The organism is Syntrophomonas wolfei subsp. methylbutyratica, from assembly GCF_001570625.1.
GTDB lineage: Bacteria > Bacillota > Syntrophomonadia > Syntrophomonadales > Syntrophomonadaceae > Syntrophomonas > Syntrophomonas methylbutyratica.
In genome coordinates this window covers 1-57,671 of record NZ_BBQT01000018.1, presented here as the reverse complement: position 1 = coordinate 57,671, position 57,671 = coordinate 1, and the positions used below count along the sequence as shown (strand labels likewise).

Here is a 57,671-nt window from a genome sequence, read left to right as displayed (position 1 = left end):
ATTTTGCCGGTGCTGAAGAACTTGATAAGTTCAAGGTTTGCGAGTATGCTGGCACTTATATGCCGAAAAATTATCGCTATTTCCTCTTTGCAAACGAAGAGTGTATTGGTGATCGCGGCAAAAAATACATCACACACGGCAGTGATTCTATTGAGGAATTACTGGTGCCGTTTGTTAGAATAGGAGTGGTTTAATTATATGGCAAAAATTGTTGCCTTTTCATTACCAATTGATCTCAACCAGCTGAATGAGGTTTACGAATTATACATTGCTGGAGTATCCAGAGAAGATGCTCGCACAAGGCTTGATGAACAAATAAGCCAGCATCTATCAAGTAAGGATACAATTAGAAAAACCCGTACAATATTGCTAAATGTCTGGTACGATGGAGAATCCAGTATTCATGATTCTGCTGTTGAAGCCGCTCGGTACTTAACTCGTTCTGAGCGCTTACCAGCACATTGGGCTATGATGTTGATGCGGTTTCCCATTTTCAAAGATTTGTGCATTGTACTCGGCAACCTTTATGAGTTAAAGGATTGTGTATCGGCAGCTCAAATAAAAAAAGAAGTGTTTAACAAGTGGGGTGCACGCTCAACCCTTGAAACTTCACTGTCAAAAAATCTTAAAACGTTGCGTGATGTCGGAGCAATAAAATGTGCTGATAAAAGCGCAAACTATGAAAAATGTGTTCATACTATATCGGACCCTAATGCCGTGGCATTGCTGTTTGCGTCCATCTTGCTGGCTACAGAACAGCAGTATATGACTTGGGAAAGCTTCATATCTCATCCAGCAAATTTTCCGTTTTCTATTTGTAATGTTACGCAGGCAGATATGGCAGCAGTTCCGTATTTGGCAATGGAGCGCATGGGTGAGCAGGTAGTTTTCCGTGTTATATCGCCTTTATCATAACCTTTCAATTTTGTCTCTACCTTTTAATTATTCCTCGGATGCCGACAAAGAGGGGGTGTAAAGACTATGATAATGGAGGCGACGGCAAGGCATAATATCTTAAATAGCATATTCTATAAACGAAAGAAGTGGCTTCCGCTGTCAGTCCATGACCGCAGGAAGTCTTTATATCAAGCGGTTTCCGCCCATTTGCCAACCAGCAATAACGCAGAAACCGCTTGTTTGCATTGTATCAAACTCGGCACGAACATAGACCCTGCCTGTGGAACAGCGGGATTTCTGGTTTCTACTGCGGAGTATATCAGGGAAAAGTATGAGACTGAAATGACTCCTGAACAATGGGAGCATTTTGGAGGCGCGATGTTTACGGGGTTTGATACCGACCGGACCATGTTGCGTATATCTGCTATGAACTTGATGCTGCACTCTATTACCCAGCCCCGTATAGAATATGTAGATAGCGTTTCCAAACAGAACAGTATCTCTACTGCTTATGATATTATTCTGGCTAACCCACCATTTACCGGAACAATTGATACGGAAAGTATTAATGATAATCTAAAAGCAGTCTGCAGTAGCAAAAAAACAGAGCTTTTATTTGTGGCGCTCTTTTTACGGATGCTGCGCAAGGGCGGACGCTGCTCGTGTATTGTACCTGATGGGGTTTTGTTTGGTACTACCAGGGCTCATAAAGCCCTGCGCAAAGAATTGGTCGAAAACCATCAACTGCAGGCAGTTATCTCCATGCCTAGCGGTGTGTTCAAGCCGTATGCAGGAGTTAGTACGGCAGTCCTGGTATTTACTAAAACAGGCGCAGGTGGGACTGACAAGGTCTGGTTTTATGATATGAGAGCAGATGGTTATTCCTTGGATGATAAGCGAACGCCCATTGAGGATAATGATATTCCTGATATTATTGCACGTTTTCATAATCTTGAGGGGGAAGCTGACCGCAAGCCTACGGAGCAGAGCTTTTTTGTGGAGAAGTCAGCTATTGTCGCCAATGATTATGATTTATCTATCAACCATTATAAAGAGATTGTGTATGAAAAAGTGGTATATGATGCCCCAGCGGTGATTATGGATCGCCTAGATAAGCTGAACCTTGATATTGCTTCCAAGATGGAAGAGTTGAGGGGGCTTATTAGTGAGTAAGTGGGAAATGGTGAAATTGGGGGAAGTCTCCATAATACAAGGCGGGTATGCATTTAAAAGTGCTCAGTTTACCAAAAACGGAGTACCTATCATTCGTATCGGGAATTTAAATGGGGATACTGTTGATTTGGATTATGACATTTGTTATCCACTAGAATTTTGGATTGCCAATGATACATATCGTATAAAAATGGGTGATATATTAGTTGCTATGTCGGGTGCAACTGTAGGTAAAATTGGGCGATATACATACAATCAACCCGCTTTGCTAAATCAACGAGTAGGATTAATACGGATTTATGATAATCAGGTTTTTCCTAATTATGTTTATCATTATGTAAAATCAAGTCTTTTTTTAAAGCAAATACAACAACTGTCATTTGGATGTGCGCAACCAAATATTAGTGCTAAAAATATAGAAAGTATATCAATTCCCATTCCACCCCTCGAAACCCAGAAGCAAATAGCCAAAACTTTAGACACCGCTGTGGAACTGCTTGCCATGCGCAAACAGCAGCTTGCAGAGCTGGAAAACCTAATAAATTCCACCTTTTACGATATGTTTGGTGATCCAGTAATTAATGAGAAAGGTTGGGCGCTAAAGAAATTACCTAAATTAGTAGCTAAATCAAAGAACTCTCTAAAAAGGGGACCATTTGGTGGGGCTTTAAAAAAAGAAATATTTGTAGATGAAGGATATCTTGTTTACGAACAGAACCATGCGCTTAATAACGACTATTCTTTTAAGCGGTATTTTATTGATCAAAAAACTTTTAACCAACTCAAGGATTTTGAAGTGAAACCTGGCGATATACTAATCAGTTGTTCAGGTGTATATTTGGGCAAATTATCCATAGTTCCAAAAGATGCGTTGCCAGGAGTAATTAATCAAGCCTTATTAAAAGTCACATTAGATAACAAAGAAATGAACCAAATATTTTTTGTTTATGTATTTGGCAATCCCAATTTTAAAAATCAGCACATAACTTCTAGCAGGGGAAGTGGTATTCCTAATTTGCCACCGATGTCTGTTATAAAAAATATTAACTTTATTACTCCACCAATTTCTATTCAGAATCAATTTGCCGAAATGGTCATTAAGATCGAAGAGCAAAAAGCCCTGGTGCAAAAAGCCATCGATGAAACTCAGTACCTCTTTGACAGCTTAATGAATGAATATTTTGATTAGGATTAAAATATAGGAGTTGAATCTGATGACACCGCTTCAGGCATGGAACATGATAGTTGATAAGTTAAAGGGAACTCAGCTGGAGTTTCCTACTGTACCAAAAATCAAAAAGACACCGATATGGTTTTCTGCAACTTCAGATGGGAAAGCAGTTTTCATTGATAATGCGATTGAAAATAAGCCATCGTGTCAATTATCTATGCCAAGGAAACTTACATATAAGACTTTCGAAAAGGTATATCCTCTTTATCTGAGGCGTGAAAACGGTGAACGAATTAGTAACGAAGTAGCATCCGTAACCGTAAACCAGGTATACTACTTTTCATTGATTAAGCATCTTTGCCAGTAAATCGCAGTTCTGAATTTAGCAATACTTCCAAATACGCTGAATTTATAAGGATAGGTGATTTATTTGTCTGCAAACTTTGAATACTTACAGGAATACCCCGAATATACCCTGTTTGCTACTGCTTGTATTGAAGCGGAGCGTGTGTTGGCTACCTCTCCAGCAATGGCAGCTATGGGGAGCCGGAAAGCCTGCGAACTTGCTGTAAAGTGGGTGTATTCTGCCGATAATACTATTACTATGCCTTACAGGGATAATTTGCAGTCATTGATTCACGAACCCTCTTTTAGATTCGTTCTTGATAACCAGACATGGAGCAAGCTGCCCTATATTATTAAGCTGGGCAACCTTGCCGTACATACGGAAAAAGCCATCAGTCGCAGTGATGCCGTCCTATCTCTTTCTTCCTTGTTTGAATTTATACAATGGATTGATTACTGCTACGGGTTTAATTATGTAGAACGCAGCTTTGATGAAGTAAAAATTCCGGCAGAACAGGTAATCCTTGATGTAACCAAACTCAAAGAAATAGATAGCCTGATTGAGCAAAAAGATTCTGAAATAGAAGCCCTACGTGCCAAGATTGAGGCGATGAGCCCACAGCTTACCGCTGATAAAGAATACCATAAGGAAGAACGCCATTTTACTCCATTGGATATTTCGGAATTTCTAACCCGTAAAAAATATATCGATGTAGACTTGAAACTACTGGGATGGGTATTTAACGATGATGTTCGTGAAGAAGTGGAGCTTTACGGTATGCCGAATCCGGAAGGAAAAGGCTATGCCGATTATGTACTGTATGGCAAAGACGGATTGCCCCTTGCCATAATTGAAGCGAAACGCACTTCAAAGGACCCGAAGATTGGTACCCAGCAGGCCAAATTATATACTGACTGTCTGGAAAAGATGACCGGCAGAAGACCCATGATGTTTACCACCAATGGCTTTGAAACGTACTTGTGGGATGATTTAACTTCTCCGCAGCGTAAGGTGAGTGGAGTCTTCTCCAAAGCCGATCTTGAAAAGCTGATGAACCGAAGGAATGAACGTAAACCTTTGGATGAAATACCGATAGATGATAAAATAACTGATCGTTACTACCAAAAAGAAGCCATCCGGGCAGTATGTGAAAACATTGAAACAGGTCATCGCAAATCATTGCTTGTCATGGCGACCGGTACGGGGAAAACTAGAACCGCTTCCAGTCTAACCGATGTCTTATCCCGGGGTGGATATATAACTAATACCTTATTTTTAGCTGATCGTACTGCCTTGGTCAGACAGGCTAAGAATGATTTTAAAACTAATTTGCCGGATATGTCCCTATGTAATCTATTAATCAATAAGGAGGACAAAACGGCCCGCATAGTATTTTCAACCTACCCTACTATGCTAAATGCAATTGATTCAGCCAAGAACGAAGATGGGCAGCGGCTGTTTACCCCTGCCCATTTTGATTTAATTATAGTAGATGAAGCCCACCGCAGTATCTTTAAAAAATATCGTGCTATCTTTGAGTATTTTGACAGTATGCTGATTGGTTTAACAGCTACACCCAAGCAAGAAGTGGATCGCAACACCTATGACTTTTTTGAGATGGAAAACGGTGTGCCGACCTATGCTTATGCGTATGAAACTGCTGTAGATAACGATCACGTCTTAGTGCCTTACCACAATATTGAGGTTAGAACCAAGTTCCTGGAAGAGGGCATAACTTACGATGAACTATCCGAGGAAGATAAGGCACGCTATGAAGAAGATTTCACAGATGAAGATGGTGAGATGCCTGATTTTATTCCTTCCCCTGCGGTTAATGAGTTCATCTTTAACCAATGTACAGTAGATATGGTATTGGAAGATTTAATGACCAAAGGAATTAAGGTTGCTGCCGGTGACAGGCTGGGAAAAACCATTATATTTGCACAAAATAAAAAACATGCGGAGTATATCGTTGAGCGTTTTAATAAACTATATCCGCAATATCACGGCAGTTTCGCCAAGCGTGTGGTTTGCGATGACAATTATGTACAAACAATTATCGATGATTTCAAAATTGCTGAAAAAGAGCCCTATATTGCTATATCGGTGGATATGCTGGATACAGGTATAGATGTTCCAGAGCTGGTTAATTTAGTCTTCTTTAAACGTGTCCGCTCTAAAATAAAATTCTGGCAGATGATTGGCCGGGGTACAAGGCTATGCAAAAATCTATTCGGGGATGGACAGGATAAAACCCATTTCCTAATCTTTGATTACCTCGGAAACTTCGAATTTTTCCGTACCAACAAAGACAGCGTGAAAGGCAACGAAACCCAGAGCATTTCGGAAGCGATCTTTGCTAAACGGGTTCGCTTAATTCATCATCTCCAGCAATCGGCTTTTATGGAGCAACCTTATCAGGCCATTCGTACAAATCTTATAGATACTGTCGTACAGCAGATAAACACACTGAATACAGAACTTATATCGGTAAAACTGCAGTTACAATACATTGAGAAATATAAAAAGAAGGATGCTTTCGTATTTCTTTCTGACTTAGACAAACATGACTTAATTGTTCACCTGGCTCCACTTGTTTACATGGATGATACAGATGAGTTTGCCAAACGATTTGATAACTTTATGTATGGAATTATGATTGCCCAAATCGAGGGAGCACCATATTTCAATAAAGGCAAGAAGCAGCTGATAAACGTCTGCAGCAGCCTTTCACAGCGTATTACTATTCCGCAGATTAAAGAGAAAATAGAGCTTATCAATAATGTTGGTACGGATGATTTCTGGCAAAATTCCGATATTTTAAATTTTGAAAAGGTGCGCATAGAATTGCGCAGCCTTATTAAGTTTATTGTTGATGAAGGCGGAGTTAGCCCAATATATACTAACCTGAACGATATTGTTCTTGAGGTTAAAGAAGGAGAGGGGTTAGACCCCGCCTATACATTTGAAGACTATAAACTAAAGGTAAACCGTTATATTGAAGAAAACCGCGATCATATGGCTATTTATAAGCTTCGAAACAATATTCGGTTGACTGCTTTCGACTATAACAGCTTGGAGCTTATCTTCACTGGGGAACTGGGTACACCAGAAGATTATAAGCGGGAATACCAGGATACGCCTTTCGGCCTGCTGGTACGTAAAATTGCAAAGATGGAATATGAAGCAGCCTGCGCAGCATTTTCGGAGTTTATCAATGATCAGTCACTAAGCCATGGACAAATTGTTTTTGTAAAAAAGGTTATTGATTATATAGTACAAAATGGCTATATCGAGAATGTATCCGCACTAATGAAGCCACCTTTTGATAAACCTCAGAGTTTTATTAAGCTTTTTGATGGATCAAAACAAAAGCAGATTGTAGAGGCAGTTAACCAGGTTAAGGATAATGCGGTTAAGATAGTAGGATAAGAAAGAATACGATTTCAAAAGAAACAATAGGTTTTAAAACGCTAGCTCCCAGGAACCCTCTCTCTCCCCCCTCCCCAGAATTTTCATGTCAGATTAAGGCACATTTTGTTTGGCAACCTCATATAGTATAGAGCGCAGAATTTGGAGGTGGTAATTTGTCCTTCCTGTTGTGGGCTCTGGCTATTACCGGAATCCTCAAAGGCAGTTTGTGCCTGTTTGCCTATCTCAACAACCAGGTTTTTCCCCAACCTCTTTCCGAAGAGGACGAGCGCAAGTGCTTGCAGGAAATGCAAAGGGGAGAGGAAGAAGCACGGAACATTTTGATTGAACATAACCTCCGCCTGGTGGCTCATGTAGTGAAAAAATATGAAAGCAGCGGAGAAGATCTGGAGGATTTAATCTCCATCGGTACCATTGGCCTGATCAAAGCTATTAGGACTTATAATTTTGAACGGGGGGTAAGATTGGCTACCTATGCCGCTCGCTGTATTGACAACGAAGTCTTGATGCATCTGCGCAGCAGCAAGAAACAAAAACAGGAAGTTTCTCTTTACGACCCCATTGGCCATGATAAGGAAGGGAATGAAATATCCCTGATTGATATTCTCACCAATGACAATGAAATAGTGGATCTGGTGGAGGCTAAAATGCAGGAGGAAAAAATAAAGGAGAAGATTAGTTTACTTTCACGGCGTGAACGACAGGTGATAGAAATGCGCTATGGCCTTTTCAATGGGTTAAAGGAGACTCAGAGGGATATTGCTAAAAAACTGGGTATTTCCCGTTCCTATGTATCCCGTATTGAAAAAAAGGCCATAAAAAAACTGATAAAAGAAATCTATAACCGAGATATAGACTCCCAGGACCTTTGCCAGAGTACGGAGGTTTAGTGTTTCTTTCCGAACTAACCCCCTATGGCCAAGGGCCCCACTGAGTTAGTAGGGGCTTGAATAGTAAGATTAGACTCGCCTGCCCGTATTGCTAAACCCTATAGATTTATTAATGGGACATATACTGAAGCAAGTTTTACGCATTAGCTGCAATAATCATAATGTTAATTATAATAAGTTCGCTGATTTACTGGATAATCATAAAGATATTACGTTTATTCAAAAGGGGAAAAAGTAAAAGCTGTGGGTTGTCTGCCGTTGCTCCTTGGGTTGGAATTTGTACGAGTATCACCATCCTGATTTTATTCGCCAGCCTGTTTTCTTCAGGTATTGATCCTGTATACCAATTGCCCAAAGAAGCGTATATGCCTGTAGAAGGAAATCCATTACTTGATTTTACACCAATACTTATGTGGCTTTTTAGTGGTTTACTGGTGCCCTTTACGGTCATTGCTTGGTGGAAAGACACTAATGGGGGGAGATTTAGGGATTTTGATGGAGTATAATTAATGAGATATGAGAGAGAAGATGAGGGATGCTGATTATGAAATCTTTTAGAAAGGTTTTAATTGCAAACCGAGGCGAAATTGCAATCCGTATTATCAGGGCCTGTCAGGAATTGGGTATCAGAACGGTTTCAGTTTACTCCAAAGAGGATAAACTGGCTTTGTTCAGGACTAAATCGGATGAGTCATACCTGATTGGCAATAATAAAGGCCCGGTGGAGACTTATCTGAGTATCGAGGAAATAATCAGCCTGGCCATTAAAAAGGCGGTGGATGCAATCCACCCTGGTTATGGCTTTTTGGCTGAAAACCCTGAGTTTGCCCAAAAATGCATTGAATCAGGGATTGAGTTTATTGGGCCGACTCCGGAAATGATGGATAAATTGGGGGATAAGATCAAGTCCAAGCTTATTGCCCAGAGCATAGGGGTGCCCACTATTCCCGGAGTTGAAAAAGCTATTAAATCAGATCAAGAGGCGATTAAATTTGCCCAAAGATGCGGCTACCCCATCATGCTTAAAGCTTCTGCCGGCGGCGGAGGACGGGGTATGAGAATTGTGAGAAATGAAACCGACCTGCTCCGGGAATTCCACAGTGCTAAAAATGAAGCCCAAAAAGCCTTCGGAATAGATGACATCTTTATTGAAAAATATCTGGAAAGTCCCAAGCACATAGAGGTTCAAGTTCTGGGCGACAATTATGGCAACATTGTCCATTTATATGAAAGGGACTGCTCCATTCAAAGAAGACATCAAAAAGTAATCGAATTTGCTCCCGCATTTAAGATCTCAGCTGAACAGAGAAAGGCAATATGTGCTGATGCCCTGAAAATTGCCCGGTCGGTAAATTATAGAAACGCCGGTACCGTCGAGTTTCTGCTCGATAAACAGGGCAATCACTACTTTATTGAGATGAACCCGCGCATTCAGGTTGAACATACCGTAACAGAGATTATAACGGGCATTGATATCGTACAGAGCCAAATCCTCATTGCTCAGGGTTATAAGCTGAATTCCAAGGAAGTGGGCATCCCGCGGCAGAGTGCCGTCCAAACCAGAGGGTATGCGATACAATGCCGAGTTACCACTGAAGATCCCAGCAACAGTTTTGCACCTGATACCGGTAAAATTGATGTCTACCGAACCGGGGCCGGATTTGGCATAAGGCTTGACGGCGGCAATGGATATACTGGTTCAGTAATAAGTCCTTACTATGACAGCTTATTGGTCAAAATCACCTCCTGGTCCAGGACCTTCGAAGACGCGATAAATAAATCCCAACGAGCCATTCGCGAAACGCTTATCAACGGGGTTAAGACCAATGAAGCGTTTTTACTTAATGTTCTATCTCATCCCCGTTTTAAAAATGGTGAGTGTGATACGGGCTTCATTGATGCGTCCCCGGAGCTTTTTGATATAACTCCCCGGGAGGACCATGAAGCCAAAATTCTAAACTTCATTGGCGAAAAAGTTGTCAATGAAAGCAAAGGCGTGAAAAGAGATTACGATATACCCAGAGTTCCTAAAATTAATAGCAATTATAAACTTAACGGCACCAAACAAATTTTAGATAAAAAAGGTCCCGAGGGAGTTGTTAAATGGATCCAATCCCAAAATAAACTGCTGCTGACCGATACCACCATGCGCGATGCTCATCAATCATTAACGGCCACCAGGATCAGGACTGTTGACATGCTGCGCATTGCTGAAGCGACCGCCTATTTTGGCAAGGACCTGTTTTCTTTGGAAATGTGGGGCGGAGCTACCTTTGATGTAGCTTACCGTTTCCTGCATGAGTCTCCCTGGGAAAGATTAGCCGAACTTCGTCAGAGAATTCCTAATATTATGTTTCAAATGCTGCTCCGGGGTGCCAATGCGGTAGGCTATACCAACTATCCCGACAATGTGGTCCGGGAATTCATTAAAGAGTCCGCCCAGGCCGGGATTGATGTATTCAGAATATTTGATTCCTTAAATTGGTTAAAGGGTATGGAGGTAGCTATCGACGAGACCTTAAAGAGCAACAAGATTGCCGAGGCTTGCATCTGTTACACAGGCGATATCCTGGATGACCGCAAAGACAAATATTCCCTGGCTTATTATGTACAAACTGCTAAAGAGATTGAGAAAATGGGGGCCCATATTCTGGGCATCAAGGACATGGCAGGACTTTTGAAACCTTACGCCGCCGTACGGTTGATTAAAGCCTTAAAGGATGAGATAGCGATTCCCATTCATCTGCATACCCATGATACCAGCGGGAATGGCGTCGCTACTCTGCTTATGGCAGCTGAAGCCGGGGTGGATATTGTTGACACCGCATTCAGCAGCATGGCCGGTATAACCAGTCAACCGGCTTTAAACTCGGTGGTGGCAGCCCTGGAAAATACCAGCCGGGCCACCGGGATAAACTTGGATGAGATTCAGGAAATTGCCGACTATTGGGATGACATAAGGCCTATATACAGCCAATTTGAATCAGATCTTAAATCAGGAACGGCGGAGGTCTATAAATATGAGATTCCGGGCGGTCAATATTCCAATTTAAAACCGCAGGTGGAAAGTTTCGGACTGGGGCATAAATTTAAAGAAGTCAAAGAAATGTATAAAGCAGTTAATGAAATGCTGGGGGATATTGTAAAAGTAACCCCCTCATCGAAACTGGTCGGGGACCTGGCTATATTTATGGTCAGGAATGATCTGACTCCGGAAAATATTATTGAGAAAGGAAAGGGCATGGCCTTTCCTGATTCCACCATAGCCTATTTTGAGGGTATGATGGGCCAGCCGGTGGGTGGTTTCCCGGAGGCATTGCAGAAAGTGGTTCTGAAGGATAAGCGGCCTATTAGTACCCGCCCGGGCGAATTATTGGAACCGGCCGATTTTGAGGCCATTAATGATTATCTCCAGGGACAATATAACCTGCCAGCCACCAGGCAGGACATTTTGAGCTATGCTCTTTATCCCAAGGTTTTTGAAGAATATTTGGAATTCAAGAAATCGTATGGTGATCTCAGCCGAATGAACAGCTCAGTATTTTTCGACGGGATAAGCCAGGGTGAAGTCTGCGAAGTTGAACTTGAGGAAGGCAAGACATTTATCATCAAGCTGGTCAACATCGGCAAAGTCAATAAAGAAGGCTACCGGAAGATATACTTTGAGGTTAACGGCAATCAAAGAGAAATTACTATCCTGGATAAGCAATATCATAAAACTTTTGATGTTGAAATTGGTTCGACATTAATGGCTGATCCCAACAACAAAAAGGATATTGGGGCCAGCATCCCGGGAACAGTTGTCCAAATACTGGTCAAGGCAGGCGATAGTGTTGAGGCCGGCCAAAGCTTGATTATAATTGAGGCCATGAAGATGGAGACGCGGATTGCGGCTCCGGTAAGCGGTAAAGTGGGCAACATAACCGTCCAGGAAGGGCAGCAGGTTAAGAACGGAGAGTTATTAATGCAGTTGGAGTAGCAAGGTCACCATCACGCTGTTCAAAAAAGCTTTCTTTTGGCGGCTAACTGGCTGCCGACAGGGCCGACCGGAGACTTGCGCGCTCAAGCCAGGTATGCTTCCCCGCACACTTGAGGTCCCACTGTTATGCTGAGCGTGGTGAAAAACCTTGCGGCTGGTCTTTCAATCCATCAATACCATACTAAAATCCCGTTTATCCCGGCAGCTAGTAAAGGATACTTCCTTTTATAGTCGGAAATTCCGTCAAGGTGTTTACTATACTGGCTATGCCCAATGCTATAGATGGGAATTTACTTTTTCAGTATATTGCCGGATGGTGTTGAACGCTATGACAATTATAATAATATTATCCAGGGGACGTTTTTGTTGTGTCATTAAGCTCTTTTAACGATATTAGATGACAAGGGAGATGACAAATGGACGGTTCTCTTGTAATCCCGGATAAGGAAATGGCGATATATGTTCTAATAAAATCTACATAATAGACGGCTCCAAGGGAAAAATAAAGTGAAATAACCAAGGAGGTAATTATTATGTGCTTTTTATGGATAAACATAGACGACAAACCCTGGCAGGAATACACTGACGAGTATAGAAGAAATGAAGAAAAACCTGATAACGTTAAGGTCAGTAGCTCGGAGCAATTTGCCTTAGACTAAACACCAATTATCTTGCCTAACAAGAGGATGAGGACTGGATAGCAGCCAAGCATCTGAAGAATTACGACCGAGGGGTCAAGGGGGTTACATTGTAGCCCCCTTGTTTATTCACCTTTTGATATTAAACGGTAAACTCCTGGGGCGTCCTCCCTGCCCCCCAATGGGGCTAAATTAAGTGCCTTCTGTTTTTTATCTTACTATTTTGCAGGGCAATCAATTTTCTCGAATAAAATTTCCCATAAAGATACTTTATGCTGGTTATTCAGCCAGGGTTGAAGATATAATTAATAGAGTATGCTTAAAACCAGGGCAATTAATTGTCTTTCCTGGGCATATAATTATCATAATACTAAGCGGCTGCTTTAAGGGGGGACAGGTATGCCGGAATTGAGAAAGGATTTGCTGCATGACAAATGGGTATTAATCGCTACCGAACAGGCCCTTGAACCAAGGTTTTTTCCGATTAACCGCAATGGTACTTATGTTCGCAAGGATAAAGTTTGTCCTTTTTGTGACGGTAATGAATCGCATACCCCACCGGAAATTGCTGCCGTGAGAAAGGATAACTCGGCTCCGGATTCTCCGGGTTGGATTGTTCGCACGGTACCCAGCAAGTATTCTGCCTTTAAGCTGGAGGGAGAATTACAGGAAGAACGATCAGGGATATACTTTAGCTGCAACGGCCTGGGAAAGCAGGAAGTGGTGATAGGAAACCCAGATCATAATTGCAAATTTCACCAATTTTCACTGGAAAGAATCGAATTGATTTATCGGATGTTTAAAGAGCGCTACCAGGCCCTGGCAGTTGATCCGCGTATCAAATATATTCAGATTTATAAAAACCAGGGGCTCTTTGCCGGTGCTTCCCAGGAGCATAGTCATAGCCAGATAGTGGCACTTCCCATGGTTCCTTTGCATGTGGCCATTCCGGCCAGCTACTACCAGCATAACCAAAAATGCCTTTTATGTTCCATTATGGAGCAGGAACAAGAAAACGGGGAACGAATAATATACGAAAGTGAACACTTTCTCCTCTTATCGCCATATGCTTCACGCTTTTCCTATGAGACCTGGATAATACCTAAAGAGCATAAAGAGCATTTCGGTGATATAAGTGAAAAAGAGATATCTGATTTGGCCAGGACCTTGAAAACCTTTCTAACTATTATGCTTGATTCTTTAAGCCATCCTTCCTATAATATCGTGATAAACACCGGGCCGCTAAATGGGGTCAGCTCGGAAGGGGCTCACTGGTTCATGGAGATAAACCCACGTTTTATCGTGACCAATGGCTTCGAGATGGCTACGGGCTATTATACCAATCCGGTGGCGCCGGAGTTATCCGCTGCTCTCTTACGGCAGCGAATACTGGAAAATGATCAATAGTAGTGAGGTTTGCAAATGCTTGAATTCCTTTATCCTCAAATCTATGTTAAATCTCTTTTGGAAATACCGCTGGATGAACTTAAAGAGCTAAAGATTAACACTTTCATTTTGGATCTCGATAATACAATTACCGAGTGGAATAGAAGGGAAGTAAGGCAAGAAGTAGTGGAATGGTTTCAGAATATCAAGGACCAGGGCTTCAAGGCCTGTATCCTGTCCAACAATGGAGAACAAAGAGTTCTGGCTGTAGCCAGGAGCCTGGGGATTCCATATCTTCACCGGGCTCAGAAACCCCGGCGCAGGGCCTTCTTCCGGGCTCTCTCCTTAATGGAAAGCCAGGCTGCCGAAACCGCAGTAATTGGCGATCAGATATTTACCGATGTCTTGGGAGGAAACCGGGCGGGCCTATATACGATTCTGGTGGTACCCTTGGATAAGAGAGAGTTTCCGGGCACTAAAATATCTCGTTGCCTGGAATACTTCGTTTTGCGCCGTTTGCGCCGGAAACCGGTCGTCGGACGTCAGGGGGAGAATAGGAAATAGGCCGTCGGTCGTCAGGCGTTGGCCGTTGGGAGCAAGTTGGGGGGAGTAAGTCGTAGGCCGTTGTATGTCAGGCGTGAGTCGGGAGTTATTTATCAGGAATAGCTCGCAGGGAGTCTCCAACCCCTCACTCCTCACGGGATTAAGAAAGGAGAAAGAAATGTGCATTTAGATGGCAAAACTGAACTTATGGGCTTGATAGGTTATCCCTTGCAGCATAGTCTTTCTCCCCTGATGCACAATCTTACCCTTAAGAAGATGGGTTTAAATTATATTTATCTGGCACTGGAAATTGAGGAAGGAAAGCTGCCTGAAATTCCTTCCGCTATCCGCACTCTAAATTTTCGAGGATTGAATGTTACCATCCCCTATAAGGAAAAGATCATCCCCTTTTTGGATGAATTATCATCCGAAGCGGCCGCCTGCGGGGCGGTAAATGTGATAAAGAATGAAAACGGGCGCTTGCAGGGTTATAATACTGATGGCCAGGGGTTTGTGGAAGCATTACGGGATGAAGGAATCGACCCCGGAGAAAGGGCGTTGTTTATCGGGGCCGGGGGAGCAGCCCGCTCGGTGGCCTTTGCCCTGGCCGGTCTTGGGCTAAGCCGCCTGGATTTTCTGGATTTGGATTTAGCCCGGGCCAGGCAGCTGGCAGAGTTAATAAGCAGCCGCAGCTCAAGTTTTGCTTCAGCTTCCCTGATGAACAGGTTTGAATTTCAGCGATTGAGCCGGACAGCCAGCATTATCATTAACTGCTCCCCGGTGGGGATGTTTCCTGACATTGATAAATCGCCGGTAAGCAAAGAGGATCTGCGGGGAAGCAGGGCCGTCTTATGCGACCTCATTTATAACCCGTTGCAAAGCCGTTTTTTATCCTGGGGGCAAGCCCTGGGGCTTGAAACCATGAATGGGCTGGGGATGTTCGTTCAGCAAGGAGCTCTGACCCTGGAAATACTGCTGGGGCAAAAGCCTCCCCTGGACTACATGAAGGAAGTGGTGCAAGATCAGCTCGACAAAAGGGTTGACCCTGATTGAACTCCTGTTTGTCATCGCTATTCTTGGCTTGGTCCTGGCCCTGGCTGCTCCGGAGTTTTCGACTATTATACAAAAGCAGCGGTTGCAAAGTGATGCCCAAAGAATGTCCTGGGTGTTGCGAATGGCGCGGCAGGAAGCCATAAGCAGCGGGCAATCGCAAGTGATATACTTTTATACCAGTGATACCAAATATAAAGTTAAAAATGGCTCCACCTATCAATTAAGCCCGGGTATTACATATTTGGGCCTGACTACTTTTGCCAAGCATGATGACAAAGCAGCCTGTATTTTTTTGCCTTCAGGAGTACCTTCTCACGCAGGAACGGTAACCCTGGAAAACCAAAAAGGGGAATTACGCTATATTATAGTAAGCGTGGCTGCGGGGAGGATTAGGGTTTCCGATAAACCTCCATTAAACTGGGAATGAGGGGAGTAATATGTTGTTTGAACTAATTTTTATTTTCCTGGCCCGGGTGCTGGATGTTTCTTTGGGAACGGTGAGGATGATTCTGGTTATCCGCGGGGATAGAATACCGGCGGCCATAATCGGTTTTTTTGAGATCCTTATTTATACCGTAGCCCTGGGCCTGGTAATCGGTTCACTGAATGAACCCTTAAAACTACTGGTCTTCTGCTCCGGTTTTGCCCTGGGTATCCTCCTGGGATCTATCCTGGAAGAAAAGATTGCCCTGGGCTACCGGGGGGTGCAGGTAACCATTGACAGCGAGCATGGTCATATTGTGGAGGAATTACGGGAAGAAGGTTTTCCGGTAACTTGTTGGGAAGCCAGTGGTAAGGCCGGCTCCAAACTGGTTCTAAATATTTTTCTCAAACGCAATATGGCTGTGGCCGTGGCGGATAAGATATATGAAAAAGACCCCGATGCCTTTGTAGTTTTTATGGAACCCAAACATTTTCAAGGCGGCTATATTAAAAAGAAATAGGGGGATACGGATGTTGTTACGCTTTATTACATCTGGCGAGTCACATGGGAAGGGTCTTATTGGTATTGTTGAGCAAATGCCTGCCGGGGTTGAAATAGGGGAAGAGGATATTAACCGGGAACTGCAAAGGAGACAAAAGGGCTACGGACGAGGCGGCAGGATGAAGATTGAATCGGACCGTGTGGAGGTTTTTTCCGGAATCAGGAACGGCTATAGCCTGGGCAGTCCCATTGCCTATCTCATAAGAAACCAGGATTTTGAAAACTGGCAGGAGATAATGGCGGCAGGAGAATGCAAGCGGCATGAAGAAAAAGTTTTAAACCGGCCTCGGCCCGGGCATGCTGATTTGGCCGGGGCCATGAAATATAATCAGGCGGATATGCGCAATATTTTAGAAAGGGCCAGTGCCCGCGAGACTGCTGCCCGGGTGGCGGCCGGAGCTATATTTAAAAAGCTCCTGGAGTCGTTTAATATCAGGGTTTATAGCCAGGTAAAATCTATAGGACCGGTGCAGGCGAAAACCTGGCAGGTGAATGAGCAGAACTGGCAAGATTTGCTGGAGAAGGTGGATGAATCCCCCTTGCACTTGGTGGATACAGAAAAAGAGTCCCTGATGATGGAGGCCATTGATCAGGCCAGGGCCAAGGGGGAATCGCTCGGCGGCAGTTTTGAAGTTGGAGTTATCGGAATGCCGCCGGGATTGGGCAGCCATACCAGCTGGGAGAGCAGGTTGGACAGTCAGATTTCCGCTTTACTGATGAGTATTCCGGCCATAAAGGCGGTGGAAATTGGAGAAGGTATTGCCAACTCTGCTAAACCGGGTTCTCGGGTACACGATGAGATATTTTACAATGAGGAAGAGGGACTCCACCGGAAGAGCAACCGGGCCGGAGGAATCGAAGGAGGAATAAGCAACGGGGAGACGGTTTGGGCTCGGGCCTATATGAAGCCTATTCCCACTCTTTATAAGCCTTTGACCAGTGTTAATACCAAATCGTGGCAGGAGGAGAAGGCCGATATTGAGCGTTCTGATATCTGTGCGGTTCCAGCGGCGGCCATAGTCGGGGAAAGCATGCTGGCTTTTGTTATAGCCCGGGCTTTTTTGGAGAAGTTTTCCGGTGATAGCCTGGATGAAATAAGAAAGTCCTATTCAGTCTACCAGGCTTATTTGAAAAGGGTGTGGAAATGGGAAAAAATATAGTATTAATCGGTTTTATGGGTACAGGAAAGAGTTCTGTTGGTCAAAGGCTGGCGGAAAAGCTAAAAATGAAATTTATTGATATGGATCGGGAGATTGAGAAGATTACCGGTTTACCCATCAATCAAATCTTTCGCAAGCATGGAGAAATAAGATTTCGTTCGGAGGAAAAACTGCTGGCGCAAAAACTTGGCCATGAAAGCAACCTGGTTATTGCTACCGGAGGAGGAGTGGTACTAAGCCAGGAGAATATTGAGGCTTTGAGAGAGAATGGCATATTGATTTGTCTTGAGGCCAGCCCCGAAGAAATTCTCAAACGAGTAAAGCGAAAAAAAGCTAGTCGTCCTTTATTAAAAAAGGAGTTTGGGGAAAAGGAGATTAAAGCCATGCTGGAAGCCCGTGATGCTTTTTATGCCTGTACTGATTTCCGCATCAATACCAATAACAAGGAACCCCGGGCGATTGTTGAGGAAATAACCCGGTGCTTAAGGTAGCATAACAGGGAAAGGATGGACAGCTTGCGTGAATTAGAGGTCAGTTTGGGAGAAAGAAGCTATCCGATATACATTGAAGGCGGTTCACTGAAAAGCTCTGGTGTTTTACTTCGTCAAGTAAGCAGGACCGAAAAAATTTTGCTGGTTAGCAATCCCACTGTCTTTACGCTTTACGGCCTGGAAGTACAAGAAGCCATGGAGGAGCAGGGCTTTAGCGTAAGCGTGGCTCTGATGCCCGATGGAGAACAATACAAGAACCAGGAAGAAGCCTTCAAGGTTCTGGATCAGGCAGTGGAAGCTCAACTGGAACGCAGCAGCGTACTGGTGGCTCTAGGCGGGGGCGTTGTCGGCGACCTGGCCGGTCTGGTAGCAGCTCTCTACCAGAGGGGGATAGACTATGTGCAGATTCCCACCACTCTCCTGTCCCAGGTGGATAGCAGCGTAGGCGGGAAGGTGGCTATAAACCACCCCCGGGGAAAAAACCTGATGGGCGCCTTTCACCAACCGCGCATGGTTATCATTGACTATTTGACCCTGGCAACCCTGGATAAGCGGGAGTATAAGAGCGGCCTGGCCGAAGTGGTGAAATACGGAATAATCCATGATATCGATTTCTTCGACTACCTGGAATCACATACCGAAGCTATTAAGGCGCAGGAAGCCGGCTCTCTGGAAAAAATAATCTACGAATCCTGCCGGATAAAGAGCGAAGTGGTAGCCAAAGACGAAAGAGAAACCGGGCTGCGGACCATATTGAATCTGGGACACACCTTTGGCCACTCCCTGGAAAAACTGGGCAACTACTCCCGGTTGCGGCACGGCGAAGCGGTGGCTATGGGTACGATAGCGGCGTCTTTTTTGGCCCGGGAAAAGAATTATCTGACCCCGGATGAATTGGAGCGAATCATAAAGCTCTACCAGTGCCTGGGTATTCCCACCCGTTGGCCGGATTTCGAACCGCCGGCTATTTATGAAGGTATGTTGAACGACAAGAAAGTAATCAACAATAAGCTGCGCCTGGTATTACCCCGGGGCATAGGAAACTTTGTGCTCAGCGAGGATATAAGCCGCGAAGAGCTGCTGGCAGCTATCCGGCAAGCCCAGAGCAGCTCATAAAAGCAGGATGTTAATAATATTTGACTAGCAAAAATAACTTTTTGACGAAAATCATGGTACCCGCAGGGTGATATACGCTGATACTATCCGCGTAAATCATAATAAATCTGCGTCAGAAAATCCCCATCCTTGTTATTCCTCCTATTTCCATCGCTGTTTGTGTCCTCTGGGCATGAAGGGTTCCACTGCAAAAACCCCTTTTTTGCATAAGGGTTGCATAAAATATACCAGCATAATAATATTAATAGCTTTTGCAGTGGCATCAAGTTTAGCTATAATTTATTCAACAACTAATATGGAGTGATAAGTTTGAAAGAAATCTTTCATGACGTTTTGTGCCTCAAGAAAGGAATGGTTATAAGTCTGAAAGAAATCTTTCATGACGTTTTGTGCCTCAAGAAAGGAATGGTTATAAGTCTGAAAGAAACTCTTTCATGATCTTTTGTACCTGAAGAAAGGAATGGTCATAAATATGAAGGCTAGCCTCTTAAAAGCCATGGAACTGGCGGTTAATGCCGAAGCTCAGGCCCGTGACCGCTACAAAGAATTGGCCAAACAGGCGGAAGACCAGGAAACCAGGCTATTGTTTGAACAGATAGCCCGCGAGGAAGATATGCATCTGAAAAAGCTCTCCGAACGCCTTAAGGCCTTAAAAATGATGGGTTAATGAGGAAGCGGAGAGGATAGTAAAGCACTGGCAGCTATTACGATTAACAATATCAAAAACAAGGGGATGGCGGTGGCTATTAATTTATTCTTCACATGATGCTCTCCTTGCATGTACTCAGCCATCAGGTGAGTACAATATACCGTATTGCCGGAAAAGGCTATAACCACCAGGAACTGAATCCAGCCCGGTATAACTGCATAAGCCCCGTGGGCTAGATGGGACCAGAGGGAATGGCTGTAATAAGCTAAAACTATAAATTCAATCAAGCCGGCAGCATATTGAAAAACCAGGCTTTGTTTTTGAATGGTAACATTCAATTGCATTAGGTTCCTTATTTCTTTCTGAGTAGCCATATTGGAGCGGGCATTCATAATATCGATTTTGCTCCGGGCTACTTCGATGGCCGCCCGGTGGTTTTCCCGGGATATTATTATACTGTTTTGCGCTTCCTCTATCTCCCGCAGACGAATTAAATAGGGATTAATCATATCACTAATAAAGCCTTCACTAAAATCCGCACCACGCAAAGCGTCCAGCTGTTGCTTGAAGGATTGCAACAGGGAAGAAAGGCGGTTGGCAGCAGACAACAGGGTGTTATAGTCTCCCGCTATCTTGCCGTAAGCCCGGGATAGCCCTTCAACTTGCTCCTCCAGCTCCTTCGCTTCCTCCACACTACCCTTCTCCATAACCAGCTGGGTATGTAGAATAGCGGACAACTCTTGATCCAATTGCTCCCTTTCCCTGAGCACCGTATTTTTCTGTTCTCTCAAGAAAGATGAAATCATACGCAAGCGCAATAGACTGGCTTCCAATAAAGGAAGTTCACTTCCTAGAAAATTGCGGTTCTGCCTGGTGTATTTATCCAAATGACAAGCGTAAAAGGCCTTACCCTGGGGCCATAAACGACAAAGGCGGGCCATCTGTCCTTCTTCAATTCCAATACTAAGATCCTCTTTTTGCCGGGATAATTTTTGTGAGGATAGCAGAAAATCCCCCCATGACGTTTTCGTGGAAAGAAACACACTGGTCTCGGCAACGATATCCGCATCGTTAATGCCAGCTTTCTCCTCCCAGGCTTCGAGTGAGGCAAGATAATCCTCCCAATCACCTTTTTCCACCAAACAACATAATACCAGAATGCTTAAATTATCCTGTTTCAATTGGTAGGAAAAGCTTTTTTCTTCTTCCAGGAGTTTGAAAGAATAATCCGGGTAATAATTGACCTTATTTTGCTGGAATACTTCTATTAATGGAGTAAAATTATCGGCATCTTCTTCCAAAAAATAGTAGTAGCGCCAGAGTTCATCTGCCATTTGATCAACTCCTTAGAATTAGCGATAATTTCAATCACTTCTTTCTAAATTATAGTATCTAATGAATTAAAACTAAAGGAAGAAATGGTCGCAATAATAGATATTATTAACAAAATTGTCAAAACACTTTTAATAAAATCTAAATATAGTAGTATTAAATACGAGGTGAAATATGTCCCCCGCTTCTTTAATAGTGAGCGAAGCGAACATCAGTAGTGCCCGCAGGGTGCTTCTTTAAGCGGCTGGGCTTCTATAAAAGAAAACAGGCGGTGGTTCTAATCCCCCACAAGCTATTTTTGGAGGTTGCCTGGTCATGCCAAGGAATTTGCTAGGAAACTACCCGCAGGATGACAATTTTGTTAATATCCGCAAGAACCCTCGATTATCAAAGCTTGACCAGGATGCTCCCATTGTCCTTTTGGTGAATTCTATCTTGACCCAAGCAGTGGAAGAGGGTTGCAGTGATATTCATATTGAGCCGCAACAGCAGGACATCAGATTGCGTTTTCGCCTGGATGGCGAGCTTTATGAAGCCGCCCGGCTACCGCTTAGCTTACTGGCCCCGATGGTATCCCGAATAAAAATTATGGCCGGAATGGACATTTCTGAAAAGAGGCTGCCGCAAGATGGGCGTTTTCGAGCCGCTATTGAAGAACGAGAAGTTGATTTTCGCGCCTCCACTTTGCCCACCGCCTGGGGAGAAAAGCTGGTTTTGCGAATTCTGGATCGGGCTAATGCTTTAACCCAAATCATGCAATTAGGTTTTAGTTGCAACAACCAAGAAAAGTTGTTGGCATTGGCCCATCGCTCCCAAGGTATGGTTCTGGTTACGGGCCCATCTGGTTCCGGAAAAACCACCACTCTTTATTCCATCTTAACCCAGATTAATTCCATAGAGAAAAACATTATCACCCTGGAGGACCCGGTAGAATATACTCTGCCTGGAGTCAATCAGGTACAAATAAATCCTAAAGCCGGGCTGACATTTGCCAGCGGCTTGCGTTCCATTTTAAGACAAGATCCTGATGTTATCATGGTGGGTGAAATCCGAGATAGGGAAACCGCACACTTGGCGGTACAGGCTGCTTTAACCGGGCATCTGGTTTTTTCCACCTTACACACCAATAGTGCCGCTGGCAGCATTGCGCGGTTAAGGGATATGGGGATAGAAGACTTCCTGCTGGCTTCCTCACTGGCTGGGGTGGTATCACAACGATTGGTGAGGAAATTGTGTTGCTATTGCCGTCAGGAATATTCGATTGAAGAGCAGTTGGCTGAAAAATTGGGTTTGCCCCTGGATAAAGGACGGGTATTTTTTCGCTCAAAAGGATGTCAAGCCTGTCGTAATACGGGCTACCGGGGACGAATTGCTCTGCAGGAAATAATGCTTTTAGGGCCGGAGATTCGTGACTTGTTCAACCGGGGGGAAAGTTCGGAGGACCGCTTGGAAAAAGTGGCAATTGAAAATGGCATGATTAGTATTATGCTAGATGCTATTAATAAAGCTAGAGAGGGTCAGAGTTCTTTGGAAGAAGTAATGAAAGCGATATTCATGGGAGGATTATGACTTGGCTTTTATAAAGCTAGAGGAAATATTAAAAAAAGCTGTGGAAATGGGAGCATCAGATATTCACCTTGGCTATTCCCAACCTCCATTGTATCGAGTAAATGGTCATTTAGCCTCACTGCCTGAAGATTTGCTTTTGGGTAAGGAGGAAGTCCAGAGCTTGGCCCGAGAAATTATTCCTCATAAGGGGATTATGGAAGCTTTTCAAAAACAGGGCGAGGTAGATTTTGCTTATTCAATTCCTGGAATAGCCCGGTTCCGGGTCAACCTTTTTAAACAGCGCAGCTCCTGGGCCCTGGCCATAAGAATTATACCGCTTAAGATCCCGGAATGGGATGAGTTAGGCTTGCCACCGATAGTAAGGGAACTGGCAATGCAGGAAAAAGGACTTGTCCTTATAAGCGGGAGCAGTGGGAGCGGGAAGTCCACTACTCTAGCAGCTATGATTGACCTCTTGAACCAATCCCGTAAATTCCACATTTTAACTTTAGAGGACCCTATAGAGTACTTGCATAGTAACCATAATTGCATTGTTAATCAGAGGGAAATTGGAGCTGATAGTAAGTCTTTTCCGCAGGCGCTCCGCGCAGCCTTGCGACAGGACCCGGATGTAATTATGTTGGGAGAGATGAGGGATCTGGAAACCATATCTACGACTATTACTGCGGCTGAGACTGGTCACCTGGTTCTGGCCTCGCTGCACTCAGGAACAGCAATACAGACTTTAGAACGGATAATCGATATCTTTCCCCCTCATCAACAGACCCAGTTGCGCCTACAATTAGCCAATTGCCTGCAAGGCGTTATTAATCAACAACTACTGTGTCGTGCTGATGGCAAGGGACGGATACTGGCAGTTGAAGTAATGATAGCTACTCCTGCGGTGCGTAACCTTATCCGCGAAAATAAGATACATCAGATTTATTCCTCTATGCAAACAGGTAGTTCTTTTGGGATGGTAACCATGGAAAAGGCGATGCAGGAGCTATGGCACCAAAGGCTAATAAGCGACGAAGAGGCGAGCAAGCAAGGTCTAGTTTGGGGAAGAAGTTAAACTTATTGATTTAAAACACCAGGAGGATCATTTCCTTGATCTGTTATAAAGCGGGAGTGAAGAGGCTTTGGAATTTACATATAAGGTTCGAGATTCACGGGGTAAAGTGCTAAGAGGACTGCAGGAAGCAAAAGACCGCGATTCCCTGATACGTAATCTTCTCCGGCAAGGTTATTACATCATATCTTTACAAGAAGTAAATAGAACCAGTCCGGTAATTAATAGAGAGTTATTTTCCCTTAAAGTGAGCAAGAAAGAAGTTCTTATGATTACACGGCAATTCCTGGCCATGCTTACAGCTGGTTTTTCCATCATAAAAGCTTTTAAAGTAATGGGACAAAAAAACCGCAACCGGACCTTAAAGAAGGCTTTGCTCAAAATTCATGATGATATTGAGCAGGGACAGGCACTCTGGGTGGCCCTTTCCCAGCATCCCAAAGTTTTCTCCAGCATTTATATAAACATGATTAAAGCTGGGGAAATGGGAGGTACTCTCGAGACGGTACTTAAAAACCTTAGTCATCATCTGGAAAGGGAGCAGGATATAAACGCTAAAATAAAGGCAGCTTCAATATATCCGCTAATCATAACATTAATGGCGTTGCTGGTCATATTTTTCATTATTTCCTTTATTATGCCCGCATTTGTTAATGTTTTTGCATCAGCCGGGGCAGAAATTCCCCTGCCAACACAACTGCTTTTGAATTTGGGGTTGTTTCTAAATAAGTATTGGATAGCCTTATTACTGGCCATTATAGCAATAGCTCTGATACATAGAATATGGATACAAACGAACCCGGGAAAGCAGTTTACGGATAAGTTTCTTTTGCGTCTGCCCCTCTGGGGAACTTTTTTATCCCGAATAATAGCGGCTCATTTTGCCCGAATTATGGCCATTCTCTTACAGGCAGGAATCCCTATTCTACAAGCACTGGAAGTGGCCGGAGGAGTGGTGGGAAATGAAGTGGTTATCCAGGCTATACGACAGGCCGGGCGGGAGATAAGCGAAGGCAAATCCATCAGCGTACCTCTAGAGGCTACGGCTATTTTTGATACCATGTTTGCCCAGATGATAGCAATAGGCGAAGAAAGCGGGAGCCTGGATAGCATGTTTGCCCAAATAGCAGATTACTATGAACAAGAAGTAATATATACGATTAATATACTGCTGGCTGCGGTAGAGCCTGTTATGATCATATTTGTCGCTATACTGGTAACGGGAATCATAATTGCCACTATTCTTCCTGTTTTTGACCTAATGAAGATTATGGCCTGAGTGTTGTAGCTTGCGGGAATAAAAAGAGGGGGATGGAGCTTGGCCATAAAGCCATTTAATTGAGAGGAAAGAGGGGATAGTATGCTCAAATTCTTGGATTTGGGCCAGCGAAAAGTTGGAGAAAAAGGTTTCACCCTGGTGGAATTAATCCTGGTAATGGCTATCGTAGGTATTTTAGCTGGACTGGCAGTGCCCCGTTTCACAGGTGTTTTAGAAACGGCCAAGGAAAAAGCTGATGAGGCTAATAAGAAGATAATAAGAGAAGCCGCCGAACTCTGGTATATGCAGACTGGACAAACTGGGAAAATACCGGAAAATGGAAACGCGGTTCCGCTTTCCAATGATACTTTTTTTAGAGCAGAAGGCCAAACGGGAGAAAAGCTGGTACCGGATTTTCTCAAAGAGATTCCCGAGAACCCAATGGATACAGGTGAATATAGATTAAAGATTGATGAGGGTGGTAAGGCAATAGTAACTCATGCTAAGGATACGGCAAAAGATTAAAAACAACTGTTGCAATGCTTATTACTTTTGCCAGGAAAATTAAAAATAGTAGCGCTTAGCTCTAATTATAGCTAAGAAATGGAGTCTGGTTTATGTCGAGAAAGATACAACGAAGTTGGCCAGGTCAGGAAGCTATGACTCTCTTGGAGGTGCTGTTGGCCCTGGTCATCTTTACCATAATAAGCAATATGGCCCTGGCTATATTTTCAACTGCAACGATATGGATAAAGCATTCCCGTTATGAAAGCACAGCCACATATTATGCTGCTTCTTTGCTGGAAGAATTGCGGGAAAAGCCGGAAAAGATAAAGAGTGTTTCAATGGCAGAGCCGGAGATATTGGGCTTGGGGGAAGGATATACGCCCGCTATTCCGCCGGGGATTAGCGCTCGGATTGATATGGAAAAGGTTGACGCTTTGGATAGACTTTATCGCATTCGGGTAACCCTTTCTTGGTATGAAGGAGAGCAAAAGCAAAAGCTCTGCCTGCTGACAATGATGAGAAAAGGAGAGAGCGGGTTGTGAATAGATACAGCTCACAAGGCTTTACCCTGCTGGAAGTGCTGCTGGCCCTGAGCCTGGTTTCTCTGGTAGGCTCTGGTCTATTTTTGCTTAACTGGCTGATGTTTACTGGCAGTGAAAGACAATCTGCCGCCTGTGAAGCTCATCATTATGCGCGAACGGCAATGCAGTGGATTACCCGGGATATTCTTTCTTCCTGTCCGCCGCAAGGAGGTAGCAGTTTAAATAGTGACCAACTAATACTACATTTACCTGTAGAGGGAAAGCCAGCAGAAGAAATCCATTATTTTCTCCACAGCAATAACCTGCGGCGAAACAACCTGGCTCTGGTACAAAATATTAACTATTTAAACTTTCAATCTAGTTCGGATTCCGATTTAATCACAATCACCGTGGAATCTTCTGTAAATAATGAAATTTACCGTCTTAGTATTGCAGTTCGCTCCCGTATCAGCACTATTCCAGAGTAATAGGGAACTGGAGATGGTAAAGGAGAAGTCTTTGCAGGAGGGATTGGGAATAATGACAGCTCTTAAGAATGAGGATGGAGCTCTCATGCTTATGGCCTTAATGGTAATGTTGCTTTGCACTATTTGGGGAATCGCTACAATAGAGCTGGCCAGTATGGAAAAGAAACTGAGTTTTTATCTATTTCAATCACAACAGGCCCAACAAACTGCCGATGGCGGGGTCGAATGGGCCATAGAAGAAATATGGCATAGAGGCTTGCCGGCTGAATTTGAGGAAGAAGTTGCTATCTCAGATGGTATAAAAGCCCGGATTAAAGTTACAGAAAAATCTGAGGAGTTTGACTGTAGCCCGGCTAATTTAGAGAGCAATAACGATGAACCCCAGGAAGATGAGCTCCAGGAAAACAAGAAGAAAAAGTGCCGCTATTGCTTAACCTCAACCGCTGTTTATAACCAGGCGAAAAAGAAGCTAAAAGTGAAACTGCTATATACCTATACCGCTAGCAGTCCGCAGCCCTATGAGAGCGCAGTAATAGAATACTACTGCCTGGAAACAGATAGTTAAAAACCTCCGACTTCCGAAACTCCAGGTATCCGAGGGAAAATAGGTGTTATTATATGTGCTATTATTTGTTTATGGTCATATTTTTTCTGCTCCTGGCTTCTTTCCTAAATGTAGTCATTTATCGACTTCCCCGGGGAGAATCTCTTCTCTACCCCTCCAGTCACTGTCCTGCCTGCGGTCATAGACTATATCCTCTTGACCTCCTGCCGTTGCTTAGCTTCATCCTTTTGCGCGGAAAATGCCGCTATTGCCGAGAAAGTATCCCGGCTCAGTATTTACTGGTGGAAATAATTACCCCTATTCTCTGGATGCTGGTTTTTCTAAAATGGGAATTCTCTATGCAAACACTCAGCGGGGTGGTATTAACCGCCATCCTGGTAGCCAGTGCCTTTACCGACATTAATGAAGGTATTATCCCTGACACTTTAAGCTTCACCGGGCTTTTATTGGGTTTGGGCCTGGGTTTTGCCACCATAGGTATTAAGCAATCACTTTTGGGAGCTATGGGTTTTGGCCTCATATTTCTTTTTATAGCTCTAATCTCCCGTGGGGGCATGGGTGGAGGGGATATAAAACTGGCTGCGCTTATAGGTGCATTTACTGGTTTTCCGGGAGCCCTAATGGTTATTCTTATCTCATCCTGGCTCGGGGCATTGTGGGCTGTAGTGTTATTAATACAGGGCCGGGCGGGGCTTAAGACAGCTATCAAGTTTGCTCCCTTTCTCGCTATAGCCGCCTGGTTGGTATGGATGTATCAAATAGAATTAATAAGCTTTTATCCGATGACTAACTCGCTCTAAGACTCCCGCCTCTATAAGCGGGAGTAAGAGCGACTGAGTCTCTGGATAAGAGCGACTAAGCTTCAGATGGAGTTAAAACTCCACCTGAAGCAAGTCTTACTTTACAGGGATATGCTTGGGAGACTTTGCTAAAACGCCAAAAGTAGGAAGCAGGCAATTAGTGATAATGAAGGGGGAGGTATAGTCATGCTTTTCCGGGTGGCTGGAACTGGTTTAGATATAGGTAGTAAGAAAATCAAGCTGGCCAGGGTAAAAAAAGCCAAAAAAGGCTTGGAACTAATGGATTTTGCCTCAATGCCAACACCGAATGGGGTAATAGAGCATGGTAAGATTATAGCTCCTATAGAACTAGGGAAAGCAATTTCCCAACTGGTCAAGGAGATGGGCTGGAAAGGTCAAAAGGTTATATCAGCCTTATCCGGTCAAGAAATATTCTTTGATAACTTTATTTTGCCGCGGATGAATAGGAGGGAAAGCAGGAAGGCAGCCCTGTACCAGTCCGCTTCATTCCTCCCTTTTCCTCTGGATGAAGCAGCCTTCGATATTTTTTTCTTAAGGGAAATAGACAACAGCGAAGGTCGCAAAAGGGAAGTGTTTTTCGCAGCCGCGCAAGGCCTGCAGGTGGAGCATTTAAAGAAGGTCTGTACCCTGGCCGGGTTACGACTGACAGTAGTAGAAGTTCCCGCTCTGGCCCTCAACCGGCTTTGGAATAGCAACAACGAAAAAGATTTAACGGTTTTTTTAAATATCGGGTATTCATATGCTTGTTTTTCCGTTTTCCAGCAGCAAAAACTTCTCTTCCAGAGGAGCTTTGCTTCTTTCTTGGAGGGGATGATAGATATTCTGGGTGACAATATATTATTGGAAGAAGCGGATATGACAGAGAACCTTCAACTTCAAGAGCTTATGGAGGAATTTTTAGCCAGGGTAAAGCAAACGCTTAGTCTATTGCAGCGACAAGAAAGAGAAAAGATAATCGGGCAAATTTTTTTGTGTGGTGGAGGAGCCAGGCTTAAGGGTTTGGCAGGGTATTTAAGTATGATGCTGAATGTTATAGTATCAACGCTCAATCTACCTGCTACTTTGGCTTTACCCCCCAGCTTCGATCAGTATAGGCAGGAATTAAGCTGCGATTTTCCCGTAGCAATAGGATTGGCTAGCCGGGGGGTATTGGGATGAGGCATCGTTCCTGGATATCTATCAATCTACTCAATCAAGAAGGGGTTAAGGCGCAGAAAGCAGCATATATCCTGGGGCTCACGCTGCTTTTACTCCTGAGCGGGGGGATGTATTACTTTTACCAGTCAGCTCATGAGGAAATGTTGGTACAGCAAAAGCTAAATATAAATCTGGAAGCAAGAGCCAAAGAGCTATCACCCATAGCTCGTGCGGGAAGAATGGAAGAAAAGAACGAGGAAAATTCCTGGCGTAAACGAAAGTTCCTGGAGGAGACCCGCCTGCAGCAGATATCCTATGTTGCTGTTTTTAAGGAAATAGAGAGAAGTCTTCCCCCGGGTATATTGCTGCTGGGAATAGAGATGGAAAAGGGGAGAATTGCAATTCAAGGCTATGCTGCGGACAACCAGGAACTCTCTTCCTTAATGGCCGGATTTAGAGAAAAAAGCTCCTTTGGAAATCCGCTGCTGCTTTCTTCCAGCCTGGATGAAAATAAAGAAGAAATAGAGTTCAGGGTAGAAATAAACTGGGGGGAAGAAGCAGATTGAAATTGTCAAAACGCGAAATAGTCTTAAGCTGTTTTCTGGGATTTATGGTTATAATATATCTTTATAACCGCTTTTGCTTGATACCATTAGAAGAGAAAACTGAGCGATTAAGGGATGAGAACCAGGCTTGGCAGATCAGAATCCAAGAAGATGAAAAACTTATCCAGAGCCATATAGAGCACAATAGTGCTTATAATTCACTGCCAAAAGAAAGCGATAACATGGAAATCGCCGTCCCCTCCTCCCCATGTATTCCCGAAATATTAAGCTTTTTAGATATTAGCGCAAAAAAAAATGGAATTAGCATAATAGCACTAAGATATTCACTGCTCGGAAGCGTTGCCGGGCAGAAAGAAAAGACCGGGCAAAGTTCGAAAGAGGAAGTAAAGTTTCAAGAATTGGAGTTAAGGATTAGTGCCAAAGGAACTTACCCGCGCCTGCTCAACTTTATATCTGCCATAGAAGAATCTCCACGTGTTTTTGTTATAAAACAGTGCAAAATGTCCAGCAATCGGGTGCAAGCAGCAAAAGAAGCCACAGCCCAGACGGAAAGCCAGGAGGAAAAAGACAAAAGCCAACACCAATATGTGAGTGAAGAGGAAAAAATACCCCCGGCTCCCTCAGTACAAAGCCTTCAAAGTTCTACGGCTCGTGAAGTTGAAGATATAGTCTTAAGCCTTTCTCTTTCCTCTTTCTTTGACCAGAGTGCGCTGCCTTTGCTGGTTGAGGAAAAAGAGGATAATGTCTATTCCCAGCTCCAGGGACTTCGCAATCCTTTTTTCCGGGCTGATTAAATCTATGGAATGATTACCCATAGCCTTTTGGAGTAGAATGAAAATTAGGATATAATGGGATGGGAAATAAAGAAAGAAGCAGGAGGAAACCTATGTTAGAAAAATCCGTACTGCAGAGGGTTTTGGATGAAGCTATGAAAAAGGGCGGCGACTTGGCCGAGCTTTATTATGAAGAAAAACAAATGAGTCAAGTAATCTATGAAGATGAGCGGGTGGATAAAATCACCAGCGGCCGGGAAAAAGGGGTCGGCATCCGGGTGATTAAAGAGGGCAACACCGCTTATGTATATACCAGTGATTTATCGGAAGAAGGGCTTTTAAAAGCTGCATCAACCGCCGGCAAGTCACTGGGAAAGGCCGGGCCAGTCCAGGAAAAAGCCATATCCCTGTCCGGCCAAGAGCCAGGTATTGGCCGAACATCCCGGGATTTGCTAGGGGACTTCACTTATCCGGACAAGATTAACCAGCTTTTAGCGGCCAATCAGGCAGTGCGGGATTTGGGGGAGGAAATACGCCAGGTTACCATGGCTCTAAGCGATATCCATAAGGAGATACAGATAGCCAACAGTGATGGCGAGCTGTTGGAAGACGCTTATTCCCGGGTTCGGCTGAGTGTTAATGCGGTAGCCAGCCGGAACGGGCTTATACAAAGCGCCTATGAATCAGCCGGGGCTGTTTCCGGTTGGGAAATACTTGATAAAATAGACTTTGTTGCTATGGCGGAAAAAGCCGGTAGATTAGCCTTGAAGATGCTCTCCGCTGCACCCGCTCCGGCGGGGAGTATGCCGGTGGTACTGGCCGGCGAGGCCGGCGGCACCATGGTGCACGAAGCTTGTGGTCACGGCTTGGAAGCCGATTTGCTGCAAAAGGGGCTTTCCGTCTACCAGGGAAAATACGGAGAGATGGTAGCGGCCCCTGGGGTGACGGTTATTGATGATGCTACTCTGGAGGGGCATTATGGGAGTTTCCGCATGGATGATGAAGGGCAGGCGGCCGAGCGCAGTGTTTTAATCCGAGATGGTGAATTGCAGGGATTTATGTATGACCGCTTAACGGCCAGCCAGGAAAAGAAGGATTCCAGCGGTAACGGGCGGCGGGAATCCTACCAGCATAAACCTATACCGCGGATGAGCAATACTTTTATTGCCCCGGGTCGGGAGGAAGCGGAAAAGATAATAAAAGCCACTCCCCGGGGCTTGCTGGTTAAAAAAATGGGTGGTGGGCAGGTTAATACCATCAATGGCGATTTTGTCTTTGATGTTCAGGAGGCCTACCTTATTGAAGCTGGGGAAATAAAAGAAGCGGTGCGGGGGGCAACCCTTACCGGCAATGGACCCCGGGTGCTCAGGGATATTGATATGCTGGGGAATGACCTGGGTTTTACTATCGGGGTCTGCGGCAAGGAGGGCCAGGGGGTGCCGGTATCCGATGGCCAGCCTACCATGCGTATAAAAGAACTCACTGTTGGCGGTACGGCCAGCCCTGGCGGTCCTCAAATGAAGAAGATAAGAAGGAAGTAGGTGGGAGCAATGGAAGATCTTTTGCGGGAGGCGGGAGAAAAAGCCTTGAAAGCAGCGCATAAGAAAGGGATGCAAGCGGAGGTCTTTCTTTCCCAGCAGCGCAGCATGAACTTGGAATTACGCGATGGGCAGGTGGAAACCCTAAAACAGGCGGAAGAAAAGGGACTGGGCCTGCGCCTGCTGAATGCCGGACGCCTGGCTTTTGTTTACAGCGCGGATTTGTCTGCGGAGGCGATTGAGCAAGCCGTAAATGATGCTATGGACATCTCCCGCTATACTCCGGCGGATAAATGGAACTCATTTCCAGCCGGTCCCTATCTTTACTCTACTATGGAACTATATGATGAAAATATTCCCGTAAGCCGCTTGGAGGAAAAAATAGAAATGGCGCAAGCCGCAGAAGAAGCTGCCCGCCGCAGTGATAAAAGGGTTAAGCTTATTGAAAAATCCGGCTATGAGGAGGGGGAATGTACTTCCCTTTTGATGAACAGCCACGGTCTTTATGCCTGGGGAAAAGCCAATTACGCCCTGTTATATCTTTCTCTGGCAGCCCGGGAGGATGATGAATCCCAGAGCGGTTTTTCCGTGATGATAAAAAGAAAGATAAAGGACCTGGAAGCGGGAGCGGTGGGGCAGGAAGCAGCCATGAGGGCGGTGAGGGGCTTGAAATCCCGCCGTATTGATTCGGCCTCCCTGCCCTGCATAATCGAACCCTATGTTATGGCCCGTTTCCTGGGTCTTATTGCCCATTTGGTGAGTGCGGAAGCGGTACAAAAAGGCAAGTCGCTTCTGGCCGGAAAAATAGGGGAGAAGATGGCTTCCGGGGTTTTATCCATCAGCGATGATGCTACCCTGGGTGAGGGTTTGGGGAGCTTTCCCTTTGATGGCGAAGGAGTGCCCAGCCGTAGAACCTCGGTAATCAAGGATGGGGTTTTAATGACTTATCTCTATGACCACTACAGCGCCTGCAAGGCCGGAGTGGAATCAACCGGCCACGGCCGGCGGGCTTCGTTTCGCCACCTGCCCGCAGTGGGCAGCAGCAATTTTATCCTGGAAGCGGGGGAGGAGAGCCCGGAGCAGATGATTGCCGGGGTGGATAAGGGCCTTTATATAACTGAAATAATGGGCCTGCATACAGCCAATCCGGTTTCCGGGGATTTTTCATTGGGTGCGGCCGGCTTGCTGATTGAAAAAGGCGCCTTAAGCTACCCGGTGAGGGGAATTACCATTGGAGGCAACCTGCTGGATTTTTTGCAAAATATCGATGCGGTGGGGAATGACCTGCGCTCCTTCGGGGCCCGCTTTGCTCCCAGTGTGCGTTTGCGTTCTTTAAGTGTGGCCGGAAATTAGGGAGGTAAAAATTTGAACTTGAAAATGTGCTTCATCAATGGCCCTAACTTGAATATGCTGGGGATGCGCGAACCGGAAATATACGGAAAGAGCAGCCTGGCCGAGATAGAAAAAGAAATGCGAATTCTGGCGCGGCAGCAGGGAGCGGAGATTGACTTCTTCCAGTCCAATCATGAAGGGAAGATAGTCGATTACATACAGGAAGCCAGAGGTCGTTTTGATTGCATATTGATAAATGCCGGGGCCTTTTCCCATTACAGTATTGCTATATACGATGCCTTGAAGGCGGTAGAAATTCCGGTGATAGAAATACATCTATCCAATATTTATGCCCGGGAGAGTTTCCGGCAACAGTCCTTGATTTCCCCGCTGGCGGTGGGAGGGGTTTTCGGCTTCGGGGCCTTGAGTTATAAAATGGCTTTTTTAGCCGCTTGTGAGCTTTTGGCCGCCGGACAAAAAGGAAAGGGATGATAGTATTTTTGCCGAACGGCTGCTCAGATTATATAAGCTGCTGGAAGAGAAGGAAATAGAGGCCTTACTGGTGAGCAAGGGAGAGAATATTCGCTACCTGTCAGGGTTTACCGGGGGAAGTGATGCCCGCTTGCTGATTTCCCCCGGGGAAAAATATATATTGACCGATTCTCGTTACCAGGAACAGGCAGAGCGGGAATGCCCGGACTGGCAACTGCGGGAGGAGAAGCCGCCCGGGCTAAAGCAATTGGCGGAACTGAGCCAGGCTTATAAAAGAATCGGGGTGGAAGCCCATGCTATCAGCTACAGTTTTTTTATGGAGCTGCAACAGTCCCTGAAAAGCGATTTACAGCCCGTATCCCAATTGGTTGAGGGACTGCGTCAGGTAAAAGACGAGACGGAGCTAAAGCTTATCCGCGAGAGCGCCCGGATAGCTGATACGGTGTTCAGTGATATTTGCTTAAAGCTTAAACCGGGGATAAGTGAACGCGATATAGCCAGCGAAATCGTCTATCTTTTACGACAAAAGGGTTGTGATAAGGAGTCATTTGATGTTATTGTAGTATCGGCAGAAAATGCAGCTTTACCCCATGGTCAGCCAGGAAATCGCCGGTTGGCCTCCGGGGACATGGTAACCCTGGATTTTGGCGGTTTTTATGAGGGTTATACCGCTGATATGAGCAGGACCATAGCTATTTCTAAAGCTTCAGCCCGTTTGCAGGAGCTTTATCAAGCTCTGCTGCTGGCCCAGGAAAAGGGAATAACCATGGTGAGAGCAGGACAATCCTGCCGGGAGATCGACCGGGCCGTACGGGAAAAGCTCAAAGCCTTTGGATTGGATCCGTATTTTATCCATGGCACGGGTCACGGTCTCGGCCTGGAAATCCATGAACAGCCCCGGCTCTCTCCTTTGAGTGAAGCCGTACTGGAAGAAAATATGGTGGTTACCATTGAGCCTGGAATTTACATAGCGGGTTGGGGAGGACTACGCATAGAGGACAGCGTAATAGTAAAAGACAGCTATGGCGAAGTTATAACCCGTTCCGATAAAAAGCTGCTGGTTTTTTAAGTCGTCGGGCGTCAGAGATATATCAAGGGGACGATTTTCACTAATTTATTGTAATATAATAAGGATTTGTAAGAGTAAAAAAGTGTATCTTTGGAGTCATGGGGGGTCAAGATGTTAATGGAGGGATAATAGTTTCAAAACAGTTTCCCCCGGTAGATAAAGCATTCTGGTATTCTAAGATATATGGAGGGATAGGATGATTTCAGTTAATGATTTTAAAACCGGAGTTACCATCGAACTGGAGGGGCAGGCTTTTCAAGTGGTGGAATTCATGCATGTCAAACCAGGCAAGGGTTCTGCCTTCGTAAGGGCCAAGCTGAAAAATGTCAAGACCGGCGGGACCGTGGAAAAGACCTTCCGTGGCGGGGAAAAGGTGCCCCGGGCTCACCTGGACAAGCGAGAAATGCAATATCTGTACAATGATGGCGAAGGCTATGTTTGCATGGATACGGAGAATTATGAACAGATTTCCATCAGCAAGGAGAGTATCGGTGAGGGTGCCAAATGGTTGATGGAAAATATGATTATCGGGGTTCTCTTTTTCCAGGGTAATATAATAGGCGTGGATTTGCCTAATTTCGTTGAGATGCTGGTAGTTGATACGGAACCGGGAGTAAAAGGTGATACGGCCACCGGAGCAGTTAAAAATGCCACCCTGGAAAGCGGGGCGGTAGTACAAGTACCTCTATTTGTAAATGCCGGCGACCGCCTGCGCATCGATATACGCACTGGTGAATATATGGAGAGGGTGTAAGACCCTCTTCCTTAATTTATAGGTATAGGCATTTTTACCAAAGCAATATAACGGTGTAATTCCTCCTTTTCGGAGTGATATGGGGACGGGGTTGTTGACACATTTAGGGTTCCAGCCGTACGATATCTGGAATCCTCCCGAAATCCTTATCATAGGAATAAATCTGCCGGTTGCCTCTGGCCAGCATTTGGGCAGCGACAAAGGCATCGGTCCAATCAATATTCTTATCTGCATAAAAATTCAATGCTTGCCGGGCGATCTCCTTGCTGTAAAAGCGCATACCTTTAAGGGCCAGCAGGGGCAGTAACATTTCGCGTATTTCCAGATGGGATTGGTGATAGAAACTTTGCAGAGTCCAAACAATATCAGCTAAAACCAAATCAGGCATAAGTACCCGCTCTTCTCCGCTTTCTAAACGTTTTAATAATTTTTCGCAAGCAGATGCCATTTCTTCTACATCGTTAGTGAGATAGCGCAGAATGATATTGGCATCAATAATCTTTATACCGTTCATTGGCTTTGTCCTCCATAACCTTTTCTCGAATTCCGGCGAAATCCTGGGGGCCTTCTACCTTAATGATTCCGCGCAGGGCTTCAATACCGTCGTTTACAGGTTTTATCTTCAACTCTCCGTTTTCCATAACAAACCTAACCTGGCTGCCGCCAGAAATATTGAGACTTTTTCTAAATTCGGCTGGAATAGTAATCTGACCCTTGCTGGATACACGACTCATCATAGCCATACACCCCTTTTCATTCTTTACTTTGTTTTCATAGTAAAGGATATCTGAGCTATTGTAAAGCGATTGTTGAAGATCAATTCAGCCGCCTTTAGTATAATCCAAATCGGATGAAAATTTATCATTAGTTGGTTGTTAAATTAGTTATTTAATAGCATTTTTACCAAAGCAATATAACGGTGTAATTCCTCCTTTTCGAGTAAATACTAAGCTAAACACTTAATGTTGAAGCCAGGTATATTTAGAAAGGAGGATTTGTTTTTTGCAAGATATTTCGGAAAAAGTCAGCTACCTGCAGGGACTGAGTGAAGGACTGAACATAAGGGAAGGCAGTCCGCAAGGGAAAATAATAAGCGGCATATTGAGTGTACTGGATGAAATCGCCGAATCCTTTTTAGTTATGCAGGATCGCTTTGATGAACTGCAAGAATATGTAGAAAGCATGGATACAGATTTACAGGAACTGGAGGAAAAATGGAGTGAGGGACTGGATTTTGCAGAAGAAATCCGTTGCTCCCATTGTGGCGAACTCATCTGTTTTGACCCTGAAGTTCTGGATGATGAGGATGTGATGGAAATAATCTGTCCCTATTGCGATGAAGTGGTTTTTGTCAATGATGGTTCTTTTGATTACCAGCCTTCATTTATTGGGGACGAAAAAGGAGAAAACGAAGAGCATTCCGGCGCACCGATCTAAGGTCCATTTACAACGAGGTGAAGTTTGTAAAAACTAGATTTAAGCTGCAGGAGAGAGTAGTCGACAGATGAACACTCTCTCCTTTTGCTTAAAGCTATTTTGTTTTGAAAATAGTAAGATAATCAAGATAGCATTGTATCTTTGCGATAAAATATGATTATAATGAAGCAAGAGGTCTATTGGAATTGCTGTCTTAAATTTGGAGGTAACAGAATGAATCCAGCTGATTGCATCCGACAACATATGCCGGAATTAAGAAATGAGTACCTGGTTTCCAAAATTGGCATTTTTGGTTCATTTGCTCGGGGCGAGGCAAGCAATGCGAGTGATGTTGATGTACTGGTTGAGTTCAGCCGACCGGTTGATATATTTCATTTCATAGGACTACAGGATCGTCTGGCGGAAATCCTTGGACGACAGGTAGATCTTGCTACTATTCGCGCACTAAAACCTTTAATTAAGGAACAGATACTTCGAGAGGTGCTATACTTATGACGCGAGATCTAAGATTATATCTTCAGGATATTGTTGATTCCATTGAGAAGATTCAACGCTATACCGAAAACATGACATTTGCAGAATTTGAACTTAACAATATGGCAATAGATGCTGTAATCAGGAATTTTGAGATCATTGGTGAAGCAGCCGGGCGTTTACCGGATGAATTATATGATAAAAATCCGGAAATTCCATGGCATAAAATGAAAGCTATGCGAAATATCATGGCGCACGAGTATTTTCGTGTTGATCTTGAGATTATTTGGAATACGGCCCGGGAATCCCTACCTCCACTGGCCGAAAAAATAATGTATCTTTCTAGATTAATGTAACTATTATCCTTAATTCTTCACCTCTTTAACAGCTTACCCTTCACCCTGCATTTAAAGGAAAATAATTCCCCTCCTTGATTTTACTGGCATAAAATGCGGTACAAGCCAATATTTATTCTTAAGGAGCTTTCATAGTGAGCTTTCAACAAGTTACGGATGGTCAAGATCTTGCGACAGGTGGTGTTTCAGGTGGATGGTCAGGCGCTGAAGCAGGCCGTTACCCCTTATTTTGCCGGAGTATTGCATGAGGGCTTGTCCAGGCTGAAGGCGGAAGCATACCAGGACATGGAGGAAATTCGCCTGCGTGCGGCTCAACCCTTGCTATTAAAAATAGGGGAAAGTGAATGGGGCTTGACTTCGCGGGGCGAGTTGACGAAAAAATTGCCGGAAGCTATAAACGCCACTCGGGAAGACCTTTATCGTACCATAGCCTCCATAAGCGATAATTCGCTTTATGCTTTTGAAGAAGAAATAAGAAGAGGCTTTATTACTATCCCCGGGGGGCATCGAGTGGGACTGGCCGGACAGGTGATCGTACAGGCCGCAGGGATAAAGGGCATTAAGGAGTTTTCCTCCATCTGTTTTCGCCTGGCCCGGGAAAAAAAAGACTGCGCCCGGGCGATTCTGCCCCATATTATGTCAACCGGGACTATTGTTAATACCCTCATAATATCACCACCCCGCTGCGGCAAGACCACCATTCTGCGCGATATTGCCCGCAGTATTTCCACGGGCAGCCCGGCCTGTCCGCCCCATAATATTGCGATAATCGATGAACGTTCGGAAATTGCCGGGACTCACCGGGGATTGGCCCAGCTGGATGTGGGCTTGCGCAGTGATGTTCTTGATGCTTGTCCCAAGGCCTGGGGAATGATGATGGCTATACGTTCCCTTTCCCCTCAGGTGTTAATTGCCGATGAGATAGGGCGCAAGGAAGATGTGGAAGCCCTGCGGGAATGTGTAAATTCCGGAGTAGCAGTAATTTGCAGTATACATGCCCGCAATTCGGAGGAACTGTCGAAACGGCCCTTGATAAAACAACTATTGTCCCAGGGGGCTTTTCGCCTGGGAGTGGTATTATCCCGGCGTAATGGGCCGGGCACAGTAGAAGAGATTATAAGGTGGGATTAAGGTGCTGGGATTGAAGATAATGGGGGCAGCTTCCATAATTACCGGCTTTGGCTGCTGGGGTTTAAACGCCGCCCGGCGCATGGACAGAAGGGTGGAACAATTGCAAGAGCTTAGACTGGCTCTGGGCTTTTTGGAAAAGGAAATAAGCTGCGTCTACAGCCCCCTTTCCCAGGCCCTGGCAAAAACCGCTGATTTTTCTCGACCCCCGGTTTCCTATCTCTTTGCCACAAGCTCCGGCCTTTTACAGGAGAAAACCGGCATTACCGCCGCTGAAGCCTGGAATGCAGGGATTGAAGGATTGCGCCTTCACTCTGACCTGCAAGAAATGGAAATGGGATTAATGGCTACAGCTTCACTGCAATTGGGTATTTCTGATGCCAGTCAGCAGAAAAAGCTATTGACCCTGCTGCAGGAAGAACTAGCTTTACTGGAACAAAAGGCTATGCAACAAGCAGAAGGCGCTCGCAAAATGTGGACTTACAGCGGTTTTATATTAGGAGCTATGATAGTCTTGCTGCTTATTTGATGGTGCCAGGCACTTAAGTTGTTAAGTTATTGCCAGGTATAGGGGTCTCCATACGAATTACATCAGATATCTAACGACTAATAACTGTTATTCCCGATGTCTTACGCCTGATGACTTACGACCAAAATGGAGGTTTTTATGGATGTAGATATCATTTTTAGAGTGGCCGGCATTGGAATTTTAATATCGGTTCTTTCCATAGTCTTAAAACAAGCTAAAAAGGAAGAACAGGCCGAGATGTTAACCCTGGCCGGAGTAGTGGTGGTTTTGATAATTGTCGTTCAATTGATGAACCAGCTCTTCTCAGTGGTCAGATCTGTCTTTAGCCTGTGAGGACAGCCCTTTTTTATCAGCAAGCTCACTGATTTTGGCCTTGCATGGAACGGTACATACCCCTGCAACCGTTGTGATACAAGCGCAGTTGTCACCTTCCAGGCTGGTGCCTGTTTATGTAGCGAAATCAAGGAGAGATGAAGGTGGAAATAGCTCAAGTCATAGGCCTGGCTCTGGTTACAACTATACTATTGCTGATACTGAGACAGGAAAAACCAGTTATGGCGGTAGTCTTGAGCATTACTTTCAGTATAGTAATTTTCCTTTTCATGATGGGAAAAATGGCGGCAATAATAGCTTTGATGCAAGAACTTACCCGCCGGGCGCAAATCAACTACTTTTTTTTGGCCACCATTTTGAAAATTATTGGGGTAGCTTATCTGGGTGAATTCGCCGCCGCTATTTGCCAGGATGCAGGTGAACATGCCGTAGCCAAAAAAGTGGAGTTTGCCGCCAAAATAATAATTGTGGTTTTATCTCTTCCCATTATGGTTGCCATACTGGAATCCATGATGGAACTGATGGTATGAAAAACTGGGGAGAAAAGGGGGGGCCAGCATGAATAAATACTTTCTCCTTTTTTTGCTCTTGATTACTGGCATCCTTATTTTTTCGCCCCTGGCCTGGGGCGGGGAAATAGATAACGAAAGCGAGCAGCTTGCTCCCCTGGAGACTACGCTTAAAAATCTCAACCTGAATGTTTTTGATGAATACAAGAAGAACATTGATGAGGAAATAAGCTCCAGCATGAAGGGAAAAACGGTAAAAGACCTGCTGCTGGATTTCAGCCAGGGCCAGTTGGATTTAAAAATCCAGGATATTATGGAAGGTATTTTGCAGTTATTTTTCAAGGAAGTTCGGGCCAACTCCGGCCTGATGGCCAAGCTGTTGATTCTATCGGTTCTCACTGCCCTGTTGGTAAACCTGCAGAATTCTTTCTCCTCGGGGGTAGCCCAGATTTCCTACCTGAGCTGTTACCTGGCTTTGGGAGCCATAGCCCTGGGTTCATTTCGCCTGGTTTTGGAAATCGGTCATCAAAGCATAAATAATATGGTGGCATTTATGATGGGTATGCTGCCGCAGATGCTGGTATTAACCGCAGGATTAGGAAATATCAATGCTTCTGCCATGCTCTTCCCCATTCTGATGACAACGGCCACTGCCTTTGCCAACGCCATAAAGAACGTGGTCTTTCCTTTAATTATTATGTCGGCCATACTAAGCCTTTTAAATCATATGTCTATCAGCTTAAAGGTAGAAAAGTTAGCTTCCTTTTTTGGACAGATGGCCCGGGTAAGCCTGGGCTTTTGCCTTACCATATTTGCCGGCTTTATAACTTTACGGGCCCTCTATGCTTCGGTGCTGGACAAGGTAGCCCTGCGTACCACCAAATTTGTTACGGATAACGCTATCCCGGTAGTTGGCAAAATCCTTTCCGACACTATCGAAGTAACCGCAGGCTATGTGGTTATGTTAAAACAAGCACTGGGTTTTTTAGGGGTTTTAATCATCATTGGTATAATTGCCCTTCCCCTGATAAAAGTTGCTGCCGTAGCCCTTATCTATAAAATAACCGCGGCGGTAGTCGAACCGGTCGGTGATGCCAAAACGGCAGCCATATTAGATATAATGAGTGCCCATATCTTTTTAATGCTGGCGGCATTGGCCTCGGTGGGCTTAATGTTTTTAATCATGATTTCCATAGTGGCGGGGATGTCCAACGGTCTTGGGGCCTTACGCTAGAGCGGGGGAGGACTGATATGCAGCTTTTACATGAAATAGTTAGGAATGTCCTGGTAATTATCATTCTCACCAGTTTTTTGGAATTGCTCCTTCCCGAAGGAGGAATAAGACCTTTTGTTAGATTTGCTGTGGGCATGTTCATCATAATTGCCGTTTTAAATCCCGTTCTATCCTTGCTTTTTAGTGAGCGGGAATTAAAAGTAAATCTCTGGGACTACCAACCGGAAGAGAGCAAAAGTGAAGAAATCATAGATAACGGCCAACAAATTCAGCAGGAGATTATAGAGCAACATAATGAAATAGCCCGGGAGAAACTACAGGGACAGATAGATGCTGTAGCTGTGCTGGTTCAGGGAGTGGAAGAGGTTAAGTCAGAGATTGAGATTGGCCAGGATGGCAAAGTGCAGACAGTAAATATTCTGCTCCAGTCGGGAAGACCTGAAGTTAAAAAAGCTAAAGACGGGATTGAGGTTTTTTCCGGGGAGGATAGCAAGCTGAGCCGGGAAGAAATGAAAGTGATTGAAGATAAGGTCATTAGTATTATCGGTAATTTTTATGGTCTCAGTACTTCACAGATTAAAGTTGAATTTGAAGGGGGTTAATCTATGCTGGATGAGTGGCTAAGGAAAAGTCAAGATGGCCCGGGCCGGAATTCCTGGTTATCGGGAAAGAAAAACAGGTACATACTGCTTATTCTAATCTGTTTTGGTTTACTGGCTTTGATTTGGCCGGTGAGCAAGGTGGAGAAAAATCCGCCGGCACCGGCCAGCGGAGAACATCAACGAGAAGAGGCCAGGAGCGTCAAGTTACAAATGGCCGGCGAGCTGGAAGCAATTTTATCAGAAATCAATGGCGCGGGAAAGGTGGAGGTCAGCCTGAGCTTGAGTTCCGATGGTCATAAAACCTTTGCCAGCAACCGGCGGGATGAAAAAAGAGAGACCGAGGAAAGCCAGGCCCGGGGCATTAAAAAGAACAGCAGCGAAGAAAGCAGGGTGGAGGATCTGGCGGTATCATCAGGAGCGCCGGTACTGGTGGAAGAACGCTTCCCGGAGGTTCTGGGGGTACTGGTGGTGGCCGATGGAGGAGGCCGGGCGGAGGTAAAGGAACGCTTGACTGATGCTACGGCTACCCTGCTTAATATATCACCACACCGGGTGAGAGTGATGCCCAGGAAAGGAGGCGAATAGCCAGATGAAAAAAGAACCAAATATCCGCCCCCTCTTAGTGAGAATAAGATGGAAGGAGATTTGCTTAATCATAGTGATTTTTATTTTGCTGTTGCTTGGTTTAATGTGGGTTATAAGCGGAAAAGAAGAAAGGACCGCAATACTTCCGCTCAGCGAGGAGAATAAAATCCTGGAGGAATTTTCGAAGACAGCTGATTTAAGCCAGGTAAATAAAAAGGAAACAGCCACAAATGATTTTTTTTCCACTTACCGTTTGGATAGAGAGCGTATTCGCGGAAAACAACTGGACATTTTAAAAGCAATCATGGAGAATAAGGATAGCGATGATAAGGCGCGGGAAATGGCTTCGTTGCGGATGGTGAAGATATCGGAAGAGATGGAAAAGGAGATGAGTTTGGAGAGCCTGGTAAAGTCGGAAGGGATTGAAGAATGCGTGGCCCTGGTACAGGCCGGCACTGCCACGGTAATTGTCCCTGCCGGTGCACTGAGTCCGGAGCGGAAGGAAGAGATGAGGGAATTACTATTCAGTTTTGCGGATTTTCCCAAGGATAAAGTTTGGCTGAAAGAAGCGGGAAAAGAGTAAACTTGTATACATTCCCCAAAAAGATTGAAATAATCGGGCTTTATTTTTATAATTATTAATGTCGGAGTAGCACAACTATGCTCAGGCCGGTGGCCTGAGTATAATTTTATCTAAAGCTTTTTTTATTATGAACACAATGCTACTTCGAAAATTTTACATAAGGGTTGCATAAATGGTTCTACTGCAAAAACCCCTTTTTGTTGCATAAGGGTTGCATAAATATACAAAGCGAGCGTTGGCGAAGCATGGATGCAACACCCGGCGAAGGCGAACAGGCGAAAGGGGGCGAGCGACAGGAGGTCGCGAGAGCGCTACCTCCCATGGACGGGAGATTAGCGCGGTACCCCTTGAGCCGCGAGACAAGCCGTAGGTGTTGCCCATGCGTAGCGCCCTGTCGGGCACAACTGATGCTCCCTTCGGTCGCTATTAAGGACGCTGGAGCGGAATATTTATGCAAGCAAATGCATAATTATTACTTTTTGCAGCGGAATCATAAATATACAAGCATAATAGAATAGGAACTACCGCAATTTAGTCTCTTTAAGCTCGGAAGAAACTACGGAGCGGTTTCAACACAGTGCTGCAACGAGGCGGGGGATTAGAGCCCGCCGCCTATTTGGTTAATAGGACCCCGACTGATTTAAGAAGCACCCTGCGGGCACTACTGATGTTCGCTTCGCTCACTATTAAAGAAGCGGGGACATATTTCACCTCATTATATTCACAACGGATATTGGCCGGCGGTTCTTATAGGGAGGTATGGAATTGGGCAAAATCAAGATAACAGATACCAGCTTGCGAGATGGGCATCAAAGTTTGTGGGCTACCCGTATGACTACAGAAGATATGCTTCCCATCCTGGAAAACATTGACGAGGTGGGTTATCATTCCCTGGAGGTATGGGGAGGCGCTACCTTTGATGTATGTATTCGCTACCTTAACGAAGACCCCTGGGAAAGGTTGCGTAAAATCCGCCGCGGAATAAAAAAGACCAAGTTGCAAATGCTGCTCAGAGGTCAATCAATTGTAGGTTATACCCATTACCCGGATGACATTGTCGAGAAGTTTGTGGAAAAGGCGGCGGAGAATGGTATTGACATATTCCGCGTATTTGATGCTTTAAACGATATCCGGAATCTGGAAACCTGCATGAGGGCCGCCAAAAAAAGCGGCAAACATGTGCAGGCCTGTGTGGTCTATACGGTAAGCCCGGTTCATACCATGCAGCATTTTGTAGAGACTGCCCTGCGGCTAAAGGATATGGGAGCGGATTCCATTTGTATAAAGGATATGGCCGGTTTATTATCGCCTTATGCCTCCTTTGAGCTGGTTAAGGCCCTGAAGGAGAATGTGCAGCTGCCTCTGCAATTGCATACTCACTATATAGGCGGGCTGGCTATTGCGGCTCTTTTAAAAGCAGCGGAAGCCGGAGTTGATATCATTGATACCGCCAGTGTTCCCATGGCCTTCGGTTCCTCCCAGCCGCCGGTGGAAACTATTGTTAGGGCTCTGCAGGATACTCCCTGGGATACTGGTTTGGATCTTCATGATTTGTTTAATATAGCGACTCATTTTGAGCAGATACGCAAACACAAGGGCTTTGAGCGGGGAGTAACGCGCATTGCCGATATGAAGGTTTTTGAACACCAGGTGCCCGGGGGCATGATTACCAACCTTTACTCGCAATTGGAAGAACAGAAGGCTTCCCACCGTATTGACGAGGTGCTGGCGGAAATACCCAAGGTGAGGGCGGATTTGGGCTATCCCCCGCTGGTTACGCCTACCAGCCAGATAATTGGTATTCAAGCGGTGCTGAATATATTAATGGGAGAAAGATATAAGCTCTGCCCCGGTGAGGTAAAGGACTATGTCCGGGGATATTACGGCAAACCGGCGGTAGCAATTAAAGATGAGATCCGGAAAAAGATAATCGGCGATGAAGAGGTCATTACCGTCCGGCCTGCTGATTTGTTGGAACCAGCCTGGGAGAGATCCCGCCAGGAGCTGGGTGAACTGGCGGAGAGTGAGGAGGACATATTGACTTACGCTTTGTTCCCCCAAGTTGCCTTGAAATTTTTCGAATATAGAAAAAACAGGGGGGCCGAAGACATTCCCCAGATTTCTTCCATTGATACGCTGGGGGAAGAACTGCTTGATGAGGAAACCCCGGTGGCAATACCACCGGTAGTTTCGCGAGTTAAGAAGATAGCAACTCATGGGGGAGATGATGAAATGAAACTCGATGAAATCAGAGAATTGATGCTCTTGATGGATCAGAGCAGTATCAGTGAACTGGAAGTGCAAAATGACAATTATAGATTAAGTTTACGCAAAGGAAATGGACCGGCAGTTGACAAAGCGGCAGCTGCTGCGCCGGTAAATTTGCCCCCGGCCCTCTCCAGTGAAAGAGTCGGGCTTGAGCGGGATAATATTACGGAAGTTTTAGCTCCCATGGTGGGAACCTTCTATGCCGCACCTTCCCCAGATTCCCCTCCCTATGTGCAGCCGGGAGAACATGTTGGCCCGGGTCAGACCCTGTGCATCCTGGAGGCCATGAAGTTGATGAATGAGATAAAAACCGAATTTGCCGGTACTATTATTGAAATCATGGTGGATAACGCGGAAGCGGTTGAATATGGTCAAGTCCTGTTCTTAATTGAGAAAGACTAGGGGTGATAGCTTGTTTTCACGAGTTCTAATAGCCAATCGTGGAGAAATTGCCCTGCGGATTATAAGAGCGTGTAAAGAACTGGGCATAGAAACCGTCGCCGTATATTCAGTAGCGGATAAAGACAGCCTGCATGTTAAACAGGCGGATGAGGCTATCTGTATCGGTGGAGCCCCGGCCCGGCAAAGCTATCTTAATATATCCAATATCATTGCTGCCGCCCAGAATAGCGAGGCTGAGGCTATTCATCCCGGCTATGGCTTTCTGGCGGAGAATTCCCATTTTGCCAGTTTATGTTCCAGCTATAATATCCAGTTCATTGGCCCCCCACCAGAAGTTATTGAACTTATGGGAGATAAGGTGCGGGCCCGGGAACTGGTAAAAAATGTGGGAGTTCCCGTTGTGCCTGGAAGTGATGGGGCGGTGCAATCATATAAAGAAGCCCTGGATGTGGCCAGGGACATTGGCTATCCGGTTATGATCAAGGCTTCGGCAGGAGGCGGCGGCAAGGGTATGCGCCTGGCTCATAACGAAAGCTCCTTGAAAAACGCCCTGGAAATGGCCCGTATGGAAGCAGGGGCTGCCTTTGGCAATGATGAAATATATCTGGAGAAATATATCGAAGAGCCTCGTCATATTGAGTTTCAAATCCTGGGAGATCAGTTGGGTAATCTAATTCACCTGGGAGAAAGGGATTGTTCCCTGCAAAGGCGCAACCAGAAACTTCTGGAAGAGGCTCCTTCCTCTTTGCTGGATGAGGCCTTGCGCCAGCAGATGGGGAAAGTTGCGGTTGATGCCGCCCGGGCAGCAGGCTACTCTAGTGCCGGCACCGTAGAATTTTTAGTGGACAAAAACAAGAATTTTTATTTTATCGAGATGAATACCCGTATCCAGGTCGAACACCCGGTAACAGAAATGGTTACAGGAATTGATATCATCAAAGAACAGTTTCGGATTGCGGCGGGTGAAGTGCTTTCCTATCAACAAGAGGATATTGAGATAAAGGGTTGGGCTCTGGAATGCCGGATTAATGCCGAAGACCCGGCTTGCAACTTTCAGCCCTCTCCGGGACAGGTGGGGCAATACATCATTCCGGGTGGACCCGGGATAAGAGTAGACTCTTCCGTATATTCCGGCTACCACATACCGCCTTTTTATGATTCTATGGTGGCCAAATTGATTGCCTGGGGCAGGAATAGAGATGAGGCTATCAGGCGTATGAAACGGGCCCTGGGGGAGTTTGAAGTGGAAAATATCCATACTACCATACCCTTTCACCTGGAAGTATTGGATAATGCCTTTTTCCGCAAAGGTGAAGTTTACACCAATTTTATACAAAGACGAATGAGCGATAAAGCCTAATCTAAATCAACGCTTGCCTTGTATATTTATGCAACCCTTATGCAATAAAAAGAGGTGTTGCAGTGGAGGCACTTTTTAAATAGATTTGATAATTACGGTAATTGTTTGGTAGAATAATTAACAACGGCAAAAATACTATGGGGGTGAATATTGTGGAAGGACAAAAACCAGAAATATTCAATGAATACGGAACCATCAGAATTGCAGACGAAGTTGTTTCAACCGTGGCCGGATTGGCCGCCACAGATGTCGAAGGAGTTGTATCGCTAAGCGGCGGCTGGGGTACCGATCTGGTAGAAAAGCTGGGAAGAAAGAACTATGGTAAGGGCATAAAGGTTGAAGTTGCTGATGATAAGACCAAAATAGACATCTTTATTGTGGTGGAGTTTGGTTACCCCATACCGGAAGTAGCCGAGAAGGTGCAAAAAGAGGTAAAATTAGCCGTAGAGACTATGACCGGCCTTTCGGTAGCGAGTATCAATGTGCACATAGTGTCGGTTTCAATTAAGAAATCACCGACAGATGAAGAAGCGGACTCCGAGTTTATAGTGGAATAGTAATGTTGTTGACCCCCTGCTCCCACAGGGGGTTAACTGTATTGTTTTTTATTGGAAAGAGGTGGGAAAATGGAAAAAGCCTGGCGTCCGGTCTTGTTAGTATATAATCTTCTATTGTTGTTTTTGGCCGGGGTAGTGGTAGCAGCGGCCATGGGCCGTGCCGAACCCCTCACTTTTATAAATCAGGCCCTGTCCACTCCCCAGAACCGGGTAATTGTTGGTACTATTGCCATAGTAATTATGGCCATAGCCTTGGTGATGCTTGTTTCCGGGCTGAAATACGAGAACAAACCCGATTCCATAATTGTAGACAGTTCACTGGCCGGACAGGTTTCCATTACCGTTCCAGCGATTAAAGTAATAATTATGAAAGCGGTTAAAAAAGTTGACGGAGTTAAAGAAATAAAACCGGCCGTAAGCACTGGCAACGATGGTCTGGTGGTTTACCTGCATACCGCCATTAATCCTGATTACAATGTGCCGGAGATGAGCAAGAGCCTGCAGCAAACCGTAAAAGAATACTTGGAGGATATAGGCGGGCTGCAAGTTTCTCAGGTAAAAGTATTGGTAGACGATTTCAGCACTTCCAATAAAGCTGTCAATCGTTAGGGGGCAGGCAAATGGGGGAAAAATTATTACTATTGATATTAGAGGAACACCGGGGTAAGGCCCTGGGGATTCTACTGGGCCTCATCGCCAGCATTCTCTTTATTAGCTATGGATTCTGGCGCAGCCTCTTCGTTATCTTCTGTATTATTTTAGGCTTTTTCATCGGCAAGAGGATTGACGAAAACCAGAGTTTTGACAACTGGTTGCGCCAAATGTTCAAAGACCGGCAACGATAGCGAGGGAAGAAAATATTTGAGCAGAAGAAAAGCACGGGAAACCGCATTCAAGGTGGTTTTCCAGGTGGACCAGGTGCAGGCGGATGCCAAAAAAGCCTTTGATTACCTGGTCCTACATGACAAATTAGCGGAAAAGAATCAGGGATTTTCCTGGGATCTAATTCATGGTACTTTGGAAAAGCAAGCGGAAATTGACCGGATGATTGCCAGTTACTCCCGGGAATGGGCTTTGGACCGGATGTCTTCCGTTGACCGAAATATAATGCGGGTGGCTGCCTATGAAATACTCTACCTGGAAGACTCACAGGCGGTAGTGGCTATTGATGAGGCTATTGAAATAGCCAAAAAATACGGAGATGAAGGCTCCGGCAGCTTTGTCAACGCCATTCTGGACAAGATACTGGGAGAAAAAGATGAATATTTTCCTGGGGATTGACACCAGCGCTTATACCAGCTCGCTGGCCCTGGTGGACGAAGAACAGAATATTATCGCCGATGAGCGTATAATTTTGCAGGTTGGAGCAGGGAAAAGGGGTTTACGGCAATCAGAAGCCTTTTTCCAGCATATCAAAAACCTGCCCTTTTTATTTGCCCGGTTGGCTTCCCATTTTGATGCCCCGGTGAAAGCCATTGGCGCCAGTGCCTGGCCGCGCCGGGTGGAAGGGAGCTATATGCCGGTTTTTTCCGCCGGCTTCTCCCACGCCGAAGTATTGGGCAGTTTTACCGGAATACCCCTTCACTCGTTCAGCCACCAGGAAGGCCATATAATGGCCGGAATCAAGGGGAACGAAGCACTTCTGGGGCGAGCCGAATTCCTGGCGGTGCATTTTTCCGGAGGAACCTCCGAATTGCTCCATGTCCGGCGGCAGCAGGGGGGATTTCTGGATGTCTCGCCAGCCCTTGCGGGACTCGATTTGCACGCCGGGCAGTTGGTAGACCGGGTTGGGGTAGCCATGGGTTTGGACTTTCCTTGCGGCCCCGAGCTTGAAAAGATGGCCCGGCAATCGAGCGGGGAGAATCTACCCCTTATGCCTTCATCAGTAAGTGATAAAGGTTTTTCTTTTTCCGGGGCGGAAACCCGGGCGCAGAAATTGATGGCGGAGGGTATATCCTATCCAGATATCGCTCTGGCCAGCTTACGTTGTGTTGCCAATACCCTGGAGAAGAGCATCTTGCTGGAAAGCGATAAGAAAGGCATAAAAGATGTATTGCTGGTGGGAGGGGTAATGGCTAATTCAATAATAAAGGAACGGTTGCAGGCCCGCCTGGAACACCCGGCGGTGGGGCTAAAGCTCTTCTTTGCTTCCCCCGGCTTGAGCAGCGATAACGCGGTAGGGGTAGCCCTGGCTGCACAATTCATCCTGCGGATGAAGGAAGACGGATGACGGAAGGCGGATGAAGGAAGACGGAAATGTTTTTTGTTGCATAGGGTTGCATAAATATACAAAGCGAGCGTTGGCGAAGCATGGATGCAGCACCCTGCGGGTACTCCTGATGTTCCATCCTGCGGATGTCACTATTAAGGTTGCACCGGCGAAGGCGAGCAGGCGAAAGGGGGCGAGCGACAGGAGGTCGCGAGAGCGCCTCACCCTTCGGGTACGCCTGGTGTTCCACCCTGAGGGTGTCACTAATAAGGTTGCCTCCCATGGACGGGAGATTGGCGCGGTACCCCTTGAGCCGCGAGACAAGCCGTAGGTGTTGCCCATGCGTAGCGCCCTGTCGGGCACAACTGATGCTCCCTGCGGTCGCTATTAAGGACGCTGGAGCGGAATATTTATGCAAGCAAATGCATAATTATTACTTTTTGCAGCGGAATCAACTATTGAGGAGAGGAAAAAATGGAAATTATTAGTGGATCGCAAATAGCCCAGGAAATAAGGCAGAAGGTAAAAGAGAGGAATGAACAGGAGGGCATCAGCCCTTGCCTGGCCATGATTTTGGTGGGCGGCCAAAAAGAAGACCTCCATTATGTCGGTCTCAAAGAAAAAGCGGCAGCGGCCACTGGAGGGAAATCCCGCCTGCTCCATTTGCCGGAAGATAGCAGCCAGCAGGAACTGATGGCAAAAATCGCAGAACTAAACCAGGATGAGCAGGTGGACGGCATTTTGTTGCAATTACCCCTTCCGGCTGCCCTGGAGGAACAGACAGACGAAATACTGGCAGCTATCTGCCCGGACAAAGATGTCGATGGTTTTTCTCTGGTGAACCGGGGCCGGATGAGCGGCGACAACCCCGGCTTTATCAGTTGTGCGGCCCTGGCCTGCCTGGAGATCATCGAGCGCTTTTTCCCCTCCCTGGCGGGGAAAAAAGCAGTACTGGTGGGAGACTCCTTTGATTTGATAATTCCCCTGGCCACGATAATGATTAAGAGAGCCTGCCAGTTGAGCGTTCTGCCCTCTTACGAACCCGGACAGGCCTCAGGAGCAGATATTTTGGTAGTAGAAAAAGGCCGGGCCGGAATAGTTCAAGCGGAAGGACTCGCCCCGGGCGTCTTGATTATTGATGCCGGATTCTACTGGGGTGCCGGAGGCGTATGCGGCAATGTCGACCGGGCGGCCCTGGAAGGACAAGGATTTGAGGCCCGCTTGTTGCCGGTACCTGGCGGCATGGGGCCTATTCTGATCGCCAAACTTATGGAGAATCTGGCCCAGGCCGCCAGGCAAAAGCGGTACTAGCTATGAAAGAGATTCTGACGGTTACTGAGCTCAACAGCTACATAGCCAACCTGCTCGATAGCGACCCCTTTCTCGGCCAATTATGGCTGCGGGGAGAAATATCCGGTTTCAGGCTATACCAGCAGTCCGGGCATATGTACTTTACCCTGAAGGATGAAGACAGTACCATCAGTGCCGTAATGTTTAAAAGCCGGGCCAGAGGCTTGAAGTTTAAACCGAAAGACGGAATGGAAGTGCTCTTGCGGGCTTCGGTTTCCGTATTTGCCCGGCAGGGGAAATACCAGCTCTATGTGGAGGAAATGCAGCCTTATGGCATCGGCGGACTGTTTCTCTACCTGGAAGAACTGAAAAAAAAGCTGGCGGCCAAGGGGTACTTTGCCCCGGAAAGGAAAAAAGCCATACCAGCCTTCGTGCAGCGGGTGGGCATCGTAACTTCCCAGGATGGAGCCGCTTTGCGGGACATCTGCCGCATTCTGAAGCAAAGGCACCCGGGGGTGGAAGTGGTTCTGGTACATAGCTCAGTACAGGGCAGCGAGGCTCCGGGCGAGCTGGCTGAAGGCCTGCGTCTATTGAATAGCTATGGTGAGGTAGAATTAATTATTATAGGTCGTGGGGGAGGTTCCTATGAAGACCTCATGGCCTTCAACAGCGAATTGGTAGTACAGGCTATTTATGAATCCAATATTCCGGTAATCTCAGCGGTCGGCCATGAGGTGGATTTTACCCTGGCCGATCTGGTGGCCGACCTCAGAGCCGCTACCCCAAGCCAGGCGGCCAGCCTGGCAGTGGCCGACATGCAAGCTCTGTCCCGCCAGCTGGACAATTACCAGCAGCGCTTGCTGCGGGCCATGCAGCGCAAGCTGCTCTATTATACGGAAATAATTGACCGCCTTATGATGAAGCGGATTTGGAAACAGCCCCGTTCCCTGCTCCATATGCGGGAGGAACTGCTCAGCCAGCTGGAAAAGAGGCTGAGCCGAGGGATGACGGAGACTTTCCGGGAAAAGAAAATGCGGTTGTCAATGAACGTGGCTGCTTTGGACAGCCTCAGTCCCCTGAAAATCATGGAAAGGGGTTATGTACTATTGCAAAAAGAGGGTCGTATTATCAGAGATGAACAGCAGGTGCAAATTGGTGACCGGCTGGAAGTGGCTATGAGGCACGCCGATCTGGAGATTGAGGTCATCAAAAAGGAGAGGGTAAAGAGATGGAAAAGCTGAGTTTTGAGCTGGCCCTGAAAAAACTGGAGGAAAGTGTGGAACAGCTGGAATCAGGTGAGTTGGAACTGGAAGAATCCATCAAGGTTTTTGAGCAAGGTATTGAGCTATCCCTTTTTTGCCGTAAGGAACTATCCCAGGCGGAAGGGAAAATTCAACGGCTGGTTAAGAACCTGGGCGGGGAATTTGAACTACTGGATTTTGAAGTGTGAGGTAATAGGCTATGAATTTTGATTTAGAGCACTTTCAGGAAGAAATTAAACAACGCAAAGAATTTGTTGACAATTGCTTAATAGGTTGCTTGCTCCCGCCGGACAGCGACCCCCCGTTGATTCACCAGGCCATGCATTATGCCATTTTTAACGGAGGGAAAAGGCTCAGGCCCATAATGGTCCTGGAGGGGGCGAAGATTGCGGGGGGAGAAGCCGAGCAGGCGATTCCGGCGGCCTGCGCCCTGGAAATGATTCATTCCTATTCCCTGGTTCACGATGACCTGCCCTGTATGGATGATGATGATTTCCGCCGCGGACAGCCCACCTGTCACCGGGTTTTTGGCGAAGCCAACGCGGTCTTGACCGGTGATGCCCTGCTTACCGCCGCTTTTGAGCTCTTGAGCGGAGAAAACGGCACTTCCGGGATAAAGCCCGATACCATGCTCCGGGTGATAGCTGAAATTGCCCGGGCTGCCGGCAGCAGGGGAATGATTGGAGGGCAAATCCTGGACCTGGAAGCGGAAGGTAAGATTATTGATTATGAGAGCTTGAGGAAGCTGCACTGTTTGAAAACCGGCCAGTTGTTCCGGGCGGCCCTCAGAGCCGGAGCCATAGTGGGCGGAATAGGGGAGAAGGGCTTGCTGGCCCTGAGTGACTATGCCGATAATTTCGGACTGGCTTTTCAGATCAGCGATGATATCCTGGATGTGCAGGGAGATGCGGCTCTTACCGGCAAAAGCATGGGCAGCGACGCCCGCAAGGAAAAGAACACCTATCCCAGCTTGCTGGGCCTGGAGAAGTCCCGGCAGCTACTGGAAGAAAGCATTGCTACCTGCCTTAAGAGCCTGGAGCTTTTTGGCCCCGAGGCCGAATTCCTGCGCCAACTGGCCTGCTACACCCTGTACCGCAAGAGCTGATAAGCTTTGCTATGTCTTATATGACAGAATATTTATTTAAAAACTATTTTGCAGCTGGCGAAATCGGCCCTGTTTCCGTGCTATTTTATCGTTGCCGGACAATAGTCTTGTATAATATTTTCCTTTATATCTATGGATATTCCACCGGTTGAAGGGGATTGTTTTCCAGAATCTCTTCCACTTCTTCATATCCGGTCGGAAAGGCATAGTTATAACGCGCCGGTAGAGCAAAAACATATTTTGCATTGCTTCCAAGTTCTTTGGGCCCGATAGGTGCGGCACCGATATGGAATTCATTTTCTTGAAGCGAGTTCCACTGACTGGTGGTAAAGACCATAATGGGAATATCCTGTCGGGGGTTATCCGCGGTCCATTGGGGATGCCGGATAGAAATCATGGGACCGGTTTCAACTATTGCTGCTCCTTGTGCATCTCCCGAAGCCAACCCCTCCCATTGGCTATTTACAATAGTATAGCCTTTCCAGTTTTTTGGCAGAGAAAAATTAAAACCATAGAAGGTATTTTTATAGGTAATTGAATCCGCATCCTCATAATCACCTGGAGTGACAGAATCAATCAGCCAGCGTTTCTCAAACTTTTTGGCCACCAGAGTAATTGGACGCTTTGCGGCAAACCCGCCGTTTTCCTTCTCCTTGCTCGTAACTTCTATAATTTCGCCATTAACTTCGTATATACCCTCTGAAGTTTTTTTCATTTCCTGAATTTCTATACGCTCCGGCCACGGGCTTGAAACCAAACGACCGGGCGCATTTTGGGGGTCGTTTTGCCATATTTCAAGCAGAGCCGGCGACAGAAATTCGCTGTAATTTTCCTGCATGCTTTTTTTCAAAACATCCACTGGGGCTTGAAGTGATACTTTTTGCAGTTTGCTGCCAAAGCTTCTTACCAGGTTCGCTACGGCGGCTTCATCACTTTCTTCGGCTGGCTGTTGCTGTTCCTCTTTTTGCCCTGGATTTTGCGGTTGATTCCCTTTTACCCCGCAAGCAAAGAGGGAGAAACTCAGTAATAGGATTAATGAAAGTATAAGTGCTTTTTTCATATCCATCCTCCTCTCCTTATTTATACGCATTGCACGCGAATTCATTTCAGTAGTATTCAACTGCGGAGCCTAACCCGCTTCCAGTTCGGCTCCTAAAGCCCGGTACAGCCAACGCTTGCGCTGGTACACGATAATGAAAACCAGCGAGCGCAGCAGCCAGTCGATAACAAATACCACCCATATCCAGGCTATAGAAAGCTCCAGGACTTTAATCAGCAGATACATTATGGGTATACGGAAAGCCCAGGTAGCCAGGGTAGTGACATACAAAGGCGTACGGGTATCTCCGGCCCCTTTTAAGATACCGGCCAGGGTCATGCTCAGGGCAATGGTCAGCTGCTCAAATGCGGCAATTCGGACCAGACTGCCCGCCAGGGTGATAAGCACCGGGTCATTGGTAAATATCCGGGCAATGGCCTGGGGGAAACAGAAAAACACTACTCCCAGGAAGCCCATTAAAAGGATTGCCAGTTCCAGCGAACCCCGCGCCATCTTCTGCACCGCCAGGCGATCCCGGGCTCCTACCGCCTGCCCCACCAGCGCAGTAGCGGCAATAGCCACCCCAAAGCCGGGCATGATGGAGAGGGATTCCACCGCTAAGGCCACCTCATGTGAAGCATAGGCGGTAGTACCCAGAAAGACTATTAGGAAGACGGAAACCAGGCCGGAAACAGTTAAAAAGAACTGCTCCCCCATGCTGGGAAGGCCCAAGCGGAAGATGTTTTGAATGATAGGCCAGTTCAGACGCTCGGAAAGGCGAAATTTTACCTTTAAGCCACCCCGCCCGCCGAAAAAATACCAGCAGGCCATCACCAATCCCACCACATGTGCCAGGGAAGAAGCCAGGGCCGAGCCGGCCACTCCCAAGGCCGGTATCGGTCCCATTCCGTAAACCAGAATATAATTTGCCGCGCAGTTTACTATATTAACCACGAAAGCAATAGTCATGGGAATGTCGGTGCGGCCCAGTCCCCGGTAGACCGAATTAATAATATAGAGGGTCAAAGCCACCGGCAGTATGCTAAAGACGATATGGATATAAAGCAGGGCCAGGCGCTCAACTTCCGCTTCTACGGCAAATAGCCCCACAAAAGGCTCTGCCAGCCATAATCCCAGGACAGCCGCTGCTATTCCCACTACTACTGCCAGCATAAAGCTCTGTCCCGCCACCCGGCTGACCTCCAGGCGCTTGCCGGCTCCTTTGGCCTGAGCCACCAGAATTGCGGCTCCTATACCCAGCGACTCCAGCAAGAGCACCAGTCCAAAAAATATCTGCGCTCCCAGGGCCACCGCCGCCAGCGGTACCGCCCCCAGCCGTCCTACAATGGCGATATCCACCACCCCAATAAGCATGTAGAGGATCATTTCCATCATGGCCGGCAAAGCCGTTTTAAATATTCTCTTCCTGATAAGTGGTTCTTTTATAATAAGCAGAGATAGCTTTTTCATCCGTTTCTTCCTTATTTCGTCTTATCCGATAACTTAGTATAGCCGCCCGCGGCAAGACTGTAAACTAGGAAGGGGATTTTGCATGAGGAAGCTCTCTACTGCTTTATCGCTGCTTGTTCCCTCCGCCTGAATAGAAGATATGAGTATGGTATGGGAGATGCTGGTACTGGCAGAAGAATAGATCTTGCTGCTCCGCTAGCACTTAAACTGCTTATCAAAGAGCAAATTTTTCGGGAGGTATTGTACTAGTATAATGGTGAGGTTTTGAACACCATATGTAGCGGTGGGCACACCCGGAAACAGGGTTTTTGCAGTAGAACCAACAATAGACTAGATGCAATCGGCTTTGATAAGCTAAAGAAATTCGTGTATGATATCTTTAGGTTAGATGAGGAGGCCGGTTTTATGCCAAACATTAAATCCAGTACGGACTTAAGGAACAATTACAATGAGATCTCGACATTCTGCCGTGAAAGCAGAGAACCCGTTTTTATTACTAAAAATGGGCAGGGAGATTTGGTTGTTATGAGCATTGAGACCTACGAGATGCTTAACGGCAAACTTGAACTTTACCGTCTGCTTGATGAGGGCAGGGCCGCAGTAAAAGAGGGAAGAAAGCGCCCGCTGGAAGATGTGATGCAAGACATCAGGCAGGAAATAACTGATGGCAAATTATAGGGTTGACGTATCGGAACCTGCCGAAAAAGATCTACGTGATATTGTCCGATATATCTCTGCGCAACTATCAGCACCAATGACCGCATTGAAGATGATGGACAACGTTGAGAAAGCTATTATGGGTTTAGCAGTCATGCCGCAAAAATGCCCTCTTGTGACTGATGAACGGCTTGCAATGATGAAATATCGAAAGCTAATCGTAAAGAATTATATTGTCTTTTTCACTATAGATGAAAAGTCAAAGGTTGTTGATGTTGAGAGAATCCTTTATGCAAGGCGCGACTGGCGTCATATCATTTGAGGTTAAACATATTGTGAAGACAAGGGACGAACTGTAAGTCTATTGAGGTCAGAAATGTTAAAAGACAAACCGTTGAAATTATAATGTACAACAATGCGCTGTTTTAAGGCTTCATGCATTGGCTTTTCCAGTTTTCCATTCATATGCGGCAGTCCATATCCCAGCAATTATTTTATCCACCATAATTCTTCTGAAGTGTTGTAACTCCGAGGAATCTGCTTTAGACTCCTCGGATAATTTCTGATGACAAAACTATCTGTATAGGAATGGCATCGCGT

General features: G+C 45.8%; 63 protein-coding genes and 1 pseudogene (1 of these 64 running past the window's edge). 59 read left to right on the top strand and 5 right to left on the bottom strand.

The annotated features are described in order from the left end of the window. From pglZ to AWB54_RS11890, 19 genes and pseudogenes are all read left to right on the top strand, one after another. Positions 1–194 carry the 3' end of a BREX-3 system phosphatase PglZ gene (gene pglZ / locus AWB54_RS11980; RefSeq protein WP_153014722.1) on the top strand. It extends 1,294 nt beyond the left edge of the window, so 194 of the gene's 1,488 nt are visible here — the last part of the coding sequence; the start codon falls outside the window, past its left edge; it ends in the stop codon at positions 192–194. Between the two features lie 4 nt (positions 195–198). Next, the gene (locus AWB54_RS11975) at positions 199–915 is read left to right on the top strand and encodes a hypothetical protein (protein ID WP_061214830.1); all 717 of its coding nucleotides are present in this window, start codon (positions 199–201) and stop codon (positions 913–915) included. A 252-nt stretch (positions 916–1,167) separates the two neighbouring features. Further along, positions 1,168–2,070, top strand: a pseudogene (locus tag AWB54_RS11970) (HsdM family class I SAM-dependent methyltransferase); the annotation flags it as partial. Next, positions 2,063–3,259 (top strand): restriction endonuclease subunit S, encoded by a 1,197-nt coding sequence (locus AWB54_RS11965; protein ID WP_061214829.1) that lies wholly within the window; start codon positions 2,063–2,065, stop codon positions 3,257–3,259. The pseudogene AWB54_RS11970 and the gene AWB54_RS11965, both read left to right, overlap by 8 nt. A gap of 25 nt (positions 3,260–3,284) precedes the next feature. After that, on the top strand, positions 3,285–3,608 hold the full coding sequence (locus tag AWB54_RS11960; RefSeq protein ID WP_061214828.1) for a hypothetical protein: 324 nt from the start codon (positions 3,285–3,287) through the stop codon (positions 3,606–3,608). 63 nt (positions 3,609–3,671) lie between these two features. Further along, entirely contained in the window at positions 3,672–7,019 is a 3,348-nt protein-coding gene (locus tag AWB54_RS11955) for a DEAD/DEAH box helicase family protein (RefSeq protein WP_061214827.1), read from the top strand. Positions 7,020–7,174: 155 nt separating this feature from the next. Next, positions 7,175–7,909, top strand: coding sequence for an RNA polymerase sporulation sigma factor SigK (gene sigK, locus AWB54_RS11950; RefSeq protein ID WP_061214826.1), 735 nt, complete (start codon positions 7,175–7,177; stop codon positions 7,907–7,909). 161 nt (positions 7,910–8,070) lie between these two features. Beyond that, positions 8,071–8,415 carry a hypothetical protein gene (locus AWB54_RS11945; protein ID WP_174520067.1) on the top strand — a complete coding sequence of 115 codons (345 nt, stop codon included), beginning with the start codon at positions 8,071–8,073 and terminating at the stop codon, positions 8,413–8,415. Positions 8,416–8,453: 38 nt separating this feature from the next. Further along, complete coding sequence (locus AWB54_RS11940) at positions 8,454–11,888, top strand: pyruvate carboxylase (protein WP_153014721.1); 3,435 nt, start codon at positions 8,454–8,456, stop codon at positions 11,886–11,888. A gap of 533 nt (positions 11,889–12,421) precedes the next feature. Beyond that, a complete protein-coding gene (locus tag AWB54_RS16545) occupies positions 12,422–12,547 on the top strand; it encodes a hypothetical protein (RefSeq protein ID WP_268873649.1) in 126 nt (41 codons plus the stop codon). Positions 12,548–12,925: 378 nt separating this feature from the next. Then, entirely contained in the window at positions 12,926–13,933 is a 1,008-nt protein-coding gene (locus AWB54_RS11930) for a galactose-1-phosphate uridylyltransferase (protein ID WP_061214823.1), read from the top strand. A 15-nt stretch (positions 13,934–13,948) separates the two neighbouring features. Next, on the top strand, positions 13,949–14,476 hold the full coding sequence (locus AWB54_RS11925; RefSeq protein WP_061214822.1) for a YqeG family HAD IIIA-type phosphatase: 528 nt from the start codon (positions 13,949–13,951) through the stop codon (positions 14,474–14,476). A 159-nt stretch (positions 14,477–14,635) separates the two neighbouring features. After that, positions 14,636–15,508: a shikimate dehydrogenase gene (gene aroE / locus AWB54_RS11920; RefSeq protein WP_061214821.1), complete on the top strand. Its 873-nt coding sequence runs from the start codon at positions 14,636–14,638 to the stop codon at positions 15,506–15,508. Continuing rightward, the gene (locus AWB54_RS11915; protein ID WP_061214820.1) at positions 15,495–15,935 is read left to right on the top strand and encodes a GspH/FimT family pseudopilin; all 441 of its coding nucleotides are present in this window, start codon (positions 15,495–15,497) and stop codon (positions 15,933–15,935) included. Before aroE ends, AWB54_RS11915 begins: the two co-directional genes overlap by 14 nt. Before the next feature lie 10 nt (positions 15,936–15,945). Continuing rightward, positions 15,946–16,452: a DUF2179 domain-containing protein gene (locus tag AWB54_RS11910; RefSeq protein WP_011639965.1), complete on the top strand. Its 507-nt coding sequence runs from the start codon at positions 15,946–15,948 to the stop codon at positions 16,450–16,452. Positions 16,453–16,462: 10 nt separating this feature from the next. Then, entirely contained in the window at positions 16,463–17,653 is a 1,191-nt protein-coding gene (aroC, locus tag AWB54_RS11905) for a chorismate synthase (RefSeq protein ID WP_082736195.1), read from the top strand. Next, positions 17,638–18,144, top strand: a complete 507-nt coding sequence (locus AWB54_RS11900; RefSeq protein WP_061214819.1) for a shikimate kinase — start codon at positions 17,638–17,640, stop codon at positions 18,142–18,144. The genes aroC and AWB54_RS11900 overlap by 16 nt, the downstream gene beginning before the upstream one ends. A 15-nt stretch (positions 18,145–18,159) precedes the next feature. Continuing rightward, positions 18,160–19,260, top strand: coding sequence for a 3-dehydroquinate synthase (gene aroB, locus AWB54_RS11895; RefSeq protein ID WP_061214818.1), 1,101 nt, complete (start codon positions 18,160–18,162; stop codon positions 19,258–19,260). Positions 19,261–19,732: 472 nt separating this feature from the next. After that, positions 19,733–19,927, top strand: a complete 195-nt coding sequence (locus AWB54_RS11890) for a ferritin family protein (protein ID WP_061214817.1) — start codon at positions 19,733–19,735, stop codon at positions 19,925–19,927. Here AWB54_RS11890 and AWB54_RS11885 read toward each other — a convergent pair. Continuing rightward, on the bottom strand, positions 19,924–21,243 hold the full coding sequence (locus AWB54_RS11885) for a hypothetical protein (RefSeq protein WP_061214816.1): 1,320 nt from the start codon (positions 21,241–21,243) through the stop codon (positions 19,924–19,926). The genes AWB54_RS11890 and AWB54_RS11885 overlap by 4 nt on opposite strands. Before the next feature lie 313 nt (positions 21,244–21,556). Between AWB54_RS11885 and AWB54_RS11880 the strand changes: the two genes are divergently transcribed. The 16 genes from AWB54_RS11880 to efp all read left to right on the top strand — a co-directional run bounded on the left by AWB54_RS11880 (position 21,557) and on the right by efp (position 35,682). Beyond that, positions 21,557–22,810 carry a GspE/PulE family protein gene (locus tag AWB54_RS11880; protein ID WP_061214815.1) on the top strand — a complete coding sequence of 418 codons (1,254 nt, stop codon included), beginning with the start codon at positions 21,557–21,559 and terminating at the stop codon, positions 22,808–22,810. 1 nt (position 22,811) lies between these two features. Then, positions 22,812–23,864 (top strand): type IV pilus twitching motility protein PilT, encoded by a 1,053-nt coding sequence (locus AWB54_RS11875; protein ID WP_082736193.1) that lies wholly within the window; start codon positions 22,812–22,814, stop codon positions 23,862–23,864. A gap of 67 nt (positions 23,865–23,931) precedes the next feature. Next, the gene (locus AWB54_RS11870; protein WP_011639972.1) at positions 23,932–25,140 is read left to right on the top strand and encodes a type II secretion system F family protein; all 1,209 of its coding nucleotides are present in this window, start codon (positions 23,932–23,934) and stop codon (positions 25,138–25,140) included. Between the two features lie 81 nt (positions 25,141–25,221). Beyond that, the gene (locus AWB54_RS11865; protein ID WP_011639973.1) at positions 25,222–25,644 is read left to right on the top strand and encodes a competence type IV pilus major pilin ComGC; all 423 of its coding nucleotides are present in this window, start codon (positions 25,222–25,224) and stop codon (positions 25,642–25,644) included. A 92-nt stretch (positions 25,645–25,736) separates the two neighbouring features. After that, positions 25,737–26,168, top strand: coding sequence for a type IV pilus modification PilV family protein (locus tag AWB54_RS11860; RefSeq protein ID WP_153014720.1), 432 nt, complete (start codon positions 25,737–25,739; stop codon positions 26,166–26,168). Beyond that, positions 26,165–26,635: a prepilin-type N-terminal cleavage/methylation domain-containing protein gene (locus AWB54_RS11855; protein WP_061214813.1), complete on the top strand. Its 471-nt coding sequence runs from the start codon at positions 26,165–26,167 to the stop codon at positions 26,633–26,635. The genes AWB54_RS11860 and AWB54_RS11855 overlap by 4 nt, the downstream gene beginning before the upstream one ends. 52 nt (positions 26,636–26,687) lie before the next feature. Beyond that, entirely contained in the window at positions 26,688–27,200 is a 513-nt protein-coding gene (locus tag AWB54_RS11850) for a PilX N-terminal domain-containing pilus assembly protein (protein WP_160328954.1), read from the top strand. Positions 27,201–27,253: 53 nt separating this feature from the next. After that, positions 27,254–28,000 (top strand): prepilin peptidase, encoded by a 747-nt coding sequence (locus AWB54_RS11845; RefSeq protein ID WP_061214811.1) that lies wholly within the window; start codon positions 27,254–27,256, stop codon positions 27,998–28,000. Positions 28,001–28,186: 186 nt separating this feature from the next. Further along, positions 28,187–29,179: a type IV pilus assembly protein PilM gene (gene pilM, locus AWB54_RS11840; protein WP_061214810.1), complete on the top strand. Its 993-nt coding sequence runs from the start codon at positions 28,187–28,189 to the stop codon at positions 29,177–29,179. Beyond that, entirely contained in the window at positions 29,176–29,724 is a 549-nt protein-coding gene (locus tag AWB54_RS11835; RefSeq protein ID WP_061214809.1) for a PilN domain-containing protein, read from the top strand. Before pilM ends, AWB54_RS11835 begins: the two co-directional genes overlap by 4 nt. After that, positions 29,721–30,518 carry a hypothetical protein gene (locus AWB54_RS11830; RefSeq protein WP_061214808.1) on the top strand — a complete coding sequence of 266 codons (798 nt, stop codon included), beginning with the start codon at positions 29,721–29,723 and terminating at the stop codon, positions 30,516–30,518. Before AWB54_RS11835 ends, AWB54_RS11830 begins: the two co-directional genes overlap by 4 nt. Positions 30,519–30,610: 92 nt before the next feature. Beyond that, on the top strand, positions 30,611–32,038 hold the full coding sequence (locus AWB54_RS11825) for a TldD/PmbA family protein (protein ID WP_061214807.1): 1,428 nt from the start codon (positions 30,611–30,613) through the stop codon (positions 32,036–32,038). A gap of 9 nt (positions 32,039–32,047) precedes the next feature. Next, on the top strand, positions 32,048–33,388 hold the full coding sequence (locus AWB54_RS11820; RefSeq protein ID WP_061214840.1) for a TldD/PmbA family protein: 1,341 nt from the start codon (positions 32,048–32,050) through the stop codon (positions 33,386–33,388). 24 nt (positions 33,389–33,412) lie between these two features. Beyond that, entirely contained in the window at positions 33,413–33,859 is a 447-nt protein-coding gene (gene aroQ, locus AWB54_RS11815) for a type II 3-dehydroquinate dehydratase (RefSeq protein WP_061214839.1), read from the top strand. Beyond that, entirely contained in the window at positions 33,822–34,928 is a 1,107-nt protein-coding gene (locus AWB54_RS11810) for a M24 family metallopeptidase (protein WP_061214806.1), read from the top strand. Before aroQ ends, AWB54_RS11810 begins: the two co-directional genes overlap by 38 nt. 196 nt (positions 34,929–35,124) lie before the next feature. Further along, on the top strand, positions 35,125–35,682 hold the full coding sequence (gene efp / locus AWB54_RS11805; protein ID WP_061214805.1) for an elongation factor P: 558 nt from the start codon (positions 35,125–35,127) through the stop codon (positions 35,680–35,682). 103 nt (positions 35,683–35,785) lie between these two features. Here the strand turns inward: efp and AWB54_RS11800 are convergent, their stop codons facing one another. Both AWB54_RS11800 and AWB54_RS11795 read right to left on the bottom strand, forming a co-directional pair. After that, positions 35,786–36,196, bottom strand: a complete 411-nt coding sequence (locus tag AWB54_RS11800; protein WP_061214804.1) for a PIN domain-containing protein — start codon at positions 36,194–36,196, stop codon at positions 35,786–35,788. After that, positions 36,174–36,419 carry an AbrB/MazE/SpoVT family DNA-binding domain-containing protein gene (locus tag AWB54_RS11795; RefSeq protein ID WP_061214803.1) on the bottom strand — a complete coding sequence of 82 codons (246 nt, stop codon included), beginning with the start codon at positions 36,417–36,419 and terminating at the stop codon, positions 36,174–36,176. The genes AWB54_RS11800 and AWB54_RS11795 overlap by 23 nt, the downstream gene beginning before the upstream one ends. Before the next feature lie 265 nt (positions 36,420–36,684). Between AWB54_RS11795 and AWB54_RS11790 the strand changes: the two genes are divergently transcribed. The 22 genes from AWB54_RS11790 to AWB54_RS11680 all read left to right on the top strand — a co-directional run bounded on the left by AWB54_RS11790 (position 36,685) and on the right by AWB54_RS11680 (position 53,905). Then, positions 36,685–37,119 (top strand): CD1247 N-terminal domain-containing protein, encoded by a 435-nt coding sequence (locus AWB54_RS11790; protein ID WP_061214802.1) that lies wholly within the window; start codon positions 36,685–36,687, stop codon positions 37,117–37,119. A gap of 213 nt (positions 37,120–37,332) precedes the next feature. Then, positions 37,333–37,614 (top strand): nucleotidyltransferase family protein, encoded by a 282-nt coding sequence (locus AWB54_RS11785; RefSeq protein WP_061214801.1) that lies wholly within the window; start codon positions 37,333–37,335, stop codon positions 37,612–37,614. After that, positions 37,611–37,949, top strand: a complete 339-nt coding sequence (locus tag AWB54_RS11780) for a HepT-like ribonuclease domain-containing protein (RefSeq protein ID WP_061214800.1) — start codon at positions 37,611–37,613, stop codon at positions 37,947–37,949. The genes AWB54_RS11785 and AWB54_RS11780 overlap by 4 nt, the downstream gene beginning before the upstream one ends. Positions 37,950–38,138: 189 nt before the next feature. Continuing rightward, positions 38,139–39,080, top strand: coding sequence for a stage III sporulation protein AA (gene spoIIIAA / locus AWB54_RS11775; protein ID WP_061214799.1), 942 nt, complete (start codon positions 38,139–38,141; stop codon positions 39,078–39,080). A 1-nt stretch (position 39,081) separates the two neighbouring features. Further along, a complete protein-coding gene (locus AWB54_RS11770; RefSeq protein WP_061214798.1) occupies positions 39,082–39,606 on the top strand; it encodes a stage III sporulation protein AB in 525 nt (174 codons plus the stop codon). Between the two features lie 138 nt (positions 39,607–39,744). Beyond that, a complete protein-coding gene (spoIIIAC, locus tag AWB54_RS11765; protein ID WP_011639991.1) occupies positions 39,745–39,939 on the top strand; it encodes a stage III sporulation protein AC in 195 nt (64 codons plus the stop codon). A 143-nt stretch (positions 39,940–40,082) separates the two neighbouring features. Then, positions 40,083–40,469, top strand: coding sequence for a stage III sporulation protein AD (gene spoIIIAD / locus AWB54_RS11760; RefSeq protein WP_276618918.1), 387 nt, complete (start codon positions 40,083–40,085; stop codon positions 40,467–40,469). Between the two features lie 28 nt (positions 40,470–40,497). Beyond that, positions 40,498–41,682, top strand: a complete 1,185-nt coding sequence (gene spoIIIAE / locus AWB54_RS11755; protein ID WP_061214796.1) for a stage III sporulation protein AE — start codon at positions 40,498–40,500, stop codon at positions 41,680–41,682. Between the two features lie 17 nt (positions 41,683–41,699). After that, positions 41,700–42,284, top strand: a complete 585-nt coding sequence (spoIIIAF, locus tag AWB54_RS11750; protein ID WP_061214795.1) for a stage III sporulation protein AF — start codon at positions 41,700–41,702, stop codon at positions 42,282–42,284. A 3-nt stretch (positions 42,285–42,287) separates the two neighbouring features. Beyond that, entirely contained in the window at positions 42,288–42,869 is a 582-nt protein-coding gene (locus AWB54_RS11745) for a hypothetical protein (RefSeq protein WP_061214794.1), read from the top strand. Positions 42,870–42,873: 4 nt separating this feature from the next. Continuing rightward, positions 42,874–43,452: a SpoIIIAH-like family protein gene (locus tag AWB54_RS11740; RefSeq protein ID WP_061214793.1), complete on the top strand. Its 579-nt coding sequence runs from the start codon at positions 42,874–42,876 to the stop codon at positions 43,450–43,452. A 759-nt stretch (positions 43,453–44,211) separates the two neighbouring features. Next, positions 44,212–46,122, top strand: coding sequence for an acetyl-CoA carboxylase biotin carboxyl carrier protein (gene accB, locus AWB54_RS11735; protein ID WP_061214792.1), 1,911 nt, complete (start codon positions 44,212–44,214; stop codon positions 46,120–46,122). Between the two features lie 10 nt (positions 46,123–46,132). Further along, complete coding sequence (gene accC / locus AWB54_RS11730; protein WP_061214791.1) at positions 46,133–47,482, top strand: acetyl-CoA carboxylase biotin carboxylase subunit; 1,350 nt, start codon at positions 46,133–46,135, stop codon at positions 47,480–47,482. A 152-nt stretch (positions 47,483–47,634) separates the two neighbouring features. Then, on the top strand, positions 47,635–48,039 hold the full coding sequence (locus tag AWB54_RS11725) for an Asp23/Gls24 family envelope stress response protein (protein ID WP_235811176.1): 405 nt from the start codon (positions 47,635–47,637) through the stop codon (positions 48,037–48,039). Between the two features lie 69 nt (positions 48,040–48,108). After that, positions 48,109–48,648, top strand: coding sequence for an alkaline shock response membrane anchor protein AmaP (amaP, locus tag AWB54_RS11720; protein WP_061214790.1), 540 nt, complete (start codon positions 48,109–48,111; stop codon positions 48,646–48,648). An 11-nt stretch (positions 48,649–48,659) separates the two neighbouring features. Continuing rightward, positions 48,660–48,884, top strand: a complete 225-nt coding sequence (locus tag AWB54_RS11715) for a DUF2273 domain-containing protein (RefSeq protein WP_061214789.1) — start codon at positions 48,660–48,662, stop codon at positions 48,882–48,884. 16 nt (positions 48,885–48,900) lie between these two features. Beyond that, positions 48,901–49,320, top strand: coding sequence for a transcription antitermination factor NusB (nusB, locus tag AWB54_RS11710; protein ID WP_061214788.1), 420 nt, complete (start codon positions 48,901–48,903; stop codon positions 49,318–49,320). Continuing rightward, positions 49,298–50,269 carry a tRNA (adenosine(37)-N6)-threonylcarbamoyltransferase complex transferase subunit TsaD gene (locus AWB54_RS11705; protein WP_061214787.1) on the top strand — a complete coding sequence of 324 codons (972 nt, stop codon included), beginning with the start codon at positions 49,298–49,300 and terminating at the stop codon, positions 50,267–50,269. The genes nusB and AWB54_RS11705 overlap by 23 nt, the downstream gene beginning before the upstream one ends. 453 nt (positions 50,270–50,722) lie before the next feature. Further along, positions 50,723–51,559 (top strand): bifunctional 5,10-methylenetetrahydrofolate dehydrogenase/5,10-methenyltetrahydrofolate cyclohydrolase, encoded by an 837-nt coding sequence (locus AWB54_RS11695; RefSeq protein ID WP_061214785.1) that lies wholly within the window; start codon positions 50,723–50,725, stop codon positions 51,557–51,559. A 2-nt stretch (positions 51,560–51,561) separates the two neighbouring features. After that, positions 51,562–52,779 carry an exodeoxyribonuclease VII large subunit gene (gene xseA / locus AWB54_RS11690; protein WP_061214784.1) on the top strand — a complete coding sequence of 406 codons (1,218 nt, stop codon included), beginning with the start codon at positions 51,562–51,564 and terminating at the stop codon, positions 52,777–52,779. Then, a complete protein-coding gene (gene xseB / locus AWB54_RS11685) occupies positions 52,767–52,988 on the top strand; it encodes an exodeoxyribonuclease VII small subunit (protein ID WP_011640006.1) in 222 nt (73 codons plus the stop codon). Before xseA ends, xseB begins: the two co-directional genes overlap by 13 nt. Positions 52,989–52,999: 11 nt before the next feature. After that, positions 53,000–53,905 (top strand): polyprenyl synthetase family protein, encoded by a 906-nt coding sequence (locus AWB54_RS11680; protein ID WP_061214783.1) that lies wholly within the window; start codon positions 53,000–53,002, stop codon positions 53,903–53,905. 130 nt (positions 53,906–54,035) lie between these two features. Here the strand turns inward: AWB54_RS11680 and AWB54_RS11675 are convergent, their stop codons facing one another. Together AWB54_RS11675 and AWB54_RS11670 are read right to left on the bottom strand one after the other, a co-directional pair. Then, positions 54,036–54,965, bottom strand: coding sequence for a hypothetical protein (locus tag AWB54_RS11675; protein ID WP_061214782.1), 930 nt, complete (start codon positions 54,963–54,965; stop codon positions 54,036–54,038). A gap of 69 nt (positions 54,966–55,034) precedes the next feature. After that, positions 55,035–56,414: an MATE family efflux transporter gene (locus AWB54_RS11670; RefSeq protein ID WP_061214781.1), complete on the bottom strand. Its 1,380-nt coding sequence runs from the start codon at positions 56,412–56,414 to the stop codon at positions 55,035–55,037. A 405-nt stretch (positions 56,415–56,819) separates the two neighbouring features. On the opposite strand from AWB54_RS11670, the gene AWB54_RS11665 reads away from it, so the two are divergent. Beyond that, positions 56,820–57,092, top strand: coding sequence for a type II toxin-antitoxin system Phd/YefM family antitoxin (locus tag AWB54_RS11665; RefSeq protein ID WP_061214780.1), 273 nt, complete (start codon positions 56,820–56,822; stop codon positions 57,090–57,092). Beyond that, the gene (locus AWB54_RS11660) at positions 57,079–57,393 is read left to right on the top strand and encodes a type II toxin-antitoxin system RelE/ParE family toxin (RefSeq protein ID WP_061214779.1); all 315 of its coding nucleotides are present in this window, start codon (positions 57,079–57,081) and stop codon (positions 57,391–57,393) included. The genes AWB54_RS11665 and AWB54_RS11660 overlap by 14 nt, the downstream gene beginning before the upstream one ends. Positions 57,394–57,671: the final 278 nt, after the last annotated feature.

Coding starts and splice junctions, on each gene's coding strand:
- AWB54_RS11890 (WP_061214817.1), top strand. CDS start 19,733: ATGAAGGCTAGCCTCTTAAAAGCCATGGAACTGGCGGTTAATGCCGAA.
- aroB (WP_061214818.1), top strand. CDS start 18,160: ATGGACAGCTTGCGTGAATTAGAGGTCAGTTTGGGAGAAAGAAGCTAT.
- AWB54_RS11930 (WP_061214823.1), top strand. CDS start 12,926: ATGCCGGAATTGAGAAAGGATTTGCTGCATGACAAATGGGTATTAATC.
- xseA (WP_061214784.1), top strand. CDS start 51,562: ATGAAAGAGATTCTGACGGTTACTGAGCTCAACAGCTACATAGCCAAC.
- AWB54_RS11745 (WP_061214794.1), top strand. CDS start 42,288: ATGCTGGATGAGTGGCTAAGGAAAAGTCAAGATGGCCCGGGCCGGAAT.
- AWB54_RS11865 (WP_011639973.1), top strand. CDS start 25,222: ATGCTCAAATTCTTGGATTTGGGCCAGCGAAAAGTTGGAGAAAAAGGT.
- accB (WP_061214792.1), top strand. CDS start 44,212: ATGGAATTGGGCAAAATCAAGATAACAGATACCAGCTTGCGAGATGGG.
- AWB54_RS11785 (WP_061214801.1), top strand. CDS start 37,333: ATGAATCCAGCTGATTGCATCCGACAACATATGCCGGAATTAAGAAAT.
- AWB54_RS11795 (WP_061214803.1), bottom strand. CDS start 36,419: ATGATGAGTCGTGTATCCAGCAAGGGTCAGATTACTATTCCAGCCGAA.
- AWB54_RS11820 (WP_061214840.1), top strand. CDS start 32,048: ATGGAAGATCTTTTGCGGGAGGCGGGAGAAAAAGCCTTGAAAGCAGCG.
- AWB54_RS11680 (WP_061214783.1), top strand. CDS start 53,000: ATGAATTTTGATTTAGAGCACTTTCAGGAAGAAATTAAACAACGCAAA.
- xseB (WP_011640006.1), top strand. CDS start 52,767: ATGGAAAAGCTGAGTTTTGAGCTGGCCCTGAAAAAACTGGAGGAAAGT.
- AWB54_RS11780 (WP_061214800.1), top strand. CDS start 37,611: ATGACGCGAGATCTAAGATTATATCTTCAGGATATTGTTGATTCCATT.
- AWB54_RS11960 (WP_061214828.1), top strand. CDS start 3,285: ATGACACCGCTTCAGGCATGGAACATGATAGTTGATAAGTTAAAGGGA.
- AWB54_RS11835 (WP_061214809.1), top strand. CDS start 29,176: ATGAGGCATCGTTCCTGGATATCTATCAATCTACTCAATCAAGAAGGG.
- spoIIIAE (WP_061214796.1), top strand. CDS start 40,498: ATGAATAAATACTTTCTCCTTTTTTTGCTCTTGATTACTGGCATCCTT.
- amaP (WP_061214790.1), top strand. CDS start 48,109: ATGGAAAAAGCCTGGCGTCCGGTCTTGTTAGTATATAATCTTCTATTG.
- AWB54_RS11940 (WP_153014721.1), top strand. CDS start 8,454: ATGAAATCTTTTAGAAAGGTTTTAATTGCAAACCGAGGCGAAATTGCA.
- AWB54_RS11880 (WP_061214815.1), top strand. CDS start 21,557: ATGCCAAGGAATTTGCTAGGAAACTACCCGCAGGATGACAATTTTGTT.
- AWB54_RS11660 (WP_061214779.1), top strand. CDS start 57,079: ATGGCAAATTATAGGGTTGACGTATCGGAACCTGCCGAAAAAGATCTA.
- efp (WP_061214805.1), top strand. CDS start 35,125: ATGATTTCAGTTAATGATTTTAAAACCGGAGTTACCATCGAACTGGAG.
- AWB54_RS11740 (WP_061214793.1), top strand. CDS start 42,874: ATGAAAAAAGAACCAAATATCCGCCCCCTCTTAGTGAGAATAAGATGG.
- aroC (WP_082736195.1), top strand. CDS start 16,463: ATGTTGTTACGCTTTATTACATCTGGCGAGTCACATGGGAAGGGTCTT.
- spoIIIAF (WP_061214795.1), top strand. CDS start 41,700: ATGCAGCTTTTACATGAAATAGTTAGGAATGTCCTGGTAATTATCATT.
- aroQ (WP_061214839.1), top strand. CDS start 33,413: ATGTGCTTCATCAATGGCCCTAACTTGAATATGCTGGGGATGCGCGAA.
- spoIIIAC (WP_011639991.1), top strand. CDS start 39,745: ATGGATGTAGATATCATTTTTAGAGTGGCCGGCATTGGAATTTTAATA.
- AWB54_RS11850 (WP_160328954.1), top strand. CDS start 26,688: ATGACAGCTCTTAAGAATGAGGATGGAGCTCTCATGCTTATGGCCTTA.
- AWB54_RS11860 (WP_153014720.1), top strand. CDS start 25,737: ATGTCGAGAAAGATACAACGAAGTTGGCCAGGTCAGGAAGCTATGACT.
- AWB54_RS11715 (WP_061214789.1), top strand. CDS start 48,660: ATGGGGGAAAAATTATTACTATTGATATTAGAGGAACACCGGGGTAAG.
- AWB54_RS11675 (WP_061214782.1), bottom strand. CDS start 54,965: ATGAAAAAAGCACTTATACTTTCATTAATCCTATTACTGAGTTTCTCC.
- AWB54_RS11825 (WP_061214807.1), top strand. CDS start 30,611: ATGTTAGAAAAATCCGTACTGCAGAGGGTTTTGGATGAAGCTATGAAA.
- AWB54_RS11945 (WP_174520067.1), top strand. CDS start 8,071: ATGTTAATTATAATAAGTTCGCTGATTTACTGGATAATCATAAAGATA.
- AWB54_RS11665 (WP_061214780.1), top strand. CDS start 56,820: ATGCCAAACATTAAATCCAGTACGGACTTAAGGAACAATTACAATGAG.
- AWB54_RS11705 (WP_061214787.1), top strand. CDS start 49,298: ATGAATATTTTCCTGGGGATTGACACCAGCGCTTATACCAGCTCGCTG.
- AWB54_RS11670 (WP_061214781.1), bottom strand. CDS start 56,414: ATGAAAAAGCTATCTCTGCTTATTATAAAAGAACCACTTATCAGGAAG.
- AWB54_RS11885 (WP_061214816.1), bottom strand. CDS start 21,243: ATGGCAGATGAACTCTGGCGCTACTACTATTTTTTGGAAGAAGATGCC.
- AWB54_RS11975 (WP_061214830.1), top strand. CDS start 199: ATGGCAAAAATTGTTGCCTTTTCATTACCAATTGATCTCAACCAGCTG.
- AWB54_RS11900 (WP_061214819.1), top strand. CDS start 17,638: ATGGGAAAAAATATAGTATTAATCGGTTTTATGGGTACAGGAAAGAGT.
- pilM (WP_061214810.1), top strand. CDS start 28,187: ATGCTTTTCCGGGTGGCTGGAACTGGTTTAGATATAGGTAGTAAGAAA.
- AWB54_RS11800 (WP_061214804.1), bottom strand. CDS start 36,196: ATGAACGGTATAAAGATTATTGATGCCAATATCATTCTGCGCTATCTC.
- AWB54_RS11925 (WP_061214822.1), top strand. CDS start 13,949: ATGCTTGAATTCCTTTATCCTCAAATCTATGTTAAATCTCTTTTGGAA.
- AWB54_RS11845 (WP_061214811.1), top strand. CDS start 27,254: ATGTGCTATTATTTGTTTATGGTCATATTTTTTCTGCTCCTGGCTTCT.
- AWB54_RS11695 (WP_061214785.1), top strand. CDS start 50,723: ATGGAAATTATTAGTGGATCGCAAATAGCCCAGGAAATAAGGCAGAAG.
- AWB54_RS11910 (WP_011639965.1), top strand. CDS start 15,946: ATGTTGTTTGAACTAATTTTTATTTTCCTGGCCCGGGTGCTGGATGTT.
- AWB54_RS16545 (WP_268873649.1), top strand. CDS start 12,422: ATGTGCTTTTTATGGATAAACATAGACGACAAACCCTGGCAGGAATAC.